Source organism: Pseudarthrobacter chlorophenolicus (genome assembly GCF_000962805.1).
Classification (GTDB): Bacteria; Actinomycetota; Actinomycetes; order Actinomycetales; family Micrococcaceae; genus Arthrobacter; species Arthrobacter chlorophenolicus_A.
This window is the reverse complement of record NZ_JZTW01000010.1, coordinates 1-56,527: the sequence shown is the minus strand read 5'-3', so window position 1 is coordinate 56,527 and position 56,527 is coordinate 1. Positions and strand designations below refer to the sequence as shown.

At 65.3% G+C, this 56,527-nt stretch carries 54 protein-coding genes and 1 tRNA gene (1 of these 55 cut by a window edge); 25 read left to right on the top strand and 30 right to left on the bottom strand.

What is annotated here, in order from left to right:
• The 4 genes from arc to UC32_RS11565 form a co-directional block, all read right to left on the bottom strand.
• On the bottom strand, nt 1-1,290 hold the 5' portion of the coding sequence (gene arc / locus UC32_RS11580) for a proteasome ATPase (protein ID WP_045731370.1). It extends 462 nt beyond the left edge of the window; only the first 1,290 of its 1,752 coding nucleotides appear in the window; its start codon is at nt 1,288-1,290; its stop codon lies beyond the left edge, outside the window.
• 82 nt (nt 1,291-1,372) lie between these two features.
• Entirely contained in the window at nt 1,373-2,434 is a 1,062-nt protein-coding gene (locus UC32_RS11575) for a tRNA (adenine-N1)-methyltransferase (protein ID WP_045731369.1), read from the bottom strand.
• A 134-nt stretch (nt 2,435-2,568) separates the two neighbouring features.
• A complete protein-coding gene (locus UC32_RS11570; protein ID WP_045731368.1) occupies nt 2,569-3,732 on the bottom strand; it encodes a site-2 protease family protein in 1,164 nt (387 codons plus the stop codon).
• Nucleotides 3,733-3,758: 26 nt separating this feature from the next.
• Nucleotides 3,759-4,496, bottom strand: coding sequence for an HAD family hydrolase (locus tag UC32_RS11565; protein ID WP_052690572.1), 738 nt, complete (start codon nt 4,494-4,496; stop codon nt 3,759-3,761).
• A gap of 151 nt (nt 4,497-4,647) precedes the next feature.
• Between UC32_RS11565 and UC32_RS11560 the strand changes: the two genes are divergently transcribed.
• Nucleotides 4,648-5,553: a PAC2 family protein gene (locus tag UC32_RS11560; protein WP_015937107.1), complete on the top strand. Its 906-nt coding sequence runs from the start codon at nt 4,648-4,650 to the stop codon at nt 5,551-5,553.
• 70 nt (nt 5,554-5,623) lie between these two features.
• On the opposite strand, the gene mshC is transcribed toward UC32_RS11560, so the two are convergent.
• Both mshC and UC32_RS11550 read right to left on the bottom strand, forming a co-directional pair.
• Nucleotides 5,624-6,901, bottom strand: coding sequence for a cysteine--1-D-myo-inosityl 2-amino-2-deoxy-alpha-D-glucopyranoside ligase (gene mshC, locus UC32_RS11555; protein ID WP_045731366.1), 1,278 nt, complete (start codon nt 6,899-6,901; stop codon nt 5,624-5,626).
• Nucleotides 6,902-6,916: 15 nt separating this feature from the next.
• The gene (locus tag UC32_RS11550; RefSeq protein WP_045731365.1) at nt 6,917-7,750 is read right to left on the bottom strand and encodes an undecaprenyl-diphosphate phosphatase; all 834 of its coding nucleotides are present in this window, start codon (nt 7,748-7,750) and stop codon (nt 6,917-6,919) included.
• 52 nt (nt 7,751-7,802) lie between these two features.
• Between UC32_RS11550 and UC32_RS11545 the strand changes: the two genes are divergently transcribed.
• Nucleotides 7,803-8,738 carry an aldo/keto reductase gene (locus tag UC32_RS11545; RefSeq protein ID WP_045731364.1) on the top strand — a complete coding sequence of 312 codons (936 nt, stop codon included), beginning with the start codon at nt 7,803-7,805 and terminating at the stop codon, nt 8,736-8,738.
• Nucleotides 8,739-8,756: 18 nt separating this feature from the next.
• Here UC32_RS11545 and UC32_RS11540 read toward each other — a convergent pair whose 3' ends face one another.
• Nucleotides 8,757-9,020: a hypothetical protein gene (locus UC32_RS11540; RefSeq protein WP_015937103.1), complete on the bottom strand. Its 264-nt coding sequence runs from the start codon at nt 9,018-9,020 to the stop codon at nt 8,757-8,759.
• Between the two features lie 39 nt (nt 9,021-9,059).
• Here UC32_RS11540 and UC32_RS11535 point away from each other — a divergent pair, with 39 nt between their 5' ends.
• Entirely contained in the window at nt 9,060-9,293 is a 234-nt protein-coding gene (locus UC32_RS11535; RefSeq protein ID WP_045731363.1) for a DUF5703 family protein, read from the top strand.
• 69 nt (nt 9,294-9,362) lie between these two features.
• On the opposite strand, the gene UC32_RS11530 is transcribed toward UC32_RS11535, so the two are convergent.
• The gene (locus UC32_RS11530) at nt 9,363-10,523 is read right to left on the bottom strand and encodes an acyl-CoA dehydrogenase family protein (RefSeq protein WP_045731362.1); all 1,161 of its coding nucleotides are present in this window, start codon (nt 10,521-10,523) and stop codon (nt 9,363-9,365) included.
• 11 nt (nt 10,524-10,534) lie between these two features.
• Nucleotides 10,535-11,839, bottom strand: coding sequence for a M20/M25/M40 family metallo-hydrolase (locus UC32_RS11525; RefSeq protein ID WP_045731361.1), 1,305 nt, complete (start codon nt 11,837-11,839; stop codon nt 10,535-10,537).
• Between the two features lie 170 nt (nt 11,840-12,009).
• Here UC32_RS11525 and UC32_RS11520 point away from each other — a divergent pair.
• Nucleotides 12,010-12,092: transfer RNA gene (locus UC32_RS11520), tRNA-Leu, on the top strand.
• A gap of 183 nt (nt 12,093-12,275) precedes the next feature.
• Nucleotides 12,276-14,807 (top strand): excinuclease ABC subunit UvrA, encoded by a 2,532-nt coding sequence (gene uvrA / locus UC32_RS11515; protein ID WP_045731360.1) that lies wholly within the window; start codon nt 12,276-12,278, stop codon nt 14,805-14,807.
• Between the two features lie 3 nt (nt 14,808-14,810).
• On the opposite strand, the gene UC32_RS11510 is transcribed toward uvrA, so the two are convergent.
• The 5 genes from UC32_RS11510 to UC32_RS11490 all read right to left on the bottom strand — a co-directional run bounded on the left by UC32_RS11510 (nt 14,811) and on the right by UC32_RS11490 (nt 18,819).
• Complete coding sequence (locus tag UC32_RS11510; RefSeq protein ID WP_045731359.1) at nt 14,811-15,635, bottom strand: alpha/beta fold hydrolase; 825 nt, start codon at nt 15,633-15,635, stop codon at nt 14,811-14,813.
• A gap of 107 nt (nt 15,636-15,742) precedes the next feature.
• On the bottom strand, nt 15,743-16,246 hold the full coding sequence (locus UC32_RS11505; RefSeq protein ID WP_045731358.1) for a DUF805 domain-containing protein: 504 nt from the start codon (nt 16,244-16,246) through the stop codon (nt 15,743-15,745).
• Nucleotides 16,247-16,408: 162 nt separating this feature from the next.
• Nucleotides 16,409-16,645 carry a hypothetical protein gene (locus tag UC32_RS11500; RefSeq protein WP_045731357.1) on the bottom strand — a complete coding sequence of 79 codons (237 nt, stop codon included), beginning with the start codon at nt 16,643-16,645 and terminating at the stop codon, nt 16,409-16,411.
• 57 nt (nt 16,646-16,702) lie between these two features.
• Entirely contained in the window at nt 16,703-17,677 is a 975-nt protein-coding gene (locus tag UC32_RS11495; RefSeq protein ID WP_045731356.1) for a glycosyltransferase family 9 protein, read from the bottom strand.
• Nucleotides 17,674-18,819 carry a glycosyltransferase family 9 protein gene (locus tag UC32_RS11490; protein ID WP_045731355.1) on the bottom strand — a complete coding sequence of 382 codons (1,146 nt, stop codon included), beginning with the start codon at nt 18,817-18,819 and terminating at the stop codon, nt 17,674-17,676. The genes UC32_RS11495 and UC32_RS11490 overlap by 4 nt, the downstream gene beginning before the upstream one ends.
• Before the next feature lie 205 nt (nt 18,820-19,024).
• Here UC32_RS11490 and UC32_RS11485 point away from each other — a divergent pair, with 205 nt between their 5' ends.
• The 5 genes from UC32_RS11485 (at nt 19,025) to UC32_RS11465 (ending at nt 23,645) form a co-directional block, all read left to right on the top strand.
• On the top strand, nt 19,025-19,327 hold the full coding sequence (locus UC32_RS11485; protein ID WP_045731354.1) for a DUF4193 domain-containing protein: 303 nt from the start codon (nt 19,025-19,027) through the stop codon (nt 19,325-19,327).
• 150 nt (nt 19,328-19,477) lie between these two features.
• Complete coding sequence (locus UC32_RS11480) at nt 19,478-20,218, top strand: M50 family metallopeptidase (protein WP_045731353.1); 741 nt, start codon at nt 19,478-19,480, stop codon at nt 20,216-20,218.
• Nucleotides 20,219-20,227: 9 nt separating this feature from the next.
• Nucleotides 20,228-21,313, top strand: coding sequence for a glutathione S-transferase family protein (locus tag UC32_RS11475; RefSeq protein WP_045731352.1), 1,086 nt, complete (start codon nt 20,228-20,230; stop codon nt 21,311-21,313).
• A 30-nt stretch (nt 21,314-21,343) separates the two neighbouring features.
• Nucleotides 21,344-22,453: an EstA family serine hydrolase gene (locus tag UC32_RS11470; RefSeq protein WP_045731351.1), complete on the top strand. Its 1,110-nt coding sequence runs from the start codon at nt 21,344-21,346 to the stop codon at nt 22,451-22,453.
• A gap of 73 nt (nt 22,454-22,526) precedes the next feature.
• The gene (locus UC32_RS11465; RefSeq protein WP_052690571.1) at nt 22,527-23,645 is read left to right on the top strand and encodes an FUSC family protein; all 1,119 of its coding nucleotides are present in this window, start codon (nt 22,527-22,529) and stop codon (nt 23,643-23,645) included.
• A 9-nt stretch (nt 23,646-23,654) separates the two neighbouring features.
• Here the strand turns inward: UC32_RS11465 and UC32_RS11460 are convergent, their stop codons facing one another.
• From UC32_RS11460 to UC32_RS11450, 3 genes are read right to left on the bottom strand one after another with little or no spacing between them, the layout of a single operon-like run.
• Complete coding sequence (locus UC32_RS11460) at nt 23,655-24,677, bottom strand: MaoC/PaaZ C-terminal domain-containing protein (protein WP_045731446.1); 1,023 nt, start codon at nt 24,675-24,677, stop codon at nt 23,655-23,657.
• Complete coding sequence (locus UC32_RS11455; protein WP_045731350.1) at nt 24,650-25,990, bottom strand: 3-oxoacyl-ACP reductase; 1,341 nt, start codon at nt 25,988-25,990, stop codon at nt 24,650-24,652. The genes UC32_RS11460 and UC32_RS11455 overlap by 28 nt, the downstream gene beginning before the upstream one ends.
• 9 nt (nt 25,991-25,999) lie before the next feature.
• Nucleotides 26,000-27,361 carry an acetyl-CoA C-acetyltransferase gene (locus UC32_RS11450; protein ID WP_045731349.1) on the bottom strand — a complete coding sequence of 454 codons (1,362 nt, stop codon included), beginning with the start codon at nt 27,359-27,361 and terminating at the stop codon, nt 26,000-26,002.
• A 19-nt stretch (nt 27,362-27,380) separates the two neighbouring features.
• Here UC32_RS11450 and UC32_RS11445 point away from each other — a divergent pair, with 19 nt between their 5' ends.
• Together UC32_RS11445 and UC32_RS11440 are read left to right on the top strand one after the other, a co-directional pair.
• Nucleotides 27,381-28,142 carry a TetR/AcrR family transcriptional regulator gene (locus UC32_RS11445; RefSeq protein WP_412178023.1) on the top strand — a complete coding sequence of 254 codons (762 nt, stop codon included), beginning with the start codon at nt 27,381-27,383 and terminating at the stop codon, nt 28,140-28,142.
• Between the two features lies 1 nt (nt 28,143).
• Nucleotides 28,144-30,258: an acyl-CoA dehydrogenase family protein gene (locus UC32_RS11440; protein ID WP_045731348.1), complete on the top strand. Its 2,115-nt coding sequence runs from the start codon at nt 28,144-28,146 to the stop codon at nt 30,256-30,258.
• A 106-nt stretch (nt 30,259-30,364) separates the two neighbouring features.
• Here the strand turns inward: UC32_RS11440 and glgA are convergent, their stop codons facing one another.
• Nucleotides 30,365-31,570 carry a glycogen synthase gene (gene glgA, locus UC32_RS11435; protein ID WP_045731347.1) on the bottom strand — a complete coding sequence of 402 codons (1,206 nt, stop codon included), beginning with the start codon at nt 31,568-31,570 and terminating at the stop codon, nt 30,365-30,367.
• Between the two features lie 102 nt (nt 31,571-31,672).
• Between glgA and glgC the strand changes: the two genes are divergently transcribed.
• The 3 genes from glgC to UC32_RS11420 all read left to right on the top strand — a co-directional run bounded on the left by glgC (nt 31,673) and on the right by UC32_RS11420 (nt 35,116).
• Nucleotides 31,673-33,079: a glucose-1-phosphate adenylyltransferase gene (gene glgC / locus UC32_RS11430; protein WP_045731346.1), complete on the top strand. Its 1,407-nt coding sequence runs from the start codon at nt 31,673-31,675 to the stop codon at nt 33,077-33,079.
• A gap of 99 nt (nt 33,080-33,178) precedes the next feature.
• On the top strand, nt 33,179-34,630 hold the full coding sequence (locus tag UC32_RS11425; protein ID WP_045731345.1) for an SDR family NAD(P)-dependent oxidoreductase: 1,452 nt from the start codon (nt 33,179-33,181) through the stop codon (nt 34,628-34,630).
• Nucleotides 34,631-34,648: 18 nt separating this feature from the next.
• Nucleotides 34,649-35,116: a pyridoxamine 5'-phosphate oxidase family protein gene (locus UC32_RS11420; RefSeq protein WP_045731344.1), complete on the top strand. Its 468-nt coding sequence runs from the start codon at nt 34,649-34,651 to the stop codon at nt 35,114-35,116.
• 37 nt (nt 35,117-35,153) lie between these two features.
• On the opposite strand, the gene UC32_RS11415 is transcribed toward UC32_RS11420, so the two are convergent.
• Genes UC32_RS11415 through UC32_RS11405 form a run of 3 tightly spaced genes read right to left on the bottom strand, consistent with a single transcriptional unit; the run spans nt 35,154 to nt 38,542 of the window.
• Complete coding sequence (locus UC32_RS11415; RefSeq protein WP_045731343.1) at nt 35,154-36,005, bottom strand: transglutaminase family protein; 852 nt, start codon at nt 36,003-36,005, stop codon at nt 35,154-35,156.
• Nucleotides 36,002-36,928, bottom strand: a complete 927-nt coding sequence (locus tag UC32_RS11410) for an alpha-E domain-containing protein (protein WP_015937078.1) — start codon at nt 36,926-36,928, stop codon at nt 36,002-36,004. Before UC32_RS11410 ends, UC32_RS11415 begins: the two co-directional genes overlap by 4 nt.
• Before the next feature lie 57 nt (nt 36,929-36,985).
• Nucleotides 36,986-38,542, bottom strand: coding sequence for a circularly permuted type 2 ATP-grasp protein (locus tag UC32_RS11405; RefSeq protein ID WP_045731342.1), 1,557 nt, complete (start codon nt 38,540-38,542; stop codon nt 36,986-36,988).
• Between the two features lie 113 nt (nt 38,543-38,655).
• On the opposite strand from UC32_RS11405, the gene UC32_RS11400 reads away from it, so the two are divergent.
• Together UC32_RS11400 and pepN are read left to right on the top strand one after the other, a co-directional pair.
• Entirely contained in the window at nt 38,656-39,699 is a 1,044-nt protein-coding gene (locus UC32_RS11400; RefSeq protein ID WP_045731341.1) for a YeiH family protein, read from the top strand.
• Nucleotides 39,700-39,751: 52 nt separating this feature from the next.
• Nucleotides 39,752-42,376, top strand: coding sequence for an aminopeptidase N (pepN, locus tag UC32_RS11395; RefSeq protein ID WP_045731340.1), 2,625 nt, complete (start codon nt 39,752-39,754; stop codon nt 42,374-42,376).
• 18 nt (nt 42,377-42,394) lie between these two features.
• Here the strand turns inward: pepN and UC32_RS11390 are convergent, their stop codons facing one another.
• The 5 genes from UC32_RS11390 to UC32_RS11370 all read right to left on the bottom strand — a co-directional run bounded on the left by UC32_RS11390 (nt 42,395) and on the right by UC32_RS11370 (nt 46,455).
• Entirely contained in the window at nt 42,395-43,492 is a 1,098-nt protein-coding gene (locus UC32_RS11390; protein WP_045731339.1) for a lipoate--protein ligase family protein, read from the bottom strand.
• Between the two features lie 109 nt (nt 43,493-43,601).
• Nucleotides 43,602-43,859 carry a type B 50S ribosomal protein L31 gene (locus UC32_RS11385; RefSeq protein ID WP_015937073.1) on the bottom strand — a complete coding sequence of 86 codons (258 nt, stop codon included), beginning with the start codon at nt 43,857-43,859 and terminating at the stop codon, nt 43,602-43,604.
• Between the two features lie 186 nt (nt 43,860-44,045).
• Nucleotides 44,046-44,855 (bottom strand): TrmH family RNA methyltransferase, encoded by an 810-nt coding sequence (locus UC32_RS11380; RefSeq protein WP_045731338.1) that lies wholly within the window; start codon nt 44,853-44,855, stop codon nt 44,046-44,048.
• Between the two features lie 7 nt (nt 44,856-44,862).
• Nucleotides 44,863-45,648, bottom strand: coding sequence for a sulfite exporter TauE/SafE family protein (locus UC32_RS11375; RefSeq protein ID WP_045731337.1), 786 nt, complete (start codon nt 45,646-45,648; stop codon nt 44,863-44,865).
• Nucleotides 45,649-45,669: 21 nt separating this feature from the next.
• Nucleotides 45,670-46,455 carry an ABC transporter ATP-binding protein gene (locus UC32_RS11370; RefSeq protein WP_045731336.1) on the bottom strand — a complete coding sequence of 262 codons (786 nt, stop codon included), beginning with the start codon at nt 46,453-46,455 and terminating at the stop codon, nt 45,670-45,672.
• Nucleotides 46,456-46,598: 143 nt separating this feature from the next.
• On the opposite strand from UC32_RS11370, the gene serB reads away from it, so the two are divergent.
• The gene (serB, locus tag UC32_RS11365; RefSeq protein WP_045731335.1) at nt 46,599-47,492 is read left to right on the top strand and encodes a phosphoserine phosphatase SerB; all 894 of its coding nucleotides are present in this window, start codon (nt 46,599-46,601) and stop codon (nt 47,490-47,492) included.
• A gap of 69 nt (nt 47,493-47,561) precedes the next feature.
• Here the strand turns inward: serB and UC32_RS11360 are convergent, their stop codons facing one another.
• Both UC32_RS11360 and fabG read right to left on the bottom strand, forming a co-directional pair.
• Nucleotides 47,562-48,314 carry an SDR family oxidoreductase gene (locus tag UC32_RS11360; RefSeq protein ID WP_015937068.1) on the bottom strand — a complete coding sequence of 251 codons (753 nt, stop codon included), beginning with the start codon at nt 48,312-48,314 and terminating at the stop codon, nt 47,562-47,564.
• A gap of 138 nt (nt 48,315-48,452) precedes the next feature.
• Entirely contained in the window at nt 48,453-49,178 is a 726-nt protein-coding gene (gene fabG, locus UC32_RS11355) for a 3-oxoacyl-ACP reductase FabG (RefSeq protein WP_045731334.1), read from the bottom strand.
• A gap of 153 nt (nt 49,179-49,331) precedes the next feature.
• Between fabG and UC32_RS11350 the strand changes: the two genes are divergently transcribed.
• From UC32_RS11350 to UC32_RS11335, 4 genes are read left to right on the top strand one after another with little or no spacing between them, the layout of a single operon-like run.
• Nucleotides 49,332-49,763 carry a DUF3099 domain-containing protein gene (locus UC32_RS11350; RefSeq protein WP_045731333.1) on the top strand — a complete coding sequence of 144 codons (432 nt, stop codon included), beginning with the start codon at nt 49,332-49,334 and terminating at the stop codon, nt 49,761-49,763.
• The gene (locus tag UC32_RS11345) at nt 49,760-50,026 is read left to right on the top strand and encodes a hypothetical protein (protein ID WP_015937065.1); all 267 of its coding nucleotides are present in this window, start codon (nt 49,760-49,762) and stop codon (nt 50,024-50,026) included. Before UC32_RS11350 ends, UC32_RS11345 begins: the two co-directional genes overlap by 4 nt.
• Nucleotides 50,027-50,899, top strand: coding sequence for an SURF1 family cytochrome oxidase biogenesis protein (locus UC32_RS11340; RefSeq protein ID WP_045731332.1), 873 nt, complete (start codon nt 50,027-50,029; stop codon nt 50,897-50,899).
• A 3-nt stretch (nt 50,900-50,902) separates the two neighbouring features.
• The gene (locus UC32_RS11335; RefSeq protein ID WP_045731331.1) at nt 50,903-51,379 is read left to right on the top strand and encodes a YbaK/EbsC family protein; all 477 of its coding nucleotides are present in this window, start codon (nt 50,903-50,905) and stop codon (nt 51,377-51,379) included.
• 38 nt (nt 51,380-51,417) lie between these two features.
• Here UC32_RS11335 and UC32_RS11330 read toward each other — a convergent pair whose 3' ends face one another.
• Nucleotides 51,418-52,116 carry a helix-turn-helix transcriptional regulator gene (locus UC32_RS11330; RefSeq protein WP_082072076.1) on the bottom strand — a complete coding sequence of 233 codons (699 nt, stop codon included), beginning with the start codon at nt 52,114-52,116 and terminating at the stop codon, nt 51,418-51,420.
• Between the two features lie 73 nt (nt 52,117-52,189).
• On the opposite strand from UC32_RS11330, the gene UC32_RS11325 reads away from it, so the two are divergent.
• Nucleotides 52,190-52,930, top strand: coding sequence for an alpha/beta fold hydrolase (locus UC32_RS11325; RefSeq protein ID WP_045731443.1), 741 nt, complete (start codon nt 52,190-52,192; stop codon nt 52,928-52,930).
• 47 nt (nt 52,931-52,977) lie between these two features.
• On the opposite strand, the gene UC32_RS11320 is transcribed toward UC32_RS11325, so the two are convergent.
• Nucleotides 52,978-53,343: a DM13 domain-containing protein gene (locus UC32_RS11320; RefSeq protein WP_235423652.1), complete on the bottom strand. Its 366-nt coding sequence runs from the start codon at nt 53,341-53,343 to the stop codon at nt 52,978-52,980.
• Nucleotides 53,344-54,486: 1,143 nt separating this feature from the next.
• On the opposite strand from UC32_RS11320, the gene UC32_RS11310 reads away from it, so the two are divergent.
• A complete protein-coding gene (locus UC32_RS11310) occupies nt 54,487-55,638 on the top strand; it encodes an IS30 family transposase (protein WP_235423651.1) in 1,152 nt (383 codons plus the stop codon).
• Between the two features lie 692 nt (nt 55,639-56,330).
• Nucleotides 56,331-56,527, top strand: a 197-nt coding sequence (locus UC32_RS20960; protein WP_235423650.1) for a hypothetical protein, incomplete at its 3' end; no start/stop codon positions are given.

The window sequence follows — 56,527 nt, the reverse complement described above, 5'->3', positions numbered from 1 at the left end:
CAGATCCGGAGTGATGTATTTATTGAAGATGTCCGCTGCCGCTTCGGCGTCGGGGCGGTGGATCTTGACTTTGACGTCAAGGCGGCCCGGCCTGAGGATGGCGGGATCGATCATGTCCTCTCGGTTGGAGGCGCCGATCACGATCACGTTGTCCAGCCGTTCCACGCCGTCGATCTCGCTGAGCAGCTGCGGGACGATGGTGGTCTCGACGTCGGATGAGATGCCCGTGCCCCTGGTCCGGAACAGCGAATCCATCTCGTCGAAGAAAACCACGACGGGGCTGCCATCCGACGCCTTCTCCCGGGCGCGGGCGAAGATCAGCCGGATGTGGCGTTCCGTTTCGCCCACGTACTTGTCGAGCAGTTCCGGGCCCTTGATGTTCAGGAAGTAGCTCTTCAGGTCCACGTTGCCGGAGCGTTCAGCCGCACGGGCGGCCAGCGAGTTGGCCACCGCCTTGGCGATCAGGGTCTTGCCACAGCCTGGAGGGCCGTACAGGAGGATACCCTTCGGTGCTTTCAGCCCGTGCTCACGGTAGAGATCGGGGTGCAGGAACGGCAGTTCCACGGCGTCGCGGATCTGTTCGATCTGCGGGCCCAGGCCGCCGATATCCTCGTAAGTGATGTCCGGAACTTCCTCGAGGACGAGGTTCTCGACCTCGGAGCGGGGCACCTTCTCGAGTGCGTACCCTGTCCGGGAATCGATAGACAGGGCATCACCAACCCGGAGTTTCTGTGTAAGCAGGGCACCCGAGAGCCGGACCACCCGTTCCTCATCGGCCCGGCCCACCACGAGTGCCCGGTCGGCTCCAAGCATTTCCTTGAGCGTGGCCAACTCACCGGCACGTTCGTAGCCCAGGCCCGCCACGATCAGCAGCGCCTCGTTCAGCAGGACCTCCTGGCCCACGGCGAGCTGGTTGATATTCACCAGGGGGCTGAGGCCTACGCGCATCTTCCGGCCCGCGTTGAAGATGTCCGCGGACTCCTCCGTGGCTGCCTGTCCACTGTTGCCCGGGGCCGGTTGGCGCCGCGGGTTCAGCTGCAGGATGGTACCGAAGCTGTACGGTGGCTGCCCTTCCTGGTCCAGCGCGTTTTTAAGGCGGAGGATCTCCGCCTTCGCGGTTTCAAGCATGCTGACCAGCTTGGTGTTGTTCTGCGTTGCCGCAGCCAACTGGCGGTCGATGTGCCTGAGTTTGTCCCGGAGGATGTTGACCTGACGGTCGGCAACCGAGAGGTCATTGGCGGCAAATTGCTCTGCCGGTGTACGTCCGGAGTCCTGGTTCGGTGTCTCCATGATGCATCAGCCCCTTCCTGCTCTTCTCTTAAGACATTAGTCCCAAGAGGGCAGCTAGGGATGGAGACTCCCGAAATGTGGACTAGTTCGTGACCTCGGGAGTGTCCTTGACGTTGGTCCCGGCGATCGCATCCCGGGCTGCGCGCCGAAGTTTCTTGTCAGATACGGCGCGCTCCCCTACGGCACCCGGAGTCCAGGCGTTGACGTCGTCTTCGTTGAATTCAGTCTTCGACGGCCGGCGCTTGACGGAGATGCCGGTGACGCCGTCGGCGAGCCGCCGGGTGACCAGCAGGAAGCCGGTGTGTGCCACCATGCGGTGGTCCGGGCGTACGGCAAGGCCTTCGAGGTGCCAGCCTCGGACCATTGATTCCCAGGCGTCCGGTTCGGTGAACCGGCCGTCGGCGCGGATGGCTTCCGCGGTGCGGGACAGCTGGGTGACGGTGGCTACGTAGTTGATCCAGACGCCGCCGGGAGCGAGGACCGTCGCGACCGCGTCGAGGCACTCCCAGGGTGCCAGCATGTCCAGGACCACGCGGTCCACGGAACCGGGAGCTTCGCTGCGGACCACCTCTTCCTGGAAGTCCCCCAGGGAGATCTGCCAGGCCGGGTGCGGGCCGCCGAAGATTGTCTCCACGTTGCCGCGGGCGATGTCCGCGAACTCTTCCCGGCGTTCGAAGGAGTGCAGGTAGCCCTGGTCGCCTACGGCGCGGAGCAGGGAGATGGACAGGGCTCCCGAGCCGACGCCGGCTTCAACGACCCGTGCGCCGGGGAAGATGTCTGCCATGGTGACAATCTGCCCGGCGTCCTTCGGGTAGACGACGGCGGCGCCGCGCGGCATCGACAGGACGAAGTCCGAGAGAAGGGGGCGCAGCGTCTGGTACTGCTGGCCCACGTTGTTCACTACAACGGAACCATCCGCCTTTCCGATGATGTCGTCGTGGTTCAGGAAGCCCCGGTGGGTGTGGAAGGCTCCGCCGCGTTCAAGGGTGACGGTGTTCATCCGGCCCCGCTCGTCGGTCAGCTGGACGCGTTCGCCTTCGCGGAAAGGCCCGCGGCGCCGCGCGGCGCCGACGGGCTGCGAACCGCTGGTTGCCCCACCGGCCCCTGCTGCTGTGGCGCCGTTGACGGCGGTTTCGCTGCTCATGATGTTCCTCGCTCCTGTAAACCTGTGGTGCCTGCGCATGGCTGCCTGGTAGTTGCCTCGGCGGCATGGCACACCGGCAGGTAACTCTACCGGTTCCGGCCGCTCCACTGCTCGCGGGAGGGCCGCATGGTTACCTATGCCTGGCGGGGGCGCCGGTTCTTGCCGGTGATGGCGGCGAGGACGGCATCCTGCGTCAGCAGCCCGGTCACCACCCCGTTATGGTCCACGACGGCGTAGTGCTTGCCCTCAACCTGGGCGAGGAACTGGATGAGTTCCTGCCCCTTCGACCATTCCGGGACGTAGGCGCCAGGGGCCAGTGCGAAGGCGACGGCGGTGACCGGAGTGGATCCCGCGGCTGCTTCGGGAACTGTTGCCAGGGCGGCCGGATCAACGACCCCTTGCGGCCTGCCGTCGGGGCCGCAGACAACCACCGACGCTTGGGCCGCCGCACCGTGGCCCAGGAGATCCCGAACAGAAGCGGTGGCGGGAACCGCGATGGCTGGAGTGGAAAGTCCCGCGGCCGTTACCAGCGGCAGGCGGGCCCGGAGGGTGCCTTGCTGGATGGAGGCCGAAGCTCCCATCCACAGGAAGCTGCAGACCAGTACGGTGATTATGACCATCACGAAGTCCGGATCGCTCCCGGCTAACATGGGCCGGAAAATGAACCAGGCCACCAGCGCCACCACGATGATGCGGCCGGCCCATCCTGCGGCTACCGTGCCCTTCGCCTGGCTGCCGGTTGCTTTCCAGACGGCCGACTCGACCAGGCGGCCGCCGTCCAGCGGGAGGCCGGGGAGTACGTTGAAAGCGCCGATGAGAAAGTTGGCCCACATGAAGATGTTGTTGAGGATTCCAACGGCACTGTCCGATGGCAGATAAGGAAGAAGCAGCCACCCAGCTCCCGCAAGAACGAAGTTGACCCCCGGTCCGGCCAAGGCAACCACGACGGAACGTCCGGGGGAAGCAGTAAAGCTCTCGAACTGCGTATGTCCACCCCACAGGTTGAGGACGATTTTCTGCGTGGGCCAGCCGTAGACTCTCGCGCTCAGGGCGTGGGCCAGCTCGTGCACAAGGACTGAGATAAGCAACAGGACCGAATAGCCAAAAGCGACAACAAAGGCGCCGGTGCCCAGATGTGGGTAATTACGGTGCAGCACCGGCCCGTAAACGATCACGGTAAACGCGGCAATGATGAACCAGGAGTATGCGAGGACCACCGGCACGCCGGCGATCCGGCCCAACGGGATTCCTTCGCGGCGGCCCGGTGCCGCAGGTTCCGGTGCCGCAGGTTCCCGCATCCCGGGCCCTCCGGGCGCCGGCGCCGTCACGGTGTTGTCCCGACGGCGGCTGCGGGCCCGTCAGCAGGGCTTGCCGTGTCCGCGGCGGCGAGGAGTTCCTCGAGGTCCGTGCGGGAACGTCCGGCCAACGTGTCCCACAGTGTGTAATGCGAGTGCTCGGGCAACGGGACAATGTGTGGAATGGCTACCGTGGTGACCCCGGAGGCAACGGCGGCGGCGACGCCGGGAGCCGAATCCTCCAGTGCCACGCAGTGACCCAGGTGCAGGTGCGGGTCCGTTTCGCGAAGCCGTTCGACGGCGGTCAGGTACGCCTCCGGGTGAGGTTTACCACGGCTGACGGTGTCGCCGGTGACGAGGATTTCGAAATACTGGCGGGGAAGGCTCTCCACCACCTGGCGGGCCAGCGGCCCCTCTGACATGGTGACCAGGGCGCACCGGATACCGGCGAGGTGGAGGTCTTCGAGGAGTTCGCGGGCGCCGGGCCGCCACGGCACCTCCCGCCGTACGCTGCTGACGACCTCGGCGGTGAGGTGGTCGATGATGTCCCGGATGCTGAGGGCAACGCCGGCCTTCTGGAGGAGGCCGGCGGAGAAAGTCAGGGACTGCCCCACCAGCTGCATGGCCTGCTCGTGGGACCACGTGCCGCCGTGGGCTTCCACCAGCGCGTGCTCGGCGGCAATCCAGTACGGCTCCGTGTCCACAATGGTTCCGTCCATGTCCCAGAGGACGGCTTTAAGCGGTGATTCGGAGCCTTCATGTTGCATGCCCCCAAGTCTACGGGGACATGCTGGGCGGACCCTGAGGGCTACGCCCTTGGCGAATATGCGGCCGCTGACCCTGTGGTGGCTGGCGGTTGCCGATGTTGTGGCGCTTCATTCCCTGCACGCGCGCACTCCTTGGACGTAGGGTGATGGAATGAATAGCTTCGAGGGAGACACCGCCGATACGGGTGCCGGGCCCGAGCGGGAACGGTTCCTGCAGCCAGTTGCCGGGGGGCAGCGAGTCACGGTGATGCTGGCCGCCTTTGAGGGCTGGAACGACGCCGGGGAGGCCGCAAGCGACTCGCTGCGTTACCTCAACAAGCTGTGGGGCGGCAAGAAGGTAGCGTCCATCGACGCCGACGAATATTACGACTTCCAATTCACCCGACCCACGGTGCGCAGGAACGCGGCCGGAGAACGGAAGATCAAATGGCCTTCCACCCGGATCTATAAAGCCAGTGCGCCCAATTCGAATGTGGACGTCATCTTCGTCCAGGGCACCGAACCGTCCTACAAGTGGCGGGCCTACACGGCCGAACTGCTGGTGCACGCCGAAGCCTTGAACGTGGACTACGTGGTGCTGGTGGGCGCGTTGCTGGCCGATGTTCCGCACAGCCGGCCCATACCGGTAAGCACGTCGTCGGATGATGCTCCGCTGCGGGAGCGCATGAACCTTGAAGCGTCGCAGTACGAGGGACCGGTAGGCATCGTGGGCGTCTTGTCGGAGGTGGCGCTGCTGGCCGGGCTTCCCACCGTGTCGCTGTGGGCCGCCGTTCCGCACTACGTGGCCCAGGCGCCGTCCCCTAAAGCCCAGCTGGCACTTCTGCACCGCATCGAGGAGCTGCTGCAGGTGCCACTGGACACCCACGAGCTCGCCGAGGAAGCGGACGCCTGGGAGCGCGGCGTGGACGAACTGGCTACCGAGGACCCGGAGATCGCGGCCTACGTCCGGCAGCTGGAAGAGGCCAAGGATACGGCCGACCTTCCGGAGGCCACCGGCGAATCGATCGCCAGGGAGTTCGAGCGTTACCTTAAGCGGCGGGGCCAGGACAGGCCCTGACCTGACGAAGGAGCCCTGCCGGGAATACTCCGGCAGGGCTCCTTCTTCGTTAGCAACGGCGCGTGGAAGCCTATAGCTGAACCCCGAGGAGGGCGTCGACGGCGTCCCTCACCAAGGTCCGGTCCGAAGCGCTGGCCGGAGCGCCGCCGTCGTTCGCCTGCCTTGCCCAGCGCGACACTGCCGCGACGGCCGCGGGTGCGTCCAGGTCGGCTGCCAGTGCGGCGCGCATCTCATCCACCAAGGGCGCGGCGGACCCTTGCGGTGCGTGCTCAAGGGCGCGGCGCCAGGCGGCCAGGTCTGCCTTGGCTGCGGCGAATCCCTCGTCCGTCCAGGACCAGTCCGACCGGTAATGGTGGGCCAGGATCGCCAGGCGGATGGCCGCGGGATCCTCCCCCGCTGCGCGGAGCTTGGAGACAAGCACCAGGTTGCCCTTGGACTTGCTCATCTTTTCGCCATCCAGGCCCACCATGCCGGCGTGCGCGTAGTGCTTGGCCAGGGGTACCCCGGCGAGCGAATAAGCGTGCCCGGCACCCATCTCGTGGTGCGGGAAAATCAGGTCGGAGCCGCCGCCCTGGACGGTAAAAGGTGCGGGCAGGTATTTCTGCGCGATCACGGTGCACTCGATGTGCCAGCCGGGTCGGCCGTCGCCCAGGCTTCCGCCGGGCCAGTGCGGTTCGCCCTCCCGCGCCACCCGCCACAGCAAGGGATCCAGCGCCTGCCGCTTGCCGGACCGGCCGGGGTCTCCGCCGCGTTCGGCAAAAAGTTCCAGCATTTCGCTTTCGGACAGTCCCGAAATGGAACCAAGGCTCCACGCATCGGGGGCAACGGACTGCTTTCCGGCGGCTTCGACGTCGTAATAGACGTCTCCGTCGGGTTCGCCGTTGGTTCCGGGAACTGTGTAGGCCAGGCCTTGGCTGACCAGCCGTTCCACCTCGGGCACGATGAGGCTGATGGACTCCACTGCCCCTACGTAATGGTCCGGTGACAGGACGTTCAGGGCTTCCATGTCGGTCTGGAAGAGATCGATCTGGCTTTGCGCGAGTTCACGCCAGTCCACGTTGGTGGCCGTTGCGCGCTCCAGGAGCGGATCATCGATGTCCGTAACATTCTGGACGTAGTCCACGTCTTTGCCGGCGTCCCGCCAGGCGCGGTTCAGCAGGTCGAAGGCGACATAGCTGGCCGCATGGCCCATATGCGTGGCGTCATAGGGCGTGATGCCACAGACGTACATCGAAGGCCTGTCCCCGGACTCCAGCGCCACCTCATGGCCGGCTGCGGTATCGAACAAGCGGATGGCAGGCATGGTGCCGGGCAGGGTTTGAACGGGGCGGGAAGTCCAGGATTTCACAGACCAAGCCTAGTGCTAGGCGCTGATGACGCCGAAACCGAGGAGCAGGTACAGGGCAAGGCCCAGGAAAATCCGGTACCAGACGAACAGCCGGTAGCTGCGGGTGGAGACGAACTTCAGGAACCAGCCAATGATGACGTAGCCCACCACGAAGGCGATGATTGTGGCCAACGCAGTTTCGGGCAGTCCGTAGGGGCCTGTGATCCCGTCCTTGGATACCACCTTGTAAAGCTGGTACAGACCGCTGCCAAAGACAGCAGGAATGGCCAGGAGGAAGGAGTACCGGGCGGCCGCTTCGCGGGTGTAGCCCATGAGGAGGCCGGCGGTGATGGTTCCGCCGGAGCGGGACACGCCGGGAATGAGGGCCATGGCCTGGGCGAACCCGTAGAGGATGCCGTGTTTGTAGGTCAGCTGGGTGAGGTCCCGTTCCTGCTTTCCCACGGCGTCGGCCACGGCGAGGATCAGGCCGAAGACGATCAGCATGGTGGCTACGATCCACATGCTGCGGAGCACCGATTCGATCTGGTCCTGGAACAGCAGCCCAAGGACAATGATGGGAAGGCTGCCCAGGATGACCAGCCACCCCATCCGGGCGTCCGGGTCCTGCCGGGACACCTTTCCGGCCAGCGAACCGGCCCATGCCTTCACGATGCGGACAATGTCCCGCCAGAAGTAGACAACGACGGCCGTTTCAGTCCCCAGCTGGGTGATGGCCGTGAATGCCGCCCCGGGGTCCTCCGCGTTGGGCAGGAACTGCCCCACGATCCGCAGGTGCGCGCTTGATGAAATCGGTAGAAATTCGGTCAGTCCCTGCACAAGGCCCAGCAGGGCCACCTCAAACCAGTTCACGCTAAGACCCTACGGCATGGGCATGGGTGTATCTGCCCGTAAGCTTGCTGCTATGCAGCAGCGTTACGTCGGCAACAGTGGATTGCGGGTTTCAGCCTTATCGCTCGGCACCATGACGTGGGGCGGGGAAACCGACGAACAGGACGCCTCGGAGCTGCTGAGGACCTTCCTTAATTCCGGCGGACGGCACGTGGACACGGCGGCCTCGTATGCCGGCGGCCGGTCCGAAGCGATGCTGGGTACGCTGCTGGGCGATGTGGTCTCCCGGACCGGGCTGACCATCTCAACGAAGGCCGGTATGACGACGCCGGATGGCCGGCGCGGCGTCGACACGTCCAGGAATGCGATGCTCACCGGCCTCGACGCGAGCCTTGCCCGGTTGGGCACCGATTATGTGGACATCTGGTTCGCCGAGGCCTGGGACGGGAACGTCCCGCTTGAGGAGACCCTGTCCGCCCTCGAGTTCGCGGTCCGCAGCGGCCGCGCCCGGTATGCCGGCATTTCCAATTACACCGGGTGGCAGGCGGCCAAGGCAGCAGTCCTGGCAGGCTTTCCCCTCGTGGCGGCGCAGGCTGAATACTCCTTCCTGAACCGCGGTCCCGAGGCCGAATTAATCCCGGCCGTGGAGGACGCCGGCATGGGCCTGATGGCCTGCGCACCCCTAGGCCGTGGCGTACTCACCGGAAAGTACCGGGGCAGCATTCCTTCGGGTTCGCGCGGCGCGTCGGTAACCGGCTCCGGTTCCATTGAGCCGTACCTGGCGGAACGGCCGTCCCGCACCGTGGAAGCGGTGTGCACCGCCGCGAAGGGCCTGGGCAGGACGCCGCAGGACGTGGCGTTGAGCTGGCTGCTGGCTCAACACGGAGTGGCTACCGCAGTGGTGGGGCCCCGGACGCCTGTCCAGCTGAAGGAAACCCTCGAAGCCCAACTGTCTCCGCTGCCGCCTGAAATTGCACGGGCACTGGAAGACGTGTCCGCCGCGCCATAGTTTGCTTGGAAGCCTGGCCTACTCTTCGACGATCTCCAGATCCTCGTCGTCCACGTCGCTGTCTTCGTCTTCATCATCCTCGTCGTCGAAGACCTGAAGCGGGGTCACTTCGTTGTAGGCCTCGTAGAGGGCGTCTTCATAAACTTCGAATGCATCTGCCACTGCAAAAAAGGCTGCCTCCACGGAGGGGTCACCGTCTCCGCGGCGGTTCGATGCTGCTATAAGGTGTTCTTCCAAAGCGGTGGTCAGGGACGAAAGCGCGACACGCGGATCGATGCTCATGACTTCACGTTAGCGGGAAAAGGACGAAAATGGAGAGCAATGAAGGAACAATTTCTCACCAGCTCGGTCCAGCGGGAACGGGACTATTTGAGGCAGTACGAGTACCTCGTACTGACGGTAAGTCCCAACGAGTCCTTGCCTGAGGCGCGCCGCCGCCTGGTGGAACACTCCGAATACGGCAAGTGGGAACTGGAGCGCAGCAAGCTCTACATGGGCGGCTGCCGGCGCTTCTGGCTCCGCCGACGCGTTATGCAGGTCCAGCGGACCGTCTAAAGTGCGGAGCCAGCGGACCGTCTAGGGTGCGGAACCAGCGGACCGTCTAAGGCTGCGCCGCTGGACGGGTTAACCGTTCAGCGGACCCAACCAGGCATTTGCCACCGTGTTATGGGCGGATTCGTCGTCGGACGGGTGGAACATCCCGGCCAGCACATCGCGGTAGAGCCGTTCCAGCTCGGACCCGCGGAAGTAGCTGGACCCGCCGCTGACCCTGATGGCCAGGTCCACGACGCGCCTGGCGGTTTCCGTGGCATTCACCTTCAGCCCCACGAGCTTCGGGAACCACTGCGGTCCGTGGTTAGCCAGCGCATCAACGTCCGCTGCGACGGATGCCAATTGCGGATACAGGTTGTCCATTGCCATGGCGGCGTCCGCCACCTTCCAACGGATGTCCGGGTCCTGCGCGTAGCTGCGGCCGCCATGCTTGAAAGACGTGCGGCGTTTGGCGTTTTCCACACCGAGGGCCAGCGCCCGCTCCCCCAGGCCGGTGTAGACAGCTGCCAGCAGCGTCTCGAAGCAGGCGAAGATGGCGAAGATGAGCGGGTCGGCGTTGGGGCCGACAGGCAACTTCCGGAAGATCCGGTCCGGCGGCACTTCCACGCCGTCCATGACCGTGGTGGCGGATTGACTGGCCCGCATGCCCAGGGTGTCCCAGTCGTCAAGGATGCGGTACCCCTCCGCCTGGCGGGTGATGAAGCCGTGGACCAACTCCCCCGACCCGTCCCGGGCCGCCGCGTCCTTGCCGAAGATCCCCAGCCGTGTCCATACAGGCGAGAGGCTGGTGAAGATCTTGGTGCCGGTGAACGAGTAGCCTCCGCCAGGCAAAGGCGCAGCCACGGTCCGGGAGTCGAACAGCACGGAGTCATTGCCCGCCTCGGAGTTTCCGAACGCGAAGACCTCGCCCCGGGCTGCCTCGTCCAGGACGAAACCCAGGGAGTTGTCTCCACGGGCTTTCAGGACGTGTGCGACGCCGGTCCACACCAGGTGCATATTGATGGCCAGGGCGGTGGCCGGCGCCGCCGTTGCCAGCCTGCGCTGGCACTGCGCCGCCGCCGCGAGGCCAAGTCCCGGGCCGCCGTCGTCCGCGGGAACGAAGAGCTTGAGGTACCCGGCCTCCGCAAGGTCCCGCAGGTCCTCGTGGAAGAAACCGTTGTTCCTGTCATAGTCCGCGGCGCGCCCGCGGATCTTCTCCAGGAGCGGTTCCGGCAGCACGTCCTCGGGGGTCATGGGATTTCCTGTCAGTAATTGGTGAGCAGGGTGTTCAGGACGCGGGCACCAAACTTCAGCGAGTCAGCGGGGACGCGTTCGTCCACACCGTGGAACATGCCGGTGAAGTCGAGGTCGTCCGGAAGCCGCAGGGGCGCGAAGCCGTAGCCGGTGATGCCGAGCCTGCTGAGGGACTTGTTATCGGTGCCGCCGGAAAGCGTGTAGGGAAGCACTTTGGCTCCCGGATCCTCCGAGTGGAGTGCATCGATCATGGAGTCCACGAGGTTGCCGGCGAACGGGACTTCCAGGGACACGTCGTTGTGGACGTAGCTGACGTCTACGCCGTTGCCGGCAAGTTCACGGACGATCTCCAGGACCTGCTTCTCCTGGCCCGGCAGGGTCCGGCAGTCGATGAGGGCCTCGGCGGACTCCGGGATGACGTTGTGCTTGTAGCCGCCTTTGAGGAGCGTGGGGTTGGTGGTGTTCTGGAGAGTCGCCCCAACAAAGCGGGCCACGGTACCCAACTGGTCCAGGAGCCGGTCCGGATTGTCGGCGTCGAATTCGACGCCGGTGAGTTCGGTGACACCGTCAAGGAATTGCCGGGTGGTGGGCGTCAGCTCGATGGGCCACTTGTATTCGCCGATACGGGTGACCGCGGCGGCCAGGCGGGTCACCGCGTTGTCCGTGTTGATCTGCGAACCGTGCCCGGCCCGGCCGTGGGCAACGAGCCGGAGCCAGGAGATTCCCTTTTCGGCAGTTTGCAGGAGGTAGGTGCGCTGGCCGCCGATGGTTGCCGAGAATCCGCCCACTTCTGAGATGGCCTCTGTGGCGCCCTCGAACAGTTCGGGGCGGTTCTCCACTGCGTACCGTGCGCCGAGCGCGCCGCCGGCCTCCTCGTCCGCAAAGAAGGCGAAGATGATGTCCCGTTTGGGCTTCGTGCCCGTGCGGGCAAAACTGCGCAGCACGGAAAGGATCATGGCATCCATGTCCTTCATGTCGACGGCGCCGCGGCCCCAGATCAGACCGTCCTTCAGTTCGGCGCCGAACGGGTCCACGGACCACTGGTCGCGCAGGGCGGGCACCACATCGAGGTGGCCGTGGACCACGAGGGCGCTGGCTGACGGGTCTTCACCGGCCATCCGCGTGACCACGTTGGCCCGGCCCGGCTCGGATTCAAAGAGCTCGGCATCCAGCCCGACTTCTTCAATAAGTCCTGCAACGTATTCCGCCGCTGCCCGTTCGCCGGGGCCTGAGTCGTCCCCGTAGTTGGACGTGTCAATGCGGATGAGTTCCTGGCAGATCCGGACAACTTCATCCTCGGGCAGGACGTCAGGCATGAGGGCTCCTCGCTGGGTTAATCGGCTGGTTTGCACACGCGATAGCGATGCCCTCAGCCTACCCAGTTGGCCCGATTCGTTGTTCCCGGAAAGTCATGTTAGAGTTTTTCTCGCTGCTTCGGAGAGGCGCGAAACGTTGAAAGACGGAAACGCTTCCCGGATTACCACCTGCGCGGGTGGCGGAATGGCAGACGCGCTAGCTTGAGGTGCTAGTCCTCGAAAGGGGGTGGGGGTTCAAGTCCCCCTCCGCGCACAAAGGGAAAGCCCCGGAAAATCATTGATTTTCCGGGGCTTTTTTCGTTCCCTGGATTCCTGGCATAACCACTTCACGCCGTGGCCTCGCCTGTGAGTTCCGTCACGTTCCGGCCTGCTTGTCAACGGGCGCCCAGTCTTGAGGAATAGTTCTGCGCGTGGCTTCCCTACTAGAGTCACAACAATGCCGAACGCACAGCACGCTGACGATTCCCCGCTGACTTCTCCCGCGCACCAGTCCGACGGCTTTGTCCGGGTCCGTGGTGCCCGGGAAAACAACCTCCGCAACGTCAACGTGGACGTTCCGCGGGACGCGATCGTGGCGTTCACCGGCGTCTCGGGCTCCGGTAAGTCGTCTTTGGCGTTCGGCACTATCTATGCCGAGGCCCAGCGCCGCTACTTCGAATCCGTGGCCCCCTATGCCAGGCGCCTCATCCAACAGGGCCACAACCCCAAGGTGGAGCTGATCAGCGGCCTGCCGCCCGCCGTCGCCCTTCAACAGCGCCGCGGCGCTGCGACCAGCCGCTCCAGTGTGGGAACTGTCACCACCCTTTCCAACTCGGTGCGCATGCTCTTTTCACGGGCAGGCACCTACCCTCAGGGCAGCAGCCAGCTCGACTCGGACTCCTTCTCCCCCAATACGGCCGCAGGCGCCTGCAGGGAATGCCACGGCCTCGGAGTCGCCCACACGGTCTCCGAACAGTCACTGGTCCCCAATCCGTCCCTCACCATCCGGGACGGGGCCATTGCCGCCTGGCCGGGAGCGTGGCAGGGAAAGAACCTGCGGGATATCCTGACCCACCTGGGGTACGACGTCGACATCCCGTGGCGCAAACTGCCCAAGAAACACCGCGATTGGATCCTCTTTACGGAAGAACAACCGGTGGTGGAGGTTACGCCGCAGCGTGACCGGGTTGCCAAGCCCTACAAGGGCCGGTTCTGGAGCGCACGGAGTTACGTGCTCCATACGCTGGCTGACTCGCAAAGCGCATCCATGCGGGACCGGGTCCTGGCCTTCATGGAGTCAGGTCCCTGCCGGAGCTGTTCGGGCACCGGGCTGATTGCCGAGGCACTGGCCGTCACCTTCGCCGGCAGGACCATCGCGGAGTTCAACGCACTCCCGTTGGCTGACCTGGCGGACATCGTCCGTCCAACCAGTCAACTGGCCCGGGCCGGCACGGCCTCACGCACTCAGCGTTCCGGCGAGTCCAACGAGGTGGCAGTCACCATCACCCGGGACCTGCTCCAGCGGATCAACGTTCTCCTGGATCTTGGCCTGGGATACCTGGCCTTGGGCCGGGGAACCCCCACCCTCTCACCGGGCGAGATGCAGCGGCTGCGGATCGCCACCCAGCTTCGTTCCGGGCTGTTCGGCGTGATCTATGTGCTCGATGAACCGTCAGCGGGACTCCATCCCGCCGACGCGGAGCCACTGCTGGAAGTCCTGGAGCAACTGAAGTCCTCCGGGAACTCCGTCTTCGTGGTGGAGCACAACATGGACGTTGTCCGCAGGGCAGACTGGCTGGTGGACGTTGGCCCCCGCGCCGGAGAGGGTGGCGGTGAAGTGCTTTACAGCGGCCCGGTGGCAGGACTGGCCGAGGTTGAAGCATCCGTAACCCGCCCGTTCCTCTTCGACGCGCCACGGCCGTCCGGCCCCTCTTCTCCGTCCGGAAACGGTGAACCGCGCCAACCCGCCGGTTGGGTGGAGCTGGCCGATGTCAGGCAGCACAACCTCCAGGGGCTGGACGCCAGTTTCCCCCTTGGAGTCCTCACGGCCGTGACCGGTGTTTCAGGCTCCGGTAAGTCCACCCTCGTGGGCCGCGTTCTAGGGGATGTGGTGGCTGCCTCGCTCAGCACGGAAAGAACAGCAGAGGAAGAGGACGGTCCTGCTGAGCCGCTTCACGTCGGTACGGTCAAGGGGAGCAACACCATTGACAGGCTGGTCACGGTGGACCAGAAGCCGATCGGCCGGACGCCGCGTTCCAACCTGGCAACCTACACGGGCCTCTTCGACGCCGTCCGCAAAGTGTTCGCAGGTACTGACGCTGCCAAAGCAAAGGGGTTCGGCGCCGGCAGGTTTTCTTTCAACGTCGCAGGAGGCCGTTGCGAGACGTGCCAGGGCGAGGGCTTTGTGGCGGTGGAGCTCCTCTTCCTGCCGGGAAGCTACGGACCCTGCCCGGACTGCGAAGGTTCCCGCTACAACCCCGCCACGCTGGAGGTGGAATACCTCGGAAGGACTGTGGCCGACGTGCTGGGCATGACAGTGGACCTCGCAGCAGAATTCCTGTCAGGGGTTCCCGCTGCGGCGCGCAGCCTCAAATGCCTGCAGGATGTGGGGCTGGGGTACCTTCGCCTTGGACAACCGGCCACGGAACTTTCCGGCGGTGAGGCGCAACGCATCAAACTGGCCACCGAACTGCAGCGCGCCCAGCGCGGGCACACCCTGTACCTGCTGGACGAACCCACCACGGGCCTACACCCGGCGGACGTCCAGCTCCTGATGGCACAATTGCACGCACTCGTGGACGCGGGAAACACGGTGGTGGTGGTCGAGCATGAGATGTCCGTTGTTGCCGCCGCGGACTGGGTCATCGACCTTGGACCGTCCGGAGGGGACCAGGGCGGGCGGATCATGGCAACCGGCTCGCCGGAAGCCGTGGCACAGGCGGCTGAAAGCCGTACCGCACCGTATTTAGCGGCAGCCCTCGGCCGTTGACGGCTAGGCGACGGGTGGGATCGGTTCTTGGCTGACTGTACGGCCCAGCCACTCGGTCACCAAAGCTTCGAGGAGGTCCGGCTGCTCATGTGGCAGCGCGTGCCCTGCCTGGTCAAGCACGGCGAAAGTGGCCCGGGGGTAGAGCTGAAGCAGTTCCCAGGCACCTTTGTAGCCCACGGTGGCGTCCTGCCTGCCGGCGACGATGAGCGTAGGGCCCGAATACGCCTGGCTGTCAGCAGCGGTGCTGCGGAACTGCCACTGCTGCGCAATCCGTTCCAGTGCCGCTTCGTCCGCCAGGCCCCGGGAGGGAGCCACCGCCTCCAGGTAACGGTCCAGCGTTGCCTGGGTTTGGACCACGAAGTACTCCCTGAATGATGCGGCATCTTCGGCGTCCAAATGTTCACTCGGATCCACGGACACAACCAGGACCTCATGCTCCGGGAGGTCCCTGGCGATCTCTCCCAGTGGACAGACCAGGGCGAGCCCGGCCACCTGCCTCGGCCTCCGGCGGGCCATGGCACGCGCAAAGTAGGCGCCTGCAGAGTGGCCGATGAGCCGGAACGGCGCCGGGCCGACGATGCTGTCGACGAAGCCAAGCAAATGGTCGAGCACGTCATCGGCACTGACAAGTGTGGCGGCCGCCGGCGTACGGCCCATGCCCGGCAGGTCGGGGTAGATCCTCCGGTAGCCGGGCAGCCGGCCGAACATTGGCTCAAATACGGCGGCCATCTCCCGATGGTCTACGCCCGAGCCATGCAGGACCAGGACGGGGGCGCCGTCGCCGAATGCCGCGCAGTGCACCGGAACACCGCTCACGTCAGACTCCACAGCGCCAGCCTAGGCCGCAGTGGGAAACCGCGGAACCCAACGTTTCCTGCAAAGCAAAAAGGAGCCCGATCGCGATGATCGGGCTCCCTTTCGCCAAAGCCGTGAGGCTAGTAGCCCGCGGGCTGGTCGAACCGCTGTCCGGCCGGGTTGGACGGCAGGATTGAGATGACGAAGAGCGCCAGTGCGCCCAGGAACGGCACCAGGATGATCAGTACCAGCCAGCCGCTGATGTTGACGTCGTGGAGGCGTCGGACCAGGAGGGCCAGGGAGGGGACGATCACCGCAAGGAACCACAGAAGTCCAAGGATTCCTCCCACCACGAAGCCAGGCCCTGGCACGGCAGTTCCATTCGCAGCGACGGTAGCTCCGGCGGATCCACCTGCACCGGCAATGACGTTCAAGACAATGGCAACGACTGACGCCACCAGTGTCCACCACCAGTACTCGCTCCGGCTGGCCCGGCCTGAGAAGGTGGCGTACTTCTTGAAGAACCGCTTAACGGCGATGGGCAGCGTTGCTCCGTAGTAGGGCGCCCACAAAGGCGGTTCTCCACCAGTCTGGTAGGAAGGCGCCTGCTGCTGTTGCTGGTTCGGATATTGCGGATAGCTCATTTATTCCCCCCGGAATGTAGACAGAGTGATGCGAAACCATCGTAGGGGAAAAAGGGGCCCAAATTCCGTTCGATGGATAAACTTCCTGCGCATTTCTACGAAGTGTTTCCTTCATGACGCCAGGCGGACCTCACCCGGTTGATGCCGCAGCCCAAGGACGCGTCAGTGCGGACGCAGCTTACGTGTCCGGGGATGCCTCCTGCGGCCCTCCGGACGGGACCCCGCCGCTACGGGACGGTACTCCACTCTCCGCCTGTGCTCCCCTGCCCGGGTGTCACGCCGCTCCTGCCGGCGGGCTTTGCGCTCCGGCCGGTCGATAGCGGACAGGATTACCAGCGTCCCGGCCATCCAGACGAACGCTGTCAGCAATACCAAGGCAATCCCCATTTCAGTGCCCATGACTCCATTTTAGGATCGGCATCGCCAGCCGGCGCTTCGGTTATGCGCAAATTTTGCTCAAGCCGGCAGCAGTCCGAGGCCGCCCACCGCCGCCAGGACATCGTCAACCTCAACGGCCAGCAGGGCCGGGTCCGGAACGTCGGAAAAGGTGTCCCCACGCCGGAGCCCCGCCTTTGTGAGCACCACATGGGGGCCCGGCGGAGGACCCCAGATTTCCGGGGGCGCCGGGCCGAAGAGCACCACGGAGGGCGTTCCGTAGGCCGATGCCAGGTGCGCGGCGCCGGTGTCGGCGGAGATGACCAGCCTGGCCCCGGCGATGATGGCGGCGAACGCACCTAAGGCCAGGCTGCCGGCGAGAACGCATTCCGCAGGGAGGCCAGCCAGCCTGCACACTGCGTGTGCGCGCTCTTTCTCCCCCGCCCCGCCGGTGAAGACCACGCGGTGACCGGCCTGTGCGAGTTCGGCGGCGACGGCAGCAAACCGTTCGGCGGGCCAGAGTCTGCTGCCGTACGCGGCACCAACATGCAGCACCGTCGCTCCCGGCACAGGGTTGGGAACCTGCGGATGTTGAAGCTGAAGATCTGTTGGATCGGCGTCGATACCGTGCCAGGACAGCAGGTGTGCCCAACGTTCGCGTTCATGCAGTTCTGCCCGCCACAGTGGACCGTCGAGGTTGCCACTGCGGTAGGCAATGGTCCGCCGGGCTTTCAGTGCCTCGATCCGGCCGGCGCTTTCCGGGCCGTTCCCGTGGAGGTTAATTGCCACATCCACCACTCCTGGCCGAAGGGCCAGCGGCTCGTCGAGCCCGTGCGTCGGGAGCAGTTCATACCCGCCCACCAGGCCCAGCGCCTCAGACAGCCACCCCTGGGCTGCGTAGCGGAGCCTGTGCTCCGGGAAAGCCCGGCGGATGGCCTTCAACGCCGGAACTGCCACCAGCAGGTCGCCGAGCTTCAGCGCCCGGAGTACCAGCAATTCCGGCCTGCCGGCTGTCCCACTGGCCACAGCGTCCGTGGGCACTGTTCCCCCATTCATGCGCGTGACCTGCTTACAGCAGTGGCCACCAGGTTCCTCACATCGTCGTAGACCTCCCTGACCTCCACCCCGGCAACGATTGAGTCGTCGTGCGCACAACGCGGAGCCGTCCAGCCCACCTGCGTTATGTCGATCCCGCACGTGGGACACCCCGTGAGCCAGGACATGTGCACACGGTGCATTGACCGTCCGAGGGCGGCGGCGTTGATGACATTGCCCACCCAGAAGATGCCCACAGTTGGCACACCAAGAGCTTGGGCAAGATGGCGCGGGCCGCTGTCGTTACCCACCACCACCGAGGCGTCGGCCAGCAGGCCTACCAGTTCGGTCATGGTGAGCTTGCCCGCCAGGGACTCCACGGATGTTGAGGCGGCAGCGCCGGCGACCTGTTCCGCCAGATCCTGCTCGTTGTCGTCGCCGATGACCAGGACCCGGCAACCATCCGCAGCACACGCGCCGGCAAGCTGCGCAAAGCGCTCAACTGGCCAACGACGGCGGGGGTCGGTTGCGCCCGGATGGATCACCACGAGGGGCTGCGCGCCGTCGTCGTTGGCTGCACGGCGGATCCCCCGCACCCCCGCCGCGGGGACAAGCCTCGCTTCAAGGTCAACGGGCACAGCGCCGGCGAACCCTGCCACCTCCAGGGCACGAAGGGGTTCATGCTGGTAATAGATATAGGGAACGGTCCGCTCCAGGCCCGCGGCATCCGCCGTCTGAGTGCCCACCGTGTGCCGTGCGCCCAAGCGGAGCAGGAACGGGTTCGAGTACCGTCCACCGCCATGAAGCTGCACGGCGAGATCAAACGGTGGTGTCCGCTGCCGGTCGAAAAACCCCTCCAGCTCTGAGTGATCTTCGACACCGGGCCGAACGCCTTCTGCAAACGGCAGCAGGCCGAACTCGTCAACCGGACTTTCGACTGCAGCCAAGAGCGCTTGATGAACCGGCGTGCCGAGGAGCGTCAGGACGGCCTCCGGATAGGCCGCTTTCAGCGCCGCCATCGCAGGAACAGCGAAAATCAGGTCACCCAGCCCGCCGCCGCGCAGGACGGCAATCCGCGAGATGCCGTCGAATTTCTCCAGGACGGGGCCAACGCCCGTTGCTACCTGGGCGGCACCGCCAAATCCTGCAGTGAGTAGTTCCACGTACGTCCTTTCGGATCCATTGGAGGCCCAACTGCTGCTGCGCCCACCGCTTCCAGCGCGGAAACCATCCAATGGTGATGGCCCGCACCGTCATGGAACCTGTACCCAGGCGGCGGCAAACATACTCCTTCTCTTGGGGAATACCCCTCTGATGCTGTACGTTTCATACGCGACAGGCCAACCAAAGAAAAGAGAAGCACCTAAATTGGCAACCGATTATGATGAACTGCGCTCCGACGTCAAGGAGTCGCAGGACAACTCGCTCGAGCAGCTCCAGTCAGCGAATGCTCCCGATGCGCGAAGTGTCGTCCTTGAGCTGGATGAGGCTGACGGGCTCGACAGCGCGGGTGTACCGGGCGGCGAATTCGTTGCCGAAGAGCTCGTGGTGCAGGTCATCCCCCAGGCCGACGACGAATTCACCTGCTACTCCTGCTTCCTGGTCCGCCACCGGTCCCAGATAGCCCGCCAGAAGAATGGTCACAGCTACTGCACCGAGTGCGAAGGCTAGGCACCAGGAACCCTTCGGATCCTCCCGGATCCGGACGCACCGGAAGGCACGCCGCCTGGCGTGCCTTCCGGCTTTAAGTGGACGTCCAGCGTGGCCCGGTAGCGTGGGAGCCATGGACGGCACCTTGATTATCAGACGTGGCACGCCCGCATGAACGGGACCGCCGACCTGTGGCAGGTCCTGCTGGCATCCTTCGCCCGCACGGCTCCGCCCCCCGTCACCGTGACCGAACTCGTGCTGGCGCTCCTCGCCGCGACTGCCCTGTCCGTACCGCGGCGCTCCTGGAAGTACTTTGGCCTCCTGACCACGGCGACACATGAGCTCGGTCATGCTTTCGCAGCTGTCACAACCGGACAGCGGCTCTCCGGCATCCATTTGCGCCTCGATCATTCCGGCACCACCACCACTTACAGCCGCAGCCGGCTCGCCACTGTGTGGTCATGCTTTTGGGGTTACCCGGTTCCGGCGGTGGCCGGCGCGGTGTTTGTGGTGTGCGGATTCAACGGCTGGGGACCGGCCGCCATCGCCGCCGGAGGCCTTGTCCTTGCCGCCACGCTGGTGTTCCTGCGCAACCTTGCCGGTTTCCTCATCACGCTGGTATCGATAGGCGCCGCACTGGCCCTGATCCTCGTTGTGCCCAAGGAATTCACCGGCCACGTCGCCGTGATCCTTGGACTGGCCTTGCTGGTTGGCGCGGTGAGGGATCTCATCAAACTGGCCCACGTACACCTCCGCAGGCGCAGCCAGCTTGCAACTTCCGACGCTTACCTGCTGTACAGGGCCACCCATGTTCCCTCCGGCGTATGGATTGTACTTTTCTCGGCCATAGTGGCCGGCTCCTGGGTCATCGCCTTGCAGCCTGTCACCGCAGTCCTGTCTGCTGGCGCATAGGCTGGGCAGATGAGCCACGACACGGAGAGCACCCTGACGGCCGGCGGAACCGGGGAGCACAGCACCCGGGGCGCCTACGTCACCGGCGGCCAGGAGTTTACGCGCGACACCAACTACATCGAGGACCGGGTGACCCGGGACGGCAGGCCCGGGGACCACGGTGAACCAGGCTGGCCTGCCGAGGCGGGACGCTACCGGCTGGTGGCAGCCCGGGCGTGCCCCTGGGCCAACAGGACGGTCATCGTTCGCAGGCTGCTGGGCCTCGAGGAAGCAATTTCGCTTGGGCAGCCCGGGCCAACGCATGACTCCAGGTCCTGGACGTTCGACCTTGATCCCGGTGGAAGGGATCCAGTCCTGGGCATAGAGCGGTTGCAGGAGGCCTACTTCAAGCGTTTTCCCGACTACCCGCGGGGCATCACCGTTCCTGCCCTGGTGGACGTACCCACCGGCGCCGTTGTGACCAATAACTTTCCCCAGATCACACTGGATTTCTCCACGGAGTGGACTGAATTCCACCGGCCCGGAGCTCCTGACCTTTATCCGGAACCGTTGCGGGACGAAATTGATGAGGTAAACAAGCGCGTGTTCACCGAAGTGAACAACGGCGTTTACCGCTGCGGGTTTGCAGGCTCCCAGGACGCATACCAGGCCGCCTACGACCGGTTGTGGACAGCGATGGACTGGCTGGAGGAGCGCCTCTCCGCCCAGCGTTACCTGGTTGGTGACACCATCACCGAGGCAGATGTCCGCCTGTTCACGACGCTGGCCCGCTTTGACGCGGTCTACCACGGCCACTTCAAGTGCAACCGGCAGAAGCTCAGCGAGATGCCGGCACTGTGGGCTTATGCCCGGGACCTCTTCCAGACTCCCGGCTTCGGCGACACCACAGACTTCGTGCAGATCAAGCAGCACTATTACATCGTTCATGAGGACATCAATCCCACCGGCATCGTCCCGGCCGGGCCGGACCTCTCCGGGTGGCTCGAAGCGCATGGCCGGGAAGCCCTCGGCGGGCGGCCCTTCGGCGATGGAACACCACCGGGGCCGGTCAGGAAGGGTGAGGAAGTAGCGGCGGGGCACGGAGCGGCCAGCTAGGAGGAAAGCGGTTTCCCCTACAATGAGGGGATGCAGATTTCCCACGGCGCTGTAGCTGCCGGCTTCGAAGGCGTCCTGGACCTGTTTGAGTCCTTCCTGGCAGAAGACCCGAACTACAGCGCGCAGCTCTCGGCGTACCACGACGGTGTGCAGGTGGTGGAGTTGACCGGCGGCCCGGACATGGCGGCGGACAGCGTTACCGGGGCCTACTCATGTTCAAAAGGCGTTGCCGCCATGGTGATCGCACTCCTGGTGCAGGAGAACGTCCTTGACCTTGACCGGACCGTGGCCTCCTATTGGCCCGAGTTTGGCCAGCACGGCAAGGACCGGCTGCTGGTACGCGAGGCGCTGTCGCACCAGGCGGGGCTGCCAGGCATCGAAGGCGGCTTCGGGTTGGCCGAGATCACTACAGCCGGGGCTGCGGCCAGGCTGGCCTCAGCACGGCCTTTGTGGCAACCGGGACGGCAGTTCGGCTACCACGCACTCACCATCGGCATCCTGATGGAGGAGCTTTGCCGGCGCACATCGGGAGAGGCGCTGCAAGACCTCTACGACCGGCGGATCCGGATCCCAAGCGGTGTGGACTTCTTCCTGGGTCTACCCGAGGATCAGGAACACCGTTACCGGGAGGTCCTGTACACCACGGAACCGGACCAGCCCTGGCTCGATCCGCTGAGCCTGGACGGGCTCAACTCGAACGCACCGGTCAGCACCATCATGGAACTCCCAAACATCAAAACCATCCGCGCAGCCGGAATGTCCGCCGCAGGAGGAGTGGGCTCCGCGGACGGCCTTGCCCGCCTGTACGCCGCGGCCACAACAGGCGTGGACGGCTCAGAACCGTTCCTTAGCAAAAACACAGTCCGCCTGATGTCCGCCGAACAGGTCTGGGGACTTGACCGTTCTTCAGGACTGGACAACGCGTTCGCCGTGGTCTTCATGAAGCCTCACCCGTCCCGCAACTTCGGCAGCCACCGGGCCTTCGGCCATGAAGGTGCCAACGCCGCACTTGGCTTTGCCGATCCCGCGTACGCCCTCAGTTTCGGCTATATTCCGCGCCGGGCAGAGGAAGGACGGACGCCTGGCCGGGCTCATAGGCTGGCGGCCGCGGCACGGTGCTCGGCGGCCGCGCTGGCGTAGTGCGCCCTGCCTCTCCGGCGCGCTGACCTGCGCCTTTTGGGGTTGAGGGTAAAACCACCCTAGGGTTGGGCGGATGATCACGCCGCAAGCCAGAACGCAAGTCATATGGAGCCGGGGAACCGAGGTCCTGAAGCGGGCGGTCTCCGGGCTCACCGCCGCCTTCGCCGCCCAGCGGCTCCAGCTGGCCACCAAAGCGGCCATCGCAGCCGGGCTTGCCTTCCTGATCGCGCCCCTGATGCCCGGTGCAGCGGCAAATTACCCCTACTACGCTCCCCTGGGAGCTTTGGTGGCGATGTACCACAACGTCGCAGGCTCGGTGCGCCAAGGGGTGCAGGCACTGGCGGGCCTCGCGGTGGGCATCGGCCTGGCATTCGTCCTGGTGGCATACACCGACCCCTCGCCGCTTACCGTGGCAATCTTCATGGGCATAGGCGTCCTCCTGGGTGGCCTGCCCGGCATCGGATCCGGCAGCGATTGGATTCCGACGGCGGCCCTCCTCGTGTTGCTGGTGGGCAACAGCGACCCGGACGATTTCTCCTTCGGTTACCTTTTGCAGATGGGCGTGGGGGTGGCCGTGGGGATCGGAGTGAACTTCGTGATCTTTCCCCCTCTGCACTTCAATGCTGCGGCAGCCAGCCTCGACGAACTGCGGCGTGCACTCGGCACTCAGTTGACCGACATGGGGAAGGCGCTTCGTGAAGAGTGGCCGCCCGCCCACGCTGAATGGTCCCGGCGGTCCGATGAACTGGCGGCTGCCACACGTTCCGTGCGCCACCTCGTCCGGGAAGCCGATGCCAGCCGCCGGGGAAATCCGAGGCGGCGGTTCCATCCCCGCGATGTGGACGAGGACTACAGGCACCTGCGCGAACTGGAGCGGGTCACGTTCCACATCCAGGACATGACCGATGTCCTCACCGATGTCATTTGGGAGAGCGAGGTCCCCTACGAGGTACCGGTGCAGGACAGCAAGCCCCTGTCCGAGGCGATGACGGCCGCCGGAGACCTGCTGACGTCTTACGGTGACGATGACAAGCAGGGGCACCAGGGGCGCTTCGCTGCCGCGAAGGCAGCGGTGGACGCTTGCATGGACGCAACCTCCACCCGGGAAGCCGAGCAGGGAACGGTGCCTGCTTCGGAATCAATCCTGCTCAGCCTGCACCGCATCCTCCGCGCCGTCCGCCCGGCAGACTAGCGGGCGTTCCTAGACCCGCTCTTCCTGCACCAGTCCGGTAAGGGCAGTGTCGGTGGGACCGGCCTCCCCCTCTTTGGTATTGCCGGCCGCCACGCCTTCAAGCGCCGCAACTGATCCGGTGAAGTGGCGCCGCCCGGACCGGGGGTTCCAGGCAACGAAATCGGAACGGTGCCAGCTTCCCGTACCGTCCTGTCCGGTGGTGATGTCCAGGGCGACCCGTGCCGGCAGGAACACCGGCGCCTCGAACACGACCTCCCAGGTGAAGGAATCACTGCGGGCGGGGCCGACGTCGGCGAGCGCCCTGGAGGCAAGGTACATGCCGTGTGCTATCGATCGGCGCATTCCCAACGCCTTCGCGGACAGCACACTGAGGTGGATGGGGTTGAAGTCACCGGAGACGGCGGCGTAAGCCCGGCCCGCGTCCACGCCCAACTGCCAGAGCGCTGTCGGATCGGGCGCCCGGAATTCGGGCTTGCCGTGATGGGCGGTTGGTTTGTCGATCCCCGGAAGGAAGATCCCCTTCGCCAGGTAAGTGGAGACTCCCAGCCAGCAAACGGCATTACTGCCGGATCTGCGGACTTCCGCAACAACGTCCACCTGTGTGCCTGACCGGTGCCCCCGCAGGTTCTCTACCCGTGCCGTGATGTCGAGTGCCTCGGTGAAGAGCAGCGGCACCCGTTGTTCCACCCGGTTGCCCAGGTGGATCATGCCCAGCAGGGGAAGCGGGAAGTCGTCCCGGTTCATTACGCTCATGGCCAGTGGAAACGCCAGGGCGTGAATGAAACCCGCCGGCAGCACATCACTGGCGGTCTCGCCCAGCAGATGCTGGTAGGCGGTGAGGTTCTCTACATCCACCGAGACGCCCCGTACCTCGTGGCTTTCCTCGGGCAGCTGGGAGGAATCGCCTGTCCCAAGGAGTCGCCGCCGGGCAGCCTGCGCCGCGGCGTTGATGTAGAGCTTGGACAGTGACGGCATCTCCCCCAGGATGAGGGGCTGCGCCGCCACTACGCGCCTACCAGGTTCTGTCCGCATACCCGGAGTACTTCACCGCTGATGCCTCCGGCGGAGTCGCTGGCAAGGAAGGCGATGGTTTCAGCCACATCCGCGGGCTGGCCGCCCTGCTTGAGCGAATTCAGGCGTCTTGCTGTTTCCCGGATGGCCAGGGGGATCCGTGCAGTCATCTCTGTTTCGATAAACCCCGGCGCCACTGCGTTGATGGTCCCGCCGGCTTCTGCCAGCAGTGGCGCTGTTGCCCTGACCATGCCCATGACCCCTCCCTTGGAGGCTGCATAGTTGGTCTGCCCCCTGTTTCCTGCGATCCCGCTGGTGGACGCAACAGTCACGATACGCGGTGACTGGCTGAAGTGCTCCGAGGCGAGGAGGGCCTCGTTGATCCGGAGCTGGGCAGCGATGTTGATGTTGATGACCGAGTCCCAGCGGGCAGGATCCATGTTGGCCAGGAGCTTGTCTCGGGTGATGCCGGCGTTATGGATGACGATGTCCAGCCGGCCGTGGCGTTGGACGGCATGGTCGATGATCCTTTGCCCGGCGTCCGCACGGGTGATATCCAACTGCAGGGCTGTTCCCTTGACCTCGTTAGCCACGGCCGCCAGGTGGTCCCCGGCTGCGGGGAGGTCCACCACCACCAATGTTGCCCCGTCCCGGTGCAGGGTTCGGGCGATCTGCGCGCCGATCCCCCTGGCTGCTCCGGTGACGACGGCGACCTTTCCTGCCAGCGGGATGTCAGCGTCCTGGGGCAGTGTGCCTCCGGCGTCGGAAATTTTCAGGAACTGACCGTCCACGAACGCCGACCGCCCGGAGAGGAAGAAGCGCACCGCACCCAGGGCGCTGGGACTCGTGATGTCCACGCCCTCCGCCAGGAGGATGCCGTTTCCGGTTGCGCCGGCACGCAGTTCCTTGGCCAGGGACCGCAGAAGCCCGTCGATTCCCTGCCGGGCCGCTGCTGCAGCAGGCGAAACGGCTTCCGCCGCTGGCCGGGAGACCGTGAGGACCCTGCCGCTGGGCGCAAGATCCCGAAGGGAGGCTGCCGCGCTCAGGACTGTCCTGCCGAGATCCTCGGGCCTTTCCACCTCGTCCAGCACCAGGATGATGGCTCCGAGCTGTTCGCCCGGCACTGCGTGCCGTCGGATGTCAAGGTCCCAGGACAACAGCTCGGTTCCCAGTTTGTCTGCAGCGGCGGAATCACCCTGGATGACCACCGGCCCCGGTATCAGCGGCTGCCCCGGGTGGTAACGGCGCAGCAGTGCCGGCTGGGGCAGCCCGAGCCTCTTTGCGACGTTCTTGCCGAGCCCCTGGTTGACCAGTTGCGTGTATTTATCTGCCATGCCCGCCTCCTACACCGATTCCAGGATTGCGACGACGCCCAGGCCGCCGGCTGCGCACACGGACACAAGTCCGCGCGCCGGCCGCCCGTCCGTGCTGCCCTTGGCGTGCAGCAGCTTGGCCAAAGAAGCCACGATGCGCCCGCCGGTAGCCGCAAACGGGTGCCCCGCGGCCAGTGACGAGCCGTTCACATTCAAGCGTGAGCGATCAACTTTTCCGAGGGCTCCGTCCAGGCCCAGCCGGGTGCGGCCGAATTCTTCGTCCTCCCACGCAGCAAGCGTGCTCAGCACGGTGGCCGCGAAGGCTTCGTGGATCTCGAAGTAGTCGATGTCCGCCAAGGTCAGGTTGTGGCGTGCCAGCAGCCTGGGAACCGCGAAGACCGGGGCCATCAGGAGTCCGTCCTTGCCGTGGACGAAGTCCACCGCCGCAGCCTCTGCGTCCACCACGGAAGCCAGCTTCGGCAGGTCCCGGGCGTCTGCCCATTCGTCCGAGGCCAGCAGGACCGTCGAAGCGCCGTCCGTCAGCGGGGTTGAGTTTCCGGCGGTCATGGTGGCGTCCGCGCCAAGGTTCCTGCCGAAGACAGGCTTCAGCGACGCGAGCTTTTCCGCCGAGGTATCGGCGCGCATGTTGCCGTCGCGGGACAGGCCCCGGTACGGGGTGATGAGGTCGTCAAAAAACCCTGCCTCGTATGCGGCGGCAAGGTTACGGTGGCTGTTGAGGGCGAGCTCATCCTGGGCTTCCCGGGAAACCTTCCATTGGGCGGTGGTGAGGGCCTGGTGCTCCCCCATGGACAGGCCGGTGCGCGGTTCTGCCGTACCCGGAGCCAGCGGAGCCAGGTCCTTGGGCCGCAGGCGGCTGAGGATCTGCAGGCGCTGCGGCAGCGTCTTGGCGCGGTTGAGGTCGAGGATGACCTCCCGCAGGCCTTCGCTGACCACCACCGGTGCGTCCGAGGCGGAGTCGACCCCACCGGCGATGGCCGAGTCAATCTGGCCAAGCTTGATCTTGTTGGACAGTCCCACCACGGTTTCCAGACCCGTGGCGCAGGCCTGCTGGAGGTCGTAGGCCGGCGTTTCGGCAGACAACGCCGAGCCCAGGACGGCTTCGCGGGTCAGGTTGAAGTCACGGGAATGCTTGAGTACCGCACCGGCCGCCACTTCTCCCAGGCGTTCGTCCTGAAGGCCAAAGCGGGCAATGAGTCCGTCAAGGGCTGCCGTCAGCATGTCCTGGTTGGAGGATTTTGCATAGGCACCTCCGGCACGGGCGAAGGGAATCCTGTTGCCGCCCACAACGACTGCCCGGCGGAGCCCGGTGGCCCCCGCGGTTGGGCGCGCTGACTGGTCGGGGCCGGTGGCTGACTGTCCGTCGATGGACATGGGTGTCTCCTCTGGTCGCATGCGGTTACCGATACCCAGCGTACCTGATACGCTGGGTATCGTGAACATCCCCGAAGCACGAACTGAGACACTCGCCGACGGGCAGCCCCCTGCCGCCAGTCCGGACGGCAGGTCGTCCCGCTGGGAGTCCCACCGCGAGGAGCGCCGGCGGCAGCTGATTAAGCAGGCCCGGCGGGCCGTACACGCACTTGGCAGCGATGCCTCCATGGAGGACATCGCCGCAGCTGCCGGTACGTCCAAGTCCGTGTTTTACCGCTACTTCGGCGACAAGGCGGGGCTGCAGCAGGCAGTGGGCGAGGTGGTACTGGACCAGATGCAGCGGCGTATCCGCGAGGCCGCGCAGAGCGCAGTGACACCGCGCGAAGGGCTGTTCGCGATGGTGTCCGCCTACCTGCAAATGGCGTCCACCAGCCCGAACGTCTACACCTTCGTGACACGCCACGCCGAGGCGTCCGGTGCGGCGGCCGTCTCCGGCGCCCTGGGGCACTTTTTCGACGCAGTGGCCGAGATGATCGCCACTCCCATGCGCTCCCACCTGGGCGACGGGAAGGAAGCGGTCATCGGATTCTGGCCCAAGGCCGCCATCGGATTGGTGCGGAACGCCGGCGAACAGTGGCTCAGCACCCCTGGCTCGGCCGCCAAACCGGGCCAGGACGCCATGGCCCGCCAAATCACCGACTGGCTCTGCGTCGGCATCGCACCCGAACTGACTACTCCCAGCACCACCAAGCAACCTGTCAGCACCAACGAAGGACATTGACATGACTGAAGTAGTGGACCGCCCCGCAGCCAAGGGTTCCCGCCCGGCCGGCCCCGCCCGGCTCCCTGCCCACACAGACCGTACCCAGCCCGCCGTGGACACAGAAGCGCTGGGCAGGCAGCTCCTGGGCAAGTGGGCGGACGTCCGCCGCCAGGCACGGGACCTCGCCGCCCGTCCCGAACTGCACAAGGTGGAGGGCCAGACCCACACGGACCACCGCGCCCGGGTCTTCGGGCAGTTGCAGTACCTCGTTGACAACGGAGCCGTCCACCGCGCCTTTCCCGCCGAGCTGGGCGGCTCCGATGACCACGGCGGCAACATCGCCGGCTTCGAGGAGCTGGTGGTCGCGGACCCGTCCCTGCAGATCAAGGCCGGTGTCCAGTGGGGGCTGTTCGGCTCAGCGGTCATGCATCTTGGCACCGCAGAGCACCACGCCAAGTGGCTGCCCGGAATCATGAGCCTGGAAATTCCCGGCTGCTTCGCCATGACCGAGACAGGCCACGGCTCGGATGTGGCAAGCATTGCCACCACTGCAACCTACGAGCCCGCCTCCGAAGAGTTCATCATCCACACGCCGTTCCGCGCCGCGTGGAAGGACTACATCGGCAACGCGGCCAATGACGGTCTCGGAGCCGTGGTCTTTGCCCAGCTGGTGACGCAGGGCGTCAACCACGGGGTCCACGCCTTCTATGTGGACCTCCGCGACCCGGACACGAAAGAATTCCTGCCGGGCATCGGCGGTGAGGACGACGGGATCAAGGGCGGCCTCAACGGGATCGACAACGGACGGCTGCATTTCACCAATGTCAGGGTCCCGCGCACCAACCTGCTCAACCGCTACGGCGACGTCGCCGCCGACGGCACCTACAGCTCTCCCATCGCCAGCCCCGGCCGGCGCTTCTTCACCATGCTGGGGACCCTGGTCCAGGGCCGGGTGTCCCTGGACGGTGCAGCGGTGGCGGCATCCAAGGTGTCGCTGAAGGCCGCCATCCAGTACGCCACCGAACGCCGGCAGTTCAACGCTTCGTCCCATACGGACGAGGAAGTGCTGCTGGACTACCAGCGGCACCAGCGCCGCCTGTTCACCCGGCTCGCCACCACCTACGCCGCCGGGTTTGCGCACGAACAGCTGCTGCAGAAGTTCGACGACGTCTTCTCCGGCGCCGCGGACACCGACGCCGACCGCCAGGACCTCGAAACCCTTGCGGCAGCACTCAAGCCCCTCAGTACCTGGCATGCCCTGGACACCCTGCAGGAATGCCGGGAAGCCTGCGGCGGCGCCGGGTTCCTGATTGAAAACCGGTTCGCCTCGCTCCGGGCGGACCTTGACGTCTATGCCACGTTCGAAGGAGACAACACCGTACTGCTGCAGCTCGTTGCCAAGCGGCTGCTGGCCGACTACGCCAAGGAGTTCCGCAACGTGGACTTCGGCGTGCTGGCCCGCTACGTGGTGGGGCAGGCCACCGGCGCGGCCATCCACCGCACCGGACTGCGCCAGGTGGCCCAGTTCATCACCGACACCGGCTCCGTGCAGAAGGCTGCGATCGCCCTGCGGGACGAGGAAGGACAGCGGGCGCTCCTCACCGATCGGGTGCAGACCATGGTCGCCGAGGCCGCCACCGCGCTCAAGGGCAGCAACCGGCTCCCGCAGGACAAGGGCGCTGCCCTCTTCAACCGCCACCAGAACGAACTGATCGACGCTGCGCAGGCCCACGCCGAACTGCTGCAGTGGGAGGCCTTCACCGAGGCGCTCGCCGACGTCACCGATCCCGGAACCAGAAAGGTCCTGACGTGGCTGCGTGACCTCTTCGGGCTCTCCCTGATCGAGAAGAACCTCTCCTGGTACCTCATGAACGGCAGGCTCTCCATGCAGCGGGCGCGTACCGTGGGCGGTTACATCAACAGGCTGCTCGAGAAAATCAGGCCGCACGCACTGGACCTGGTGGATGCATTCGGGTACGCCGATGAACACGTACGCGCCGCCATCGCCACCGGCGCCGAAACGGAACGCCAGGACGAGGCCCGCGCGTACTTCCGCAGCCAGCGTGCCAGCGGAAAGTCCCCCGTCGACGAAAAGGTGCTGCTGGCGCGGAAAGCCGGCGGCCGCAAAGCCTGACGTCCGGCAGTGACCCACCACCGACGCGGGGCATAGTCCGTATACGACGACGGCGCCGCTTCCCTTCCACGGGGAGCGGCGCCGTCGTCGTACTGCTGGCGGGACGTCAGCTGCCGGCGGGCAGCACCGAACGGTACACCTCGAGGGTGGTCTCCGTGATGGACTCCCAGGAGAAGTGCTTCTCGGCTCGCTCACGGCCAGCCTGGCCCATGGCCCTCGCGCGGTCAGGATCGGATACGACCTCTGTGAGGGCGGCCGCGAATTCACTGACGAACTTTTCGGGGTCCAGCGGCGTCCCGGTGCCGTCCGTGACCTGCTCAAGGTCCACCAGAAGCCCGGTCCGGCCGTGCTCCACCACCTCGGGAATGCCACCCGTGGCACTGGCCACCACTGCGGCGCCGCAGGCCATGGCTTCGAGGTTAACGATGCCCAGCGGCTCATAGATGGAGGGGCAGGCGAAAGCGGTGGCGTGGCTAAGCACCTGGATCAGCTCGTGGCGGGGCAACATCCGCTCGATCAGCACCACACCGGTCCGCTGCTTCTGCAGGTCTTCGATCAGCGCGGCGGTCTCGGCGGCCAGCTCCGGGGTGTCGGCAGCCCCCAGGCACAGGACGAGCTGGACGTTGTCAGGAAGTTTCGCCGCTGCCCGAAGGAGGTACGGGACCCCCTTCTGCCGCGTGTTTCTTCCCACAAACACGACGCTCGGCCTGGCGGGATCAATGCCGAGCGCACGGATGGCGTCGTCGTTCTCGTCGCGCTTCCACAGCTCGACATCGATCCCGTTGTGGACCACCCGGACCTTCTCCGGATCAACGTCGGGGTAGCTGCGCAGGATGTCCTGCCGCATGCCCTCGGACACGGCGATGATGGCAGCGGCAGCCTCGTAGGCGGTCTTCTCCACCCAGGAGGACAGAGCGTAGCCGCCACCGAGCTGCTCCGCTTTCCACGGACGCAGGGGCTCCAGGCTGTGGGCACTCAAAACATGCGGAATTCCGTGCAGCAGCGAGGCCAGATGTCCGGCCATGTTGGCGTACCAGGTATGCGAATGGACCAGGTCGGCGCCGGCGATGTCCGGGACGATCCTCAGGTCCACACCCAGCGTCTGCACCGCAGCGTTGGCTGACCCCAGGTCCTCCGGCACAGCGTAGGAGGTCACCGCTGCCCCGTGATAATCAGCGTCGCGGGGAGCACCGAAAGCACGAACCTGCAGGTCAACGTGCTTACTAAGCACCCTGCTCAATTCGGCGACGTGCACCCCGGCGCCACCATAAATTTCCGGCGGGAACTCTTTAGTCACAATATCTATTCGCACAAGACCCAAGGTAGTCCTTCACGCATAACTGTTCTAGTGTGAAGGAGTCCGGGCGTACCGGACTGTCTTGGGGAGTTACGAAGGCGTACAGGAGCGACCACTATGCCGTTGAATAAAAAAGTCCTGGCCATTGTCCTCGCAGGTGGCGAGGGAAACAGACTGATGCCACTGACGGCAGACCGGGCGAAGCCCGCGGTGCCTTTCGCCGGCAGCTACCGCCTTATCGATTTTGCGATTTCCAACCTGGTGAATTCGCGTTACCTGCAAATTGTGGTCCTCACCCAATACAAGTCCCATAGCCTCGACCGGCATATTTCCGAAGCCTGGCGCATGTCCACCCAGCTCGGGAACTACGTCGCCTCCGTCCCCGCACAGCAGCGCGTCGGAAAGAGCTGGTTCCTGGGCAGCGCCAACGCCATCTACCAGTCCCTGAACCTGATCCACGACGCCAACCCCGACATCGTCGTCGTGGTCGGGGCGGACCACGTCTACCGCATGGACTTCGCCCAGATGGTGGAACAGCACGTCCACAGCGGGGCCAAGGCAACCGTTGCCGCCGTCCGGCAGCCACTGAACATGGCCAACCAGTTCGGCGTCATCGAGGTGGACCAGAACGATCCGCAGAAGATCGCAGCATTCGTGGAAAAGCCCGCCACCACGCCCGGCCTCGCCGCAGATCCCACCCAGTTCCTCGCCTCCATGGGCAACTACGTGTTCGACGCCGATGCCCTGGTGGCAGCCCTGCACGTGGACGCCGAACGCCTCGACACCAAGCACGACATGGGCGGCGACATCATCCCCTACTTCGTCAACCAGGGCGAGGCGGGGGTCTACGACTTCACGCTCAACGAAATCCCGGGTTCCACCGAACGCGACCGCACCTATTGGCGCGACGTAGGCACCATTGACTCCTTCTACGACGCCCACATGGACCTCATCTCGCCGTTGCCGGTGTTCAACCTCTACAACTCCGAGTGGCCCATCTACACCCGGCAGAGCATCTCCCCGCCCGCCAAGTTTGTCCGCGGCCTCAACAACACCGTGGGCACCGCCCTGGATTCGATCGTCTCCAGCGGCGTGGTGATCTCCGGCGGCGTGGTGGAGGGCTCCGTCCTCTCCAACGACGTGTACGTGGCAACCAGCAGCCGGGTCATCGACTCCGTGCTGATGGACAAGGTACAGGTAGGCGAGGGCGCCGTGATCAACCGGGCCATCATTGACAAGAACGTCAAGGTGCCCGCCGGCGCTGCCATCGGCCTGGACCCGGACCTCGACCGGGCACGCGGCTTCAAGGTCACCGAGTCCGGAATCACCGTTTTGTCCAAGTACCAGGAAGTCCCGGAGCCCGGCGAACACGAGCGCCAGTTGGCCGCCAAGAACCTGCACCTGGTCCCCAACGCCGTAAAGGCGGCCGCGGACCAGTACCCGGAGGTGCGCGAATCGGTGGACAAGGTGGCCAGGACCCACGCCGCCGCAGCCGAAGCTTCCCCAGGGGCACGCGTCTCCTGACAACCCCCCTGACATCCAGCTGAAGGACCGGCGGCGCCTGCACGGCGCCGGCGGTCCTTCAGTCATGATGGCCTGTATCTACGCTGTAAAATTGACCCAATGAGCTCCCCCGACCTGACCCCTGAGGAAATCCAGGCCTGCCTCAAGGTCCTGAACACCATCCACGTCTACGACGAGGAGCACCCTGACTACATCTCGGTGCGCCGGGCCACCGGCAAAATGTTCAAAGCGGTCAAACGCCACCGCAGGGTCACCAAGCGAGACATGATTGCCGACGCCGACCGGGCCGTTATTGCCCTGACGGCCACGGCCGCGCCCGACCGGATCGACGACGAGACGCGCGGGAACAAACTCGCTACCTCCGCCACCGGCGAAGTGGCCGGCCACCTCATTCGGTCCCGCCCCTGTTACATCTGCAAGCAGCACTACACCCAGGTGGATGCCTTCTACCACCAGCTGTGCCCGGAATGCGCTGCGTTCAGCCACAGCAAACGCGATGCACGGACCGATCTCACCGGCCGCAGCGCACTGCTTACGGGCGGCCGCGCCAAGATCGGCATGTACATCGCCCTCCGGCTGCTGCGGGACGGCGCCCATACCACTATCACCACCCGGTTCCCCAAGGACGCAGCGCGGCGGTTCGCTGCCATGGAGGACAGCGCCGACTGGCTGCACCGGCTGCGGATTGTAGGCATCGACCTCCGCGACCCGTCTCAGGTGATGGCGCTGACCGACTCCCTCAACGAGGCCGGGCCGCTGGACATCATCATCAACAACGCCGCCCAGACCGTCCGCCGCACCGGCAATGCCTACAAACCGCTGGTGGATGCCGAGGACGAGCCCTTGCCTGCCGCGCTGGAGCAAGCCAACGGCGGGCCGGAGCTGCTGACGTTCGGCCACGCCCATGACAAGCATCCGCTGGCGCTGGCCGGCACCGTGACCGAGCACCCAGTCCTCGCCGGGGACGCTGTGACGTCCCTGGCACTCTCCACCGGATCCGCCTCACTGGAACGTATCGCCGCGGGCACGGCCATCGACGCCGGCGGCCTGGTTCCGGACCTGGCCACCATCAACAGCTGGACACAGGTGGTGGACGAGGTGGACCCGCTGGAGATGCTCGAAGTCCAGCTCTGCAACGTCACAGCCCCGTTCCTGCTGGTCAGCCGCCTGAGGGGGGCCATGCAGCGTTCCACGGCACACCGCAAGTACATCGTGAACGTCTCCGCCATGGAAGGCCAGTTCTCCCGGGCCTACAAAGGTCCAGGCCATCCGCACACCAACATGGCCAAGGCGGCACTGAACATGATGACCAGGACCAGCGCGCAGGAGATGCTCGATTCTGACGGCATCCTGATGACCGCCGTGGACACCGGCTGGATCACCGACGAGCGGCCCCACTACACAAAGGTCCGGCTCATGGAGGAAGGCTTCCACGCGCCGCTGGACCTGGTGGACGGTGCAGCCCGGGTTTACGATCCCATTGTCATGGGCGAAAACGGCGAAGACCAGTACGGCGTCTTCCTCAAGGATTACAAGCCCAGCCCCTGGTGAAAGGCGTATGCTCACGGCATGAGCAACGAGTCATCACCTGACGTCCAGAACCTCGAGCACCACGAATGCTGGGCCATGCTGCGCACCGTTTCCGTGGGCAGGCTGGCCGTCCTCGCGGACGGCCGCCCGGATATCTTCCCCATCAATTACACGGTGGACGGCGGCACAGTGGTCTTCCGCACCGGCCAAGGCACCAAGCTGTCGGCCGCATCCGGCGACGCAGCTGTGGCCGTGGAGGCCGACGGCGTGGATCCGGAGAGCGGACTCGCCTGGAGCGTCGTGGTCAAGGGAACGGCCGAAGTGGTGAAGCAGGCCGAGGACGTCCTGGACACGTCCCGGCTCTACCTCTTCCCCTGGCAGGCGGGCCGCAAGGACGCGTTCGTCCGGATTACCCCCGACTCCGTCACCGGCCGCCGGTTCAAGGTCACCGAGCCCATGACCTGGTGGACCCAAATCAGCAGCTCGGCCAAGTCCGCCCACGAATAGGGCGCCGGCAGCGTGCGCGCAGTGCGCACGCTGCCGGTCAGGCGAGCTGGGTGATTTCCACGCTGACGGTGAGGGCCGATCCGCCGCCGCCGGACAGGATTCCCTTCAGCGGCGACACGTCCCGGTAATCCCTTCCGCGTGCCACGGTGACGTGGAAGTCCCCGGCGGGCTTGTGGTTGGTGGGATCCCAGCTTCGCCATTCGCCATCCCACCACTCCAGCCACGCGTGTGACTGGCCCGCAACTGTCTCACCCACGCCGGCGCTGGAGCGCGGGTGCAGGTAGCCCGAGACGTAGCGTGCGGGTATCCCGCAGCTGCGGAGGGCACCGATGGCCAGGTGCGCGAGGTCCTGGCAGACGCCCTGCCGCTGTGTCCACGCCTCTTCCGCGTTCGTGGTGACAGCGGTGGAGCCGGACATGTAGGTCATCTCGCCGCGCATCCAGGCGAAGATGGCCATGGCAGCCTCGTGCGGGTTCTTTCCGTCAACAACGCCCGGGATGATGCTCAGGACTTCGTCCCCCGGCCCGCTGAGCCGTGACTGCGGCAGCCAGTCGCTGTGGGTGTTGAGGGTTTCCGGCGACGCCAGGACATCCCATCCGACGATGTCGGACTCGGACGGAATTTTACCGGCGCGGTGGACCTCGACGGTGATGTTGGAGACGACCTCCAGATGGTCGTGCGGCATCTGCATGTCGAAGGCCGTCACCCTGGTTCCCCAGTAGTCACGGTAGGTGCTCACGGCCGCCTGCGACGGGGACACCTTGACCACTGACTCGAGGACCACCTGCTGGGAGTCCGTCAGCGGGGTCATCCGTGCCTCGTTGTACGAGAGGGTGACGCGCTTGTTGTACTTGTACGCCGTCCGGTGGACGATGCTCAGCCGGGTCATGAAACTTCTCCCACCCAGGCCAGTTCGTCCGCCTGATTGAAGTACTTACGGGAAATGGCGTCCGAGGCCTGGGACACAGCCTTCTGCACGCGTTCCATGTGTTCGGGCAGTTCGGACATGAGGTCGTCCGTCCGGTGGAACTCGAGGAACGTGCGGGCCTGGCCCACGATCCGGCGGGCGTCGTTGATAAAGCCCACGCGCTGGGCTGAGGGGTCCAGCTTGGCGAGGCATTCGTCGGCGTCACGGAGTGCGTACACGATGGAGCGCGGGAACAGCCGGTCCAGGAGCAGGAACTCGGCCGCGTGCTGGTCACCGAAGGCTGCCCGGCGCGTCCGGAGGAAAGATTCATAGGCGCCGGCACAGCGGAGCATGTTCACCCAGGACATACCCGCGGACAGGACGTCGCGGGTGGACAGCATGCGGGCGGTCATGTCGGCCCGCTCCAGTGAACGGCCCAGGACCAGGAACAGCCAGCTTTCGTCATGGCTGACGGTGGTGTCGGCGAGCCCGCTGACCATGGCGGTGCGCTCCAGTGTCCAGTTGCAGAACCGGTAGGTGCCCACCACGTCCTTGCGGTGCTGGCTGAGCCCGTAGTAGGTGGTGTTGAGGCTTTCCCACAGTCCGGAGGAGACCGTTTCGCGGGCACGGCGGGCGTTCTCGCGGGCAGCACCCAGTGACCCGGCGATGGACGTGGCACTGGTCTTGTCGTACGCCAGGGCGTGCAGAAGTTCAGGCAGGCCGAAGTCGTCGCTTTGGGGCCTTGCTCCCATCACGGCCAGCAGCTCCTGGGCGACGCTCTTCCGTTCCTCCATGGGGAGGTGGTTGAGCCGTTCCAGGTGTACATCGAGGATACGGGCGGTGCCGTCGGCCCGCTCCACATAGCGGCCGATCCAGAATAGGGATTCGGCAATACGGCTAAGCATTCGCGGCTACCTCCTGCGGGGCCGAAACGGACAAGAAACGGTGCCGGGCGGTGCGGTTCACTGCTGCTGCTCCGACTGGCGGTCGCGCCAGTTGCTTTCCACAGGCCATACGGAGACCCTCTCGCGGACCGAGATGGATTGCCGCGGTACGGACTCGACGGGCATCTGCGGCGAATCTGCCAGGACCCAGGTGTCCTTGGAGCCGCCGCCCTGGCTGGAGTTCACGATCAGCGAGCCTTCCTTCAGCGCCACGCGGGTAAGGCCGCCGGGCAGCACCCAGACGTTGTCGCCGTCGTTCACGGCAAAGGGGCGAAGGTCCACGTGGCGGGGGCCGAACTTGTCGCCGCTGAGCGTGGGCACCGTGGAGAGCTGCAGGACAGGCTGGGCGATCCAGCCGCGTGGATCGGTGATGATCCGCTGCCGCAGGGCGTCCAGTTCGTCGTTGGAGGCGTCCGGGCCGATGACCAGGCCCTTTCCGCCGGAGCCGTCCACCGGTTTGACCACGAGTTCGGCGAGGTTGTCCAGGGTGTATTCCCGGGCTTCCTTCTCCTCGAGGCGGAACGTATCAACGTTCGCGATGATGGGCTCCTCGCTGAGGTAGTAGCGGATCAGGTCAGGAACGTAACTGTAGACCAGTTTGTCGTCCGCGACTCCGTTGCCCACGGCGTTGGCAATGGTGACGCCGCCGGCGCGGGCCGCGTTGACCAGTCCGGGACAGCCGAGCATGGAATCGGCCCGGAACTGCAGGGGGTCGAGGAAGTCGTCGTCGATGCGCTTGTAGATGACGTCGACGCGCTGCTCACCGGCGGTGGTGCGCATGTAAACGCGGTTTCCGCGGCAGATGAGGTCGCGTCCCTCAACGAGTTCCACGCCCATCAGCCCGGCCAGCAGCGTGTGCTCGAAGTAGGCGCTGTTGAAAACGCCGGGAGTGAGCACGACGACGGTGGGATCGTCCACGCCCGAGGGTGCGGTCTTGCGCAGGGCCGAGAGGAGCCGGCGCGGGTATTCCTCGACCGGACGGATGAGCTGCTGGCCGAAGGCTTCCGGCAGGCCCTTGGCCATGGCACGGCGGTTCTCGAGGACGTAGCTGACGCCGGAGGGAACACGGACATTGTCCTCGAGGACGCGGAAGGTTCCGGCGGCATCGCGGACCACGTCGATGCCTGAAATGTGGACGCGGACACCGCCCGCGGGTTCGAACCCGTGGACCTGGCGGTGGAAGTGCGCGCTGGTGGTCACCAGTTGGCGAGGGATGACGCCGTCGGACACCACTGTCATCTTGTCGTACACGTCGTTGAGGAAGGCCTCGAGGGCGCGGACGCGCTGCGCGACACCGCGCTCCATGACGTCCCACTCGGCGGCGGGGATGACCCTGGGGACGATGTCCAGGGGGAAGGGGCGCTCCTCCCCCGCAAAGTCGAAGGTGACGCCGCGGTCCAGGAAGGTCCGGGCCATGGAATCGGCACGGGCGCTGACATCGGCCAGCGAGAGCTTGCGGAGCGCGTCCGCCACCTGCTCATAGGAGGGGCGGGCCTGTTGCCCGGGGGCGAACATTTCGTCGTAGGCTCCGGTCCGGCCCGCGGCCTCGGAGTAATCCTGGAAGAGGTCTGACATGCCCAATAGCCAACCACCTTTTTGTTTCGAATTCATAAACGGCCTTCCATTGTGGCGTGTTGGCGCGGCCAGCCCGTTCGGACATTCCGGGCTCCATCCGGCAAAGTGGGTGAGTGCCATTCAGCAGAAGCTCCCCCACCCCCGGACCGGGACACCCGCGGGGAGCCACGCGGTTGCTGCCCGGCCTTGCCTCTGCAGCCGTTGCCCTGGTGCTCGCCTTCCTCATCCACGCGCTGGTGCCGTCCCTCCCGGCGATGACCCTGGCCGTGGTTTTGGGGGTCCTTGCCGCCAACCTGCCGGTGACCGGAGGATGGACGGCTGGGCGTGCCCGCCCCGGGCTGGACTTCGCCGGCAAGCACTTGATGCGCGGAGGGATCGTGCTGCTGGGCCTGAAAGTGGGCATCGGCGATGTCCTGGACCTCGGCTGGCTCGCGCTGGTGCTGATTACCGCCGTGGTCGCGGCAAGTTTCGGCGGCACCTACCTGATCTCCCGGCTGTTCAGGCTGCCGCCGGTGACGTCGCTGCTGGTGGCCACGGGGTTCTCCATCTGCGGGGCATCAGCTATTGGCGCGATGGCAGCGGTACGGCGCATCCGGCATGTGGACACCGTCCTGCCGGTGGCGCTGGTGACCCTGTGCGGCACACTGGCCATCGGAGTCCTGCCGCTGCTGGTCCACCCGCTCCAGCTCAGCGCCGAGGTTTTCGGCGCCTGGACCGGCGCGTGCGTGCACGATGTGGGGCAGGTGGTGGCCGCGGCGCAAACTGCCGGGCCCGCGGCCCTGGCGATCGCCGTCGTCGTCAAACTCACCAGGGTGCTGCTCCTGGCGCCCGTGACGGCGCTGGCTGGGGCGCACCACCGGTTTTCACTGCGGCCTGCCGGGGGCGACGCCGGCCTGCCGCCTGTGGTGCCGCTGTTCGTGCTGGGATTCGTGGCGATGGTGGCGCTGCGCTCCACAGGGTGGCTGGCGGACGGGTGGCTGGAGGCGGGGGCGATGCTGCAGGACGTATTGCTGGGGGCGGCGCTCTTCGGCCTGGGGTCCGCGGTGCGGATCCGTACGCTGCTGATGACTGGCGGGCGGGCCCTGCTGGCCGCGCTGGCATCGTGGCTGCTGATTGCGGTCCTGGGCCTCGCGGCCGCCCTGCTCATCGTCAATTGACGCGCCGCCGGCGGGGGCATTGGCGGCCTTTGCAGCGTGATTAGATAGCTGGGTGTCACATGAGAATCTGCACCGCGACGAAGCTGCCGGCCGCTCGGCCCTGATCAGCACCGCCAGTTATGACGTCTCCCTCGACGTCCGCCAGGCCGAAGATCCGGAGACTGCCGGCTACACTACCCGCAGCGTCATCACCTTTACCGCCGCGGAAGCGGGCACATCCACGTTCCTGGACTTTATCGGCAGCGGTGTGCACTGCGTGTTCCTCAACGGCAAGGGCCTTCCGGTGGAGGACGTGGTGGACGGCGCACGCATCAGGCTGGAAAACCTGCAGCTGGAAAACCAGGTCACGGTCACCGGAACGGCCCTGTACAGCCGCTCCGGCGAGGGCATGCACCGCTTCGTCGACCCCGCCGACGGCCAGACCTACCTCTATACGCAATACGAACCCGCTGACGCGCGCCGGGTCTTCGCCAACTTCGAGCAGCCGGACCTCAAGGCCACCTACACCTTCCACCTGATGGCTCCGGCGTCCTGGCAGGTGGCATCCAACGGAGTGGAAACCGACAGGACCCTGCTCACCAGCGACCCCGCCACCGCACGCTGGGACTTTGCCACGACCCTGCCGATGTCCACGTACATCACCACCGTGCTGGCCGGCCCCTACTTCAAGGCTGAAGACCGCTGGCAGGGAACACTGGAGGACGGCACGCGCCTGGACGTCCCGTTGGCGCTCTACTGCCGCGCCTCCATGGCCGAATCCTTCGATACCGCCGAGCTGTTCCGGCTCACCAAAGCCGGCCTGGACTTCTTCAACCGGCTCTTCGACTTTCCCTACCCCTGGCGAAAGTACGATCAGGCCTTCGTGCCCGAGTACAACCTGGGCGCCATGGAAAATCCGGGGCTGGTGACGTTCACCGAGAGCTACGTCTTCACCTCCCGTGCCACGGACGCCCAGTACCAGGCACGCGCCAACACGCTGATGCACGAGATGGCCCACATGTGGTTTGGCGACCTGGTCACCATGCAGTGGTGGGACGATCTCTGGCTCAAGGAATCCTTCGCCGACTACATGGGCACCCTCGCCGTGGACCGGGCCACGGACTGGGACACCGCCTGGGTCAACTTCGCCAACAAGCGCAAGGCCTGGGCCTACGTCCAGGACCAACTGCCCACCACGCACCCCATCGTCGCGGACATCCCGGACCTGGAAGCGGCCAAGCAGAACTTTGACGGCATCACCTACGCCAAGGGCGCCTCGGTGCTCAAGCAGCTGGTGGCCTACGTGGGTTTTGAAGCCTTCATCGCCGGATCCCGGAAGTACTTCCGCAAGCACGCCTACGGCAACACCACCCTGGCGGACCTGCTGGAAGCCCTCAGCTCCGCTTCCGGACGCGACCTCTCGGAATGGGCACGCCAATGGCTGCAGACATCGGGGATCTCCACGTTGGCGCTGGAGTCCGCCACCGAGGCGGCGCACGACGGCGGCGCGCTGGGTTCCGTGGCCATCGTTCAGGAGAGCACGGACCCGGTCACCGGACAGGTGGAGCTGCGGCCGCACAGGCTGCGCGTGGGCCTGTACGACTTCGACGGTGGCGGCGCCCTGGTACGGACGGACAGCCTCGAAACGGATGTGGCCGGCACCCGGACGGAGCTGCCCCAGCTGGCCGGCCGCGCGAGGCCCGCGCTCCTGCTGGTCAACGACGACGACCTCACCTATGCCAAGGTCCGCCTCGACCCGGTGTCCGAGGCGACGGTCCTCGTTTCCCTAGACAAAATTACCGATCCCATGGCCCGCGCCCTGTGCTGGACTGCGCTGTGGAACTCGGCCCGTGACGGGGAAACCCCGGCAGAACGGTACGTGGCGGCCGTAGCCGCGTTCGCCCCATCGGAAACCGGCATCGGCGTCCTCCTGAACATCCTCGATAACGCGTGCACCGCCGTCGAACGCTACACGCCCGCATCCCGCCGCGATGCTGTCCGCGCTTCCTTCCTGGGCACAGCTGGAGCGGAGCTGCGGCGGGCCGAGCCGGGCTCGGACCAGCAACTCGCCTGGGCACGCACGCTGGGAACGCTCAGCAGGTACGACGCTTCGCTGCTGCCGCTGCTCAGGGGGCTGTTGGACGGCTCCGAACAGGTGCCAGGCCTGGCAGTCGACGCGGAACTGCGGTGGCACTTCTGGCACGCCCTCGCTGCCCACGGCCAGGCAACAGTGGAAGAACTGGATGCTGAACTGGCAACGGATACCACCGCTTCGGGACGGGCCGGCCATGCGACGGCCGCTGCTGCCCGGCCGGAGTCGGATGTCAAGGCTGCGGCGTGGGCCGAGGCCGTGCAGGGAACGGCGCTGTCCAACCAGCTGCTGACGGCAACCATTACGGGGTTCAGCACCGCCCCGGCAGCCCTGCTGGATTCCTACGTGGAGCCGTACTTCGGCTGCCTGCGGGACGTATGGGACAGCCGCAGCATCGAGATCGCCAGCCGGATCGTGCGGGGCCTGTTCCCCTCAGCCCAGGATCTTGCCGAGGGCGGAACTCCGCGCACCCACCCGGTGCTGCGACGGACCGACACCTGGCTCGAGGCGAACGACGACGCGCCCCGTGCACTGCGGCGGATCATCGTGGAGCAGCGCGACCACCTGCTGCGCGCACTTACCGCGCAGGCCGCCGTCGACCACTAACGAATAAGGCCGCCCTGGCTACGGGACCCGGTGCAGCCATTCCTCGGTACCGAACTTGGTGGCCGCGCGTTCCCGCGCTGCGGCGAGCTCGGCCTCGGTGAGCTCCGAATGCGTTGCCCCGTACCGGCCGGTGAACACGTCAATCATGGCCCCGATGATGTCCGTGCGTGCCAGGCCGGTCTGTCGGCGCAGCGGATCCACACGCTTCTTGGCGCTGCGGGTGCCCTTGTCCGAAAGCTTCTCCTTGCCGATGCGCAGGACATCCACCATCTTGTCGGCGTCGATGTCGTAGCTCATGGTGACGTGATGGAGCATGCCGCCGTTGGCCAGCCGTTTCTGGGCGGCACCGCCGATCTTGCCCTGGTCCGTGGCGATGTCGTTAAGCGGGACGTAGTAAGCTGTCACGCCGATCTTCTCCAGCGCCGCCATCACCCAGGAATCCAGGAACGGGTAGGAATCGGCGAAGCTGAGCCCGTCCACCAGGGTCTGGGGCAGGTACAGGGAATAGGTGATGCAGTTGCCGGCTTCCATGAACATCGCTCCCCCGCCGCTGATCCGGCGGACCACCTTAATGCCGTGCCGGGCCACGCCGTCAGGATCAACCTCGTTCCGGACGGACTGGAAGCTGCCAATGACCACTGACGGTTCCTGCCAGTCCCAGAACCTCAGGGTGGGGTTGCGCCGGCCCGCGCCCACTTCCTCGGTGAGGACCTCGTCGAGGGCCACGTTGATTTCGGTGGGCAGGACTGCCGGCGGGATGACGTGCCACTCGTGGTCCGCCCAGGAGGTGGCCTTGGCCAGGGCGCGGCGTACTGTAACGGCCACGGCGTCGGCGGAGAAACCGAACAGGGTGGCGTCGGCGGGCAGGGCAGCGTTAACCGCCGCCGCAAGGTCTGCGGCGGTGGTGGTTTCCGGAAGCCCCGTCAGCGCGCGGTTGATGTCCTCCAGGGCCTCGTCCGGTTCGAGGAAGAAGTCTCCGCTGATGGAGACGTCAGCCAGGACCCCGCCGGCCACGGCCAGGTCGGCCACCACCAGCTTGCCGCCGGGAACCTTGTATTCGCCGTGAAGGCGGGGGTTTGTTGCTGCGTCCTGGTCCGGGGAGGTCATATGGCTCATGGATTACATCCTGCCGTACGGCGTGCCCGTGCCGCCAACGGGCCGCCAACGCAAAGAAAGCCCGCACCGTTCCCGGTGCGGGCTTTACAAAAAGCTATGGGAGGAAGAATTACTTCTTGCCGCCGAAGCCCTTGAAGCGTGCGTTGAAGCGCTCCACGCGGCCTGCGGAGTCCATGATGCGCTGCTTGCCCGTGTAGAACGGGTGGGACTCAGAGGAGATTTCGACGTCGATGACCGGGTAGGTGTTGCCGTCTTCCCACTCGATGGTCTTCGAGGAAGACACAGTGGACTTGGTCAGGAACTTGGTACCGGAAGCCAGGTCATTGAAAACGACGGCTGCGTACTTCGGGTGGATATCAGACTTCATAATGGGGCCTTTGTTCACGCAACTGGATTTTGCCAGCTGCCAGGTATGAATGGGATGGCCGGGCTCTGAATCCCAGGACGTTGTCGAAAGACACAAGAGGGCCAGCAGTCAATAATAGCGGATCCAGGGGACACCCGCGAACCACACCACGGCATCTACCGGGGCCTTCACCTGCAGGGCGCCAGCTCAGCCCCGGGGGCGCAGTTCCCAGAATGCCACTGCAGACGCTGCGGCCACATTGAGCGAGTCCACGCCGTTGCGCATGGGGATCTTCACGGCGAGATCGACCGCGGCAAGGGTCTCCGGGCTCATGCCGGCCCCTTCGGTGCCGAGCACCAGGGCCAGCCGGTCCGGGTTGGTGGCGGCGACAGCGTCCACGTCCCGTGCATCATCGGTCAGTTCGAGGGCGGCGACGGTGAAGCCGTGGTCCTTGAGGACCTGCAGGTCCTCCGGCCAACTCTCCAGGCGGGCCCAGGGAACCTGGAACACCGTCCCCATGCTGACCCGCACGCTGCGCCGGTAGAGGGGGTCTCCGCAGCGGGGCGATACCAGGACGGCGTCGATGTCCAGGGCAGCCGCCGAGCGGAAGATGGCGCCCACGTTGGTGTGGTCCACGATGTCTTCGAGCACGGCAACCCTGCGGGCACCCGCCAGGAGCTCCGGCAGGGGCACGGGATCGGGGCGCTCCATGGCAGCCATGGCTCCGCGGTGGAGGTGGAAGCCAGTGATTTCCTCGAGGAGCGCAGCTTGGCCGATGAAGACCGGGACATCGGGGTAGGCCTGGAAAACGTCGTCCAGGTCCGCGAGCCATTTCTCCGCCAGGAAGAACGAACGCGGCTTATGGCCGGCTGCGAGGGCGCGCCTCAGGACCCGGGAGGACTCGGCAATGTACATCCCCTCGCGCGGTTCGCGGAGTTTGCGGAGATGGACGTCCGTCAGCGTGGTGTAGTCGCTGACCCGCGGGTCGCTGGCGGATTCAAGGTAGTGGAAAGTCACCGGGAGATTATTTCAGCAGGTTGGCGATCATAACGACGAGCGCCACAATGCCCAGGGTGAAGATCACGCCGCGGAGGACCCTAGGGGAAAGCTTCCGGCCCACCTTGGCGCCAACGAGTCCGCCGATGGTGGAGCTGACGGCGATCAGGAGAACCACCAGCCAGTTGATCCGGTCGAAGGCGAACAACAGGTAGGAGATTGCAGCCACCATGTTGACGCCCAGGACCAGGAAGTTCTTCATGGCGTTCGCGTTTTGCATGGTTCCGCTGAGGAAGACGCCCAGGATGCCCACCAGCAGGATGCCCTGGGCGGCTACGAAGTAACCGCCGTAGACGCCTGCCAGGTACACGAGCACCACCAGCAGCACGCCGTGGCTGCGGTCGCGGACGGCATGTTCAGGATTCTGTTCACGGGTCCGGACCCAAGACTGCAGTTTCGGCTGGAACATCACCATCAGCAGCGCCAGAACCAGCAGCACCGGCGCTACGTAATGGAAGACTTTCTCCGGCAGGTGGAGCAGCAGCCACGCGCCCGTGATCCCGCCAAGCAGCGAGGCCGGGAGCAGCTTCAGCAGCTGCCGGCCACGTCCTGCCACTTCGCGCCGGTAACCCCAGGCACCGGCGGCAGTGCCCGCCACCAGGCCCATGGCGTTGCTCATGGACGCGACAACGGGCGTGATGCCCAGTGCGATGAGCACAGGGAAGGTCACCAGCGTGCCGGAGCCCACCACCGCGTTGATGGTGCCGGCCCACAGGCCAGCGAAAAAGACCAGGATGCTGCTAAGAATCTCCACAGTTGGTATTCAGCCCCGGCCTTAGCGGCGGGCGGTGGCGGCGTAGCGGCCACCACTTTCCGTGACATCCAGGGCGAGCCCGAACGTTTCACTGAGATGCTCGTCAGTGAGGACCTCGGTAATGGGGCCGGCCGCCACCACGCCGCCGTCGCGCAGCAGCATGGCGTGCGTGAAGCCCGGGGGCACTTCTTCAAGGTGGTGGGTGACGAGGACCATGGCCGGTGCCGCTTCGTCCTTGGCGAGCTCGCCAAGCTTGTGGACGAGCTCTTCGCGGCCGCCCAGGTCGAGGCCTGCTGCCGGTTCGTCCAACAGCAGCAGTTCGGGATCGGTCATCAGTGCGCGTGCGATCTGGACGCGCTTGCGTTCGCCTTCGGACAGGGTGGCGAACGTCCGGTTCAGCAGCGGGCCCATCCCCCAGTCGTTCAGGAGGCGGAAGGCGCGGCGTTCGTCGTCGCGCTCGTAGCCTTCACGCCAGCGGCCGGTGACGCCGTACGCGGCAGTGACCACCACGTTGAGGACGTTCTCGTGCTCCGGTATTTGGGTGGCCAGCGCTGCAGACGACAGCCCGATGCGGGGACGCAGTTCAAAGACATCAGTGCGGCCAAGAATTTCGTCGAGGATGCCGGCCTTGCCGCTGCTCGGGTGCAGGCGTGCCGCCGCGATCTGGAGGAGCGTGGTCTTTCCGGCGCCGTTGGGGCCGAGGATGACCCAGCGTTCGCCTTCGTTGACCTGCCAGTCGACCTTGTCCAGCAGGGTCTTTTTGCCTCGGACAACGCTAACGGAGTCCAGTTCCAGAACATCACTCATAGGAGTAGACACTAGGACAAAAGAGTGGACGACTGATAACCGGTGTGACCGCTCCCCCGGCACGTGTCCGGCCGCGGTGCCGGCCCGGCTGTGCTCCGCAATGAATACGCGGGACCATTCTTCCGCTGGCTAAGATTGCAGGCATGACTTCCAACGTGACCGCGGTTAGCTATGGCCAAAATCTGACCGACACCGGACTGGAGCAGCTGCGTTCCATACTCTCGGAGCACGGTACAGCTGTAGGAGCCGAGTCCACGGCCGGCGATAGCCGCTACCAGGTGCGCATCACGGAACTGGAACTGCCTGATGCCACCGAGGCAGGCCTGGCAGCGCTCCGCAGCGCCGTTGCCGATGCTGCCATCCCCGGCGTGGACACCGCCTTGGTGCCCGGCGGCCTGCGCTCGGCCAGCCGCAAACTGCTGATCATGGACGTGGACTCCACCCTGATCCAGCAGGAGGTCATTGAACTCCTGGCCGCGTATGCGGGCAAGCGGGACGAGGTGGCCGCGGTCACCGAAGCGGCCATGCGCGGGGAGCTGGACTTCGCCCAGAGCCTGCACGCGCGGGTGGCTGTCCTCGCGGGACTGCCGGCCGACGTCGTCAATTCCGTCCGCCGGGAAGTGAAGCTCAGCGAAGGCGCCGCCGAACTCGTGGCCGCCTTCAAGGCGGCGGGTCACCCGGTAGCCGTGGTCTCCGGCGGGTTCAACCAGATCCTCGAGCCTATCGCCGGGGACCTTGGCCTTGATTACTGGCAGGCCAACGAACTGGAGATCGTTGATGGTGCCCTGACGGGCAAGGTCCTGGGCGCGGTGGTGGACCGGGCGGCCAAGGAGAAGTTCCTGCGCGAGTGGGCGGCCGCTGAAGGGATCGCGTTGGAACACACCATCGCCGTGGGTGACGGCGCCAATGACCTCGACATGCTGGGCGCAGCCGGGATCGGGGTGGCCTTCAACGCCAAGCCGGCCGTGCGCGCCGTCGCCGATTCGGCCGTCAACATGCCCTACCTTGATGCGGTGCGCCACATCGCCGGGGTCTGAACCGCCCACGAACTGACAAAAGAGGTGCCCGGCGCAAACGCGCCGGGCACCTCTTTTTCGCTCGGTGGGCTACTGGCCGCTCTTGCCGAAGTAGTCTGCGCCGCCGGCGTATTCCGTGTGGCCTGACTCGACGTCAGCGGTGGCCATTCCGGCTACCACCTGGGCGAACTCTTCCACGGAGTACAGCTTGCCGGCTTCGGCGCGGCGGGCCTCGATGGCGCCCGGCGTGGAACGGTCCAGCAGCGTGGCGGTGACGGTGCCCTCGATCATGTCCCCGGAGACCACCACCAGGCTGATGCCCTTCTCGGCGAGGTTGGGGATGAGTTCGCGCAGTGCGTCCTCACCGGCGCGCTTGCTGCGGGCCACGGGCTCATAGGCGGGCATGGTGGGAACGGTGTTGATGAAGTGCGCCTGGTGGCTGGTCACGAAGACAACGCGGGAGCCTTCCTGCATCAGCGGCACTGCGGCATTGAGCATGTTGAGCTGGGCGTCGCGGTTGAGCTTGAGGGCGTAGTCCTCCCCCATGCCGGTTTCCATGCCGCCCGAGGCGTTCAGGACCAGGACGTCCAGGGATCCGAAGTTCTCCATGGCAGCGGAGGCCAGCGCCTGCACGCCTTCCTGGGTGGTCAGGTCCGCGCCCACGGCGACCGCACGGCCGCCGTCGGCCTCGATGCCCTGGACCACTTTGTTGGCGCGCGGCGCCTTCTGGCGGTAGTTGACCACGACGGCGGCGCCCTCGCCGGCGAGGATCTTTGCTACGTCAGCGCCGATTCCGCGTGATGATCCGGTGACGATGGCGGTCTTGTTGTCCAGCAGTCCCATCTGGGCTCCTTTGTTTGAAACGTCTAAAGCGAAGCGGCTCTGAACTCCATCATGCCAGCGAGGTCCGGTGATTCCCTTGTCCGGGTCCCACAAAGAAGCCTGGGTCCGCTGGTTTGCCGCCGCGTGGGGTTTGGAAGGTCAGTGCCCCATGCCCAGGCCGCCGTCAACCGGGATGACAGCGCCGGAGATGTATGCCGCTTCGTCACTGGAAATCCAGCGCACCACGTTGGCCACCTCGTCGGCGTCGGCGAACCGGCCGGCGGGGATGCTGGCCAGGTAGTCCTTCTGGGTGGCTTCCGGAAGTTCAGCCGTCATGTCCGTGTTGATGAAGCCCGGAGCCACCACGTTCGCGGTGATGCCGCGCGAACCCAGTTCGCGGGTCAGCGACCGCGCGATGCCCACGAGGCCGGCCTTGGAGGCGGAGTAGTTGATCTGGCCCGGGGCGCCATACAGGCCGGATACGGAGGAAATCAGGACCACGCGGCCCTTGCGCAGCCGGATCATGCCCTTCGATGCGCGCTTGATGACACGGAACGCGCCGGTGAGGTTCGTGTCGATGACGGAGGTGAAGTCTGTTTCGCTCATCCGCAGCAGGAGGGTGTCCTTGGTGATGCCGGCGTTGGCCACCAGCACTTCCACGGGCCCGTGGGCCGCCTCCACTTCCTTGAACGCCGTATCCACCGATGCCTCATCGGTGACGTCCGCCTTTACTCCCAGGATTCCTTCAGGCAGTTCCGATTCACTGCGGTAGGTAACAGCCACTTTGTCCCCGTTGGCCAGGAATGCTTCGGCGATGGCCAGGCCGATGCCGCGGTTGCCGCCGGTGATCAGGACGCTGCGGGGGGCGGTAACTGCTTCAGTCATGGAGGAACTCCGGAATTCTGCGGCGGGGTGCACCGCGGTAGGAAAGGTGGAATTTGGCTGCCTCCGATCTTAGCGCCCGTGCCCGCCCGGGTTTGGGTGCCACTGCCGATGGTGAGAGAATTGACGCAAGCCTTTGGAGCGTGAGAAACCACTGTGACCCTTGAAAACCACGCGGGACGTTCGGTGCCCGGAGAACCCGGCCGGTTCTCCGAGGACGCCGAAGTCCACAGCATCACGGATGCCGCGGAATCCCATTCCGAGGACATTCGCAGGCGCATGGTCAAGTACGCGCTGGCCATGGGCATCCGCATGGTGTGCCTGGTGATGATTTTTGTCCTGGACGGCTGGCTCAAGGTCATCGCCGTGGCCGGTGCGGTATTCCTGCCATGGATCGCGGTGGTCATCGCCAACGGCAGCGACATGGCCGAAGAGCACAGTGACGCGCTCCTGGATTCGGCGCCACTGGCCGAGTTAGAAGCGCCGCCGCCCACGGGGCACGAGGAGCAGGGTTCCGAGGTGCTGCAGGGCGAGCTTATTAACGACGACGACGAGCCGGACAACGGAGAGGGGCGGCAGGGGCCGTGAGTATTTTTGATTTCGCCGCCGGAACCAGCCCGGCAGCATCAGACTCGGCGCTCTGCTCCCGGAAGGCCTGCCGTGCCGGAGCGTCCTGGCAACTGCTGTGGAACAACCCCAAAATCCACACCCCGGAGCGCCGGAAGACGTGGCTGGCCTGCGAGGACCACCGCGGCTGGCTGGAGGACTACCTGCAGACCCGCGGCCTGTGGAAGGAAACCCTTCCCCTCGAGCCCGGCAGCGCCGACAGCCCCCTGGAGCAGGACAACTGAATGTACCGTTTCCTTTTCTCCAGCAAGTGGCTGGGTTATCTGCTGCTGGCCGCGATCTTTGCCACTGCCTGCGTGTTCCTGGGCCGGTGGCAGATGGACCGGCGCGCCGAAACCCTGGCCGAAATCAACCGCGTGGTGAGCAACTACTCCGCCACTCCCGTTCCTTTCGCGGCAGCCCGGGACCAGTTCGCGCAGCTTGATCCCGCCAAGGAATGGACACAGGTGCAGCTGCAGGGCACCTACGACGCCGATGGCCAGCGCATCGTGCGCAACCGTCCCCTGAACGGCCAGCCGGGCTACGAAGTTGTGGTTCCGTTCAAGCTGGCCACCGGCGAAACGGTCATCGTTGACCGCGGCTGGCTGCCCATCGGCAACAAGAATCCCGGCAGCCCGGACTCTGTACCGGCGCCGCCCTCCGGTGAGGTGACCGCCGTCGTCCGGCTGAAGCACGGGGAACCGGAGCTGCAGCGCGGCGCCCCGCAGGGCCAGCTCGCCTCCGTCGACCTCCCGACCTATGCGGCGCAGCTTGGCTACCCGGTGCTGACCGGAGCCTACGGGCAGCTGGCCTCGGAGACGCCCGCGGCCGCTGACATGCCAGTGGCGTTCCCGAAACCGTCCACCGAGGAAGGCACCCACCTGTCCTATTCGTTGCAGTGGTTCGCGTTCGGCGTGCTGATGTTCGTGGGCTTCGGGTACGCGGCGCGGCAGCAGGCCCGCAACGCCGCCATTGACGCCGAGGAAGACGAGGCCGAGGAAGCCGGGACCATCCACGCTGCGGTGCCGTCCCGCCGTCGTACGCCTCCTGCGCGCAAGCGGAAAAAGGCGACGGCCGAAGAAGAGGAAGACGCGCTGCTGGACGCGCAGGGGTACTGAAGCATGACAACGCACGACGACGGGCCAGTCAGCCGGGTGCGCACGGTACTGCTTGAATCGGGCATCGGTGACACGGTGCGCAGCTTCCCCGCTGGCGTTCCCACTGCCGTTGCCGCGGCTGAGGCGCTGGACTGTGACGTTGCAGCCATCACCAACAGCCTCATCTTCGACCTCAACGGGGCGCCCCTGCTCATCCTTGCCAGCGGCGCGGCACGGGTGGACACGGCTCTGGTGGCGGACCGCCTGGGTGAAGGCCGCATCCGCCGCGCGTCGCCGGACTTTGTGCTCGAGCACACGGGCCAAAAGGTGGGCGGCGTGGCACCGGTTGGCCATCCTCGCCGCATCAGAACCCTGCTTGACGTGAGCCTGCGGTCCCACAGCCTCCTGTGGGCCGGAGCGGGCGATCACGAGTCTATGTTCTGCATCACCTACCAGGACCTGCACAGGATCACCGGCGCCGAGGAAACCGCGGTGCGCTGACGCCCCGAGGCAACCGGCGTAGTTGGGCAACGCGTGACTCACCCGCCCAGGGTGAGCACCGGCCTGGCGTTTGCCGGAGGTTCCCCCACCTCGTGGATGGTGTGGCCGCTGCAAGCAGTCTTGGTTACGCTGGCCCGTTCGATGCGTGCGACGGTGAACCACCGCATAGCGTTGCGCAGCCGGCACCACCCCACTAGGTACCACTGGCCGTTGGTGGAGGCGAACAGCACGGGCTCAACGTCGCGGGTGGTCGTGGTCCCGTTTTTCGATGTGTAGCGCATGCGGATCACTCGCTGATCGGCCATCCCCTCCTCCAGCGCAGACTTGATGGCCCGGGAAGAGGACGGAAGTGCGTTGACCCAGACCCTGCTGCCCAGCTCGTCGGCACGGGCCTTGGTTTTGGGATCGAGGACGTCAAGAATCTTTTGAATACCTGCTGCTGCCAGATCGGCGTAGGGGGCGTCGGGTGCAGCGGTCACGGCCGCCATAAGCGCCATCGCCTGCGCAGGGGAAAGGGTGACAGGCGGAAGGGATGCTCCTGTGGCCAATCCGTAGCCGCCGCCTGGACCCGGCCGGGACCATACAGGTGCTCCGCTGTTTTCCAACGCGTCGAGGTCTCTCTTGATGGTGCGCACAGACACCTCAAACTCCCCCGCCAAGCGTTCGGCGGACACGCCCCGTTTGCCGCTGCGGAGCAACATCTCGGCAAGGGCGTGGAGGCGTTCGACCCGCTTCACAGGTCGGCCCTTGGTAAATTCATGACATAAATAGTGACATACCGTTGTCCGGCGGGCCTGCAAGGGTATGGACATGACAACTACTGCAAATCCCCCGCTCATCATTCTCATCGCCGGCCACTGGCTGGGCGCCTGGGCCTGGGATGAAGTGCTTGAACACCTGGCACCCGGCCACGCCCGGGCAATCGCGGTGACGCTGCCCGGTCTCGACGGCGACGACCCCCAGCGTGCGGCCAGGAATCTCGACGATCAGGCCGCAGCGGTCCTGGACGTCATCACCCAAATGGGAGTCACCGAGGATCAGCCGGCAACACTGGTGGCTCACAGCGGGGCCAACGCCCCCGTCAGCCTTGTCCTTGACCAGCATCCTGAGCTGGTCCATCGAGTGGTGTGGGTCGACTCCGGCCCCGTGGCACCGGGAAGCGCCTTCGGCCCGGGCCTGCCGGAGGACCTGGAGGAGCTTCCGCTGCCCTCTTTCGACGTACTCGCAGAGCAAGCGAGCCTCGAAGGCCTGAGCGCAGAGGTCCTTGAGCGTTTCAGGAGCCGGGCCGTCCCTGAGCCCGGCCCCGTGCTTCGCCAGCGGGTCGAACTCACCAACAGTGCCCGCCGCAAAGTCCGGACCACCCTGGTGTGCTGCTCGATCCCCGGCGCGAAGGTGCTGGAGCTGGCGCGTGCTGGCCATCCCATGTTCGCCGAGGTCGCCAACATCGAGCACCTCGACGTCGTTGACCTTCCCACGGGGCATTGGCCTATGTGGAGCCGTCCCCGCGACCTCGCCAAGGCCATTCATTCGGCAGCCTCCCGGGCGAACTGATGCACGTATGACGTGAAGTCAGCCGAGTCCGGCCGGTCCCTTCCCCGTCAGGAAGGCGGCGCTTCAAAAAGGTTGGCCGTGCCGTACGCCACCCTGCCGGCATAGTTGTAGATCACAACGCTGCGCACCGGTTCGGGCATCGACTCCCACCTTCCGGGCTCCAAATCGATGCGCTGACTGCCCGTCCGGTCGAGCCGCAGCGGCCCCAGCTCAATCAGAGTCGATGAGGACAGCTCCGGCTTACCAGTGGGACCGGGGCGCAGTGTCCCGGGGCTCAGCATAAGACGGATACTGTCGCCGGGACCTGTGGCAAAGTCTTCGAGCTGCAGGGCTGCACCGGACTCCGTGACGCGGATGGTGGCCGTCCCGGTGGTGGTTGCCCCCTGCGACTGAAACTGGCCTTGCAGAGTCAAGGGAACGGCAGCAGGCGAGCCCATCGGAGTTGGTAACGGCTGACTGGGCTCGCCTGCTGGTTCCGGTGCGGACTCTGTGTAGGTGCAGCCGGCGAGGCCTGAAGCCAGCAGGCATAAGAGCAGCGTTGATCGAAGTAGCTTCAAGATTTCCCCCAGTGGATTTCGTTCATACGCACCCTACCGGAGAGCTGCCTTCGCAGGTGGTCGTCATGGGACCCCCTCCTCCACCGGGACCAGAACGGGTGCGAACTCGCACGCGTTTGGGACGCTGAGCGACAGATAGGTAGACTGCTGAATAGGGAGTGGGGAGACTGTGCTACAAACTAGACCGCTTGGCTTTTGGCTTAAGCTGATATTGCTGTCCGCTTGCCTGTTGGTCTCGGTCTTCTTCCAGGGTCTGCCCGCGGGCGGGCTTGACGTAGCGGAGGCATGTGAATTGCGTGCTGGCCAAACGTACGACCACGAGTATCACAGCAGCCATTACTATGAGCAGCTGCAAGTGTTCCCTTTGACCACAAAGTGCAACGCCGAGTATGATTTAGTTCCTCCTTGGATCAATCCCGCCTTGGCGATCTTGGCGCTCCTCAATGCGTCATTTATTGTGGCGATGCTGATCGACTTATCCAGGCGCCTGAGAAGCCGGCTCTTTTAGTCTGACCCCCCGCGCCTCAGACCGGGCGTCCGCAGTTAGCGAAGGACCTTCAATCCGGGCAGGCCCCGTTTCTTCTCCGACCCTGAGGAGGCCTGTCCCTGGAATCGAAAAGCACGATCAATTCACCGCGCGCCGCTGGCTCAACGTACGTATTTATGCCCGACAATTTATGCTCGATAGGGGAAGGACCTACGGGACGAGCGTCAGGGTCCTGCGGGACGCCCTATTCGCCTCGCGCTCAATAGGGTGCATGCCGTTTAGGCTGCGGGTATGAAACCCCGCGGAATTCTTATTGCAACTCTCGTCCTGGTAGTAATCGTGGTTGCCATTGTCAGCGATGGTCGAAAAGTGAGCCATTTCGTGGGCTTGGCGTCTAGTGGTCGTTGCAACACCTGACCTTTTAGGAGTTGCAATTGGCAGAGATGAAGAGAGCAAGAAAGTCCCGGGGCGCACCTCCAAAGAACGCCGCTCGGGCTCACTATGATCAGCTGATGAAACAGGGAATCGGGAATTCTGAGGCCTGCCGGATTGTGGGAATCAGCCGTAGCTCGGGGACGCGATGGCGGCATGGCCACAGGGTTGTTCTGAAGTCCGGAGACATCAAGAAGGTTGCGCCCATCTCGCATCAGAGGCCGGCGGTTATCTCCGCCCGGTTTCTCTCGGAGTTGGAACGGATCACGATCGCGGACCTCCTGCATGCAGGGCGGAGCATTCGCGCTATCGCCACAGAGCTCGGGCGCAGTCCATCTACAGTGAGCAGGGAAATCCGCCGAAACATTCACGAGCCCTCCGGCGACTACCGTCCTCGCACGGCCCAGCGCAGTGCCGAGCGTCGACGGAGCCGCCAGCGGACGGGAAAGATCGCCGCTAACCAAGCGCTGCAGCAGTTCGTGCGGGATCACCTGAAACAGCGCTGGAGTCCCCGTCAGATCAGCAACCGCTTGCGCGCCGTCTTCCCTGGACAACCGGAAATGCACGTTGTCCCGGAGACCGTCTATCAAGCCCTGTACGGGCGCGGAAGCCTGGATTTGGCCGTGGATCCAGCGGCAGCCCTGCGCACCGGACGGACCGGCCGCCGGCCGCGTCGTAGGAAGGAACACCGAACCAGGCGCTTCCCCGACATGGTCATGATCCGAGACCGGCCGGCAGATGCGATCGGCAGATTAGTACCAGGGCATTGGGAAGGGGATTTAATTATTGGAAAGGGAGGCCGCTCGGCCATCGGCACTCTGGTCGAACGGACCACACGCTTCATCGTCCTCGTACATCTGGCCGGTAACCGCGGAGCTGAGAATCTGCGCGATCGACTGGCCGAAGCGATGGGACCGTTGCCGGCCCATCTACGCCGATCCCTAACCTGGGATCAGGGCACTGAGATGGCCTGCCACCAGGACTTCACGCGGCAAACACGCATTCCTGTGTACTTCTGCGACCCAGCCAGCCCCTGGCAACGCGGATCCAACGAGAACACCAACGGCCTGCTCCGCCAGTACTTTCCGAAGGGAACAGATCTCAGCGTCCACACCCGCGAACACCTGGCCATGGTCGCCGCCGAACTCAATCAGCGACCACGTGAAATCCTCGGATGGCAAAGCCCTCTGGAGCACCTGACTAGACTGGCCTCACCTTCGACCGAACCATAAATCGTTGCAACGACCGCTGAACTCCGCCGCCGTCACAACGGCTCAGGTTTCGACCGTCACCGACAGCCATAATTGTGGTTTGGGCAATTTTCGGTGGCCGCCCAACCCTCATGAGCCCCACAGCGCTCACCAGGGCCCGGTGACCGATCCTTCACCGGACACATCAGGTCCTAAGCAACGTTGAACTTTTTAGAAACCAGTAGTGAGCGCCATTAGCCACTCCGCCGTCAGTTGCTTAGAACCAGTTCCAGACGTCTCTCATAAGCCAATGGAGCCCAGTGGCCACGAGAAATGGGGGGATGAGATAAAGGATCCACGTGCCGTGCATTTTTCGTTTAGCCATGCCAATCCTCTCTGTAGAAGATCGCCCGCGCCGCTAAGTGCGCAGAACCGGGGCGACGGGGACGTTCTCTTTTAAGATCCTATCGGCGGTCTGGTCGACGGCGTACGTGTCTTCCACGGTTCACCCATCGATTGCTTGCGTGGCTCTAAGGCCGCCGCAGCCCGAAGATGCAGAAAGCCAAGAAGAATGGCCGCCCACTCGGGCCGATGGCCATTAGATTGGGCAATAGTCTCCCGGTAAGGATCCCTTACCGGGAACCATCCTGATCCAGCCCCGGAGTTTTGGCGGGGTGCCGTTACGCCAAGGTATCTAAGCTGGCCGAAAGGCCAGCATCATTTTGGAGGACCATATGGAGCCCGACTGGAATTTCCGCATTGGCGACGAAAGCGCTCAGTACTCTGTTCCGCCTGAAGATATTCGTCGTCCTCTGGAAGTGGCTGTCGCTAAACTGCGGGAAGCCACCGAGGCATCCAGGGCGGCTGCCCTGGTACTTAGCGAAGAAATCAGGTCTGCAAGTAATGCCGGCTATGGCCTGGGCTGGGTTCT

Coding starts and splice junctions, on each gene's coding strand:
- fabG (WP_045731334.1), bottom strand. CDS start 49,178: ATGACTGAAGCAGTTACCGCCCCCCGCAGCGTCCTGATCACCGGCGGC.
- UC32_RS11455 (WP_045731350.1), bottom strand. CDS start 25,990: ATGGCAGATAAATACACGCAACTGGTCAACCAGGGGCTCGGCAAGAAC.
- UC32_RS11570 (WP_045731368.1), bottom strand. CDS start 3,732: ATGCGGGAACCTGCGGCACCGGAACCTGCGGCACCGGGCCGCCGCGAA.
- UC32_RS11535 (WP_045731363.1), top strand. CDS start 9,060: ATGAAGGAACAATTTCTCACCAGCTCGGTCCAGCGGGAACGGGACTAT.
- UC32_RS11420 (WP_045731344.1), top strand. CDS start 34,649: ATGAGCAACGAGTCATCACCTGACGTCCAGAACCTCGAGCACCACGAA.
- UC32_RS11530 (WP_045731362.1), bottom strand. CDS start 10,523: ATGACCCCCGAGGACGTGCTGCCGGAACCGCTCCTGGAGAAGATCCGC.
- UC32_RS11500 (WP_045731357.1), bottom strand. CDS start 16,645: ATGGGCACTGAAATGGGGATTGCCTTGGTATTGCTGACAGCGTTCGTC.
- UC32_RS11575 (WP_045731369.1), bottom strand. CDS start 2,434: ATGAGCAGCGAAACCGCCGTCAACGGCGCCACAGCAGCAGGGGCCGGT.
- UC32_RS11310 (WP_235423651.1), top strand. CDS start 54,487: ATGAAACAGGGAATCGGGAATTCTGAGGCCTGCCGGATTGTGGGAATC.
- UC32_RS11390 (WP_045731339.1), bottom strand. CDS start 43,492: ATGAGCCATATGACCTCCCCGGACCAGGACGCAGCAACAAACCCCCGC.
- UC32_RS11480 (WP_045731353.1), top strand. CDS start 19,478: ATGAACGGGACCGCCGACCTGTGGCAGGTCCTGCTGGCATCCTTCGCC.
- UC32_RS11325 (WP_045731443.1), top strand. CDS start 52,190: ATGACAACTACTGCAAATCCCCCGCTCATCATTCTCATCGCCGGCCAC.
- UC32_RS11340 (WP_045731332.1), top strand. CDS start 50,027: ATGTACCGTTTCCTTTTCTCCAGCAAGTGGCTGGGTTATCTGCTGCTG.
- UC32_RS11425 (WP_045731345.1), top strand. CDS start 33,179: ATGAGCTCCCCCGACCTGACCCCTGAGGAAATCCAGGCCTGCCTCAAG.
- UC32_RS11545 (WP_045731364.1), top strand. CDS start 7,803: ATGCAGCAGCGTTACGTCGGCAACAGTGGATTGCGGGTTTCAGCCTTA.
- uvrA (WP_045731360.1), top strand. CDS start 12,276: ATGCCGAACGCACAGCACGCTGACGATTCCCCGCTGACTTCTCCCGCG.
- UC32_RS11540 (WP_015937103.1), bottom strand. CDS start 9,020: ATGAGCATCGATCCGCGTGTCGCGCTTTCGTCCCTGACCACCGCTTTG.
- UC32_RS11560 (WP_015937107.1), top strand. CDS start 4,648: ATGAATAGCTTCGAGGGAGACACCGCCGATACGGGTGCCGGGCCCGAG.
- UC32_RS11405 (WP_045731342.1), bottom strand. CDS start 38,542: ATGTCAGACCTCTTCCAGGATTACTCCGAGGCCGCGGGCCGGACCGGA.
- UC32_RS11440 (WP_045731348.1), top strand. CDS start 28,144: ATGACTGAAGTAGTGGACCGCCCCGCAGCCAAGGGTTCCCGCCCGGCC.
- UC32_RS11335 (WP_045731331.1), top strand. CDS start 50,903: ATGACAACGCACGACGACGGGCCAGTCAGCCGGGTGCGCACGGTACTG.
- UC32_RS11410 (WP_015937078.1), bottom strand. CDS start 36,928: ATGCTTAGCCGTATTGCCGAATCCCTATTCTGGATCGGCCGCTATGTG.
- UC32_RS11495 (WP_045731356.1), bottom strand. CDS start 17,677: ATGAATGGGGGAACAGTGCCCACGGACGCTGTGGCCAGTGGGACAGCC.
- UC32_RS11450 (WP_045731349.1), bottom strand. CDS start 27,361: ATGTCCATCGACGGACAGTCAGCCACCGGCCCCGACCAGTCAGCGCGC.
- UC32_RS11505 (WP_045731358.1), bottom strand. CDS start 16,246: ATGAGCTATCCGCAATATCCGAACCAGCAACAGCAGCAGGCGCCTTCC.
- UC32_RS11475 (WP_045731352.1), top strand. CDS start 20,228: ATGAGCCACGACACGGAGAGCACCCTGACGGCCGGCGGAACCGGGGAG.
- UC32_RS11370 (WP_045731336.1), bottom strand. CDS start 46,455: ATGAGTGATGTTCTGGAACTGGACTCCGTTAGCGTTGTCCGAGGCAAA.
- UC32_RS11465 (WP_052690571.1), top strand. CDS start 22,527: ATGATCACGCCGCAAGCCAGAACGCAAGTCATATGGAGCCGGGGAACC.
- UC32_RS11360 (WP_015937068.1), bottom strand. CDS start 48,314: ATGGGACTGCTGGACAACAAGACCGCCATCGTCACCGGATCATCACGC.
- UC32_RS11385 (WP_015937073.1), bottom strand. CDS start 43,859: ATGAAGTCTGATATCCACCCGAAGTACGCAGCCGTCGTTTTCAATGAC.
- UC32_RS11445 (WP_412178023.1), top strand. CDS start 27,381: ATGCGGTTACCGATACCCAGCGTACCTGATACGCTGGGTATCGTGAAC.
- UC32_RS11460 (WP_045731446.1), bottom strand. CDS start 24,677: ATGCGGACAGAACCTGGTAGGCGCGTAGTGGCGGCGCAGCCCCTCATC.
- serB (WP_045731335.1), top strand. CDS start 46,599: ATGACTTCCAACGTGACCGCGGTTAGCTATGGCCAAAATCTGACCGAC.
- glgC (WP_045731346.1), top strand. CDS start 31,673: ATGCCGTTGAATAAAAAAGTCCTGGCCATTGTCCTCGCAGGTGGCGAG.
- UC32_RS11415 (WP_045731343.1), bottom strand. CDS start 36,005: ATGACCCGGCTGAGCATCGTCCACCGGACGGCGTACAAGTACAACAAG.
- UC32_RS11525 (WP_045731361.1), bottom strand. CDS start 11,839: ATGCCTGACGTCCTGCCCGAGGATGAAGTTGTCCGGATCTGCCAGGAA.
- UC32_RS11565 (WP_052690572.1), bottom strand. CDS start 4,496: ATGCAACATGAAGGCTCCGAATCACCGCTTAAAGCCGTCCTCTGGGAC.
- UC32_RS11470 (WP_045731351.1), top strand. CDS start 21,344: ATGCAGATTTCCCACGGCGCTGTAGCTGCCGGCTTCGAAGGCGTCCTG.